General features: G+C 36.2%; 52 protein-coding genes (1 of these 52 running past the window's edge). 37 read left to right on the forward strand and 15 right to left on the reverse strand.

The features are described 5' to 3' along the window. The first annotated feature begins 559 nt into the window (after positions 1–559). Positions 560–1,462, forward strand: coding sequence for a mechanosensitive ion channel family protein (locus AAIE21_RS23800; RefSeq protein ID WP_343269031.1), 903 nt, complete (start codon positions 560–562; stop codon positions 1,460–1,462). Between the two features lie 303 nt (positions 1,463–1,765). Here AAIE21_RS23800 and AAIE21_RS23805 read toward each other — a convergent pair whose 3' ends face one another. Beyond that, on the reverse strand, positions 1,766–2,764 hold the full coding sequence (locus AAIE21_RS23805) for an HAAS signaling domain-containing protein (protein WP_343269032.1): 999 nt from the start codon (positions 2,762–2,764) through the stop codon (positions 1,766–1,768). Then, positions 2,751–3,098: a PadR family transcriptional regulator gene (locus tag AAIE21_RS23810; protein WP_343269033.1), complete on the reverse strand. Its 348-nt coding sequence runs from the start codon at positions 3,096–3,098 to the stop codon at positions 2,751–2,753. Before AAIE21_RS23810 ends, AAIE21_RS23805 begins: the two co-directional genes overlap by 14 nt. Positions 3,099–3,390: 292 nt before the next feature. Between AAIE21_RS23810 and AAIE21_RS23815 the strand changes: the two genes are divergently transcribed. The 5 genes from AAIE21_RS23815 (at position 3,391) to AAIE21_RS23835 (ending at position 8,664) form a co-directional block, all read left to right on the forward strand. After that, the gene (locus AAIE21_RS23815; protein ID WP_343269034.1) at positions 3,391–3,867 is read left to right on the forward strand and encodes a PH domain-containing protein; all 477 of its coding nucleotides are present in this window, start codon (positions 3,391–3,393) and stop codon (positions 3,865–3,867) included. Next, positions 3,860–5,281, forward strand: a complete 1,422-nt coding sequence (locus tag AAIE21_RS23820; RefSeq protein ID WP_343269035.1) for a PH domain-containing protein — start codon at positions 3,860–3,862, stop codon at positions 5,279–5,281. Before AAIE21_RS23815 ends, AAIE21_RS23820 begins: the two co-directional genes overlap by 8 nt. A gap of 106 nt (positions 5,282–5,387) precedes the next feature. Further along, positions 5,388–6,062 (forward strand): response regulator transcription factor, encoded by a 675-nt coding sequence (locus AAIE21_RS23825; RefSeq protein WP_343269036.1) that lies wholly within the window; start codon positions 5,388–5,390, stop codon positions 6,060–6,062. A gap of 68 nt (positions 6,063–6,130) precedes the next feature. Further along, complete coding sequence (locus AAIE21_RS23830; protein WP_343269037.1) at positions 6,131–7,393, forward strand: sensor histidine kinase; 1,263 nt, start codon at positions 6,131–6,133, stop codon at positions 7,391–7,393. Positions 7,394–7,572: 179 nt separating this feature from the next. Further along, complete coding sequence (locus AAIE21_RS23835) at positions 7,573–8,664, forward strand: hypothetical protein (protein WP_343269038.1); 1,092 nt, start codon at positions 7,573–7,575, stop codon at positions 8,662–8,664. A gap of 73 nt (positions 8,665–8,737) precedes the next feature. On the opposite strand, the gene AAIE21_RS23840 is transcribed toward AAIE21_RS23835, so the two are convergent. After that, the gene (locus tag AAIE21_RS23840) at positions 8,738–9,217 is read right to left on the reverse strand and encodes an antibiotic biosynthesis monooxygenase family protein (RefSeq protein ID WP_343269039.1); all 480 of its coding nucleotides are present in this window, start codon (positions 9,215–9,217) and stop codon (positions 8,738–8,740) included. Between the two features lie 129 nt (positions 9,218–9,346). Here AAIE21_RS23840 and AAIE21_RS23845 point away from each other — a divergent pair, with 129 nt between their 5' ends. The 4 genes from AAIE21_RS23845 to hemY all read left to right on the forward strand — a co-directional run bounded on the left by AAIE21_RS23845 (position 9,347) and on the right by hemY (position 15,087). Further along, entirely contained in the window at positions 9,347–11,464 is a 2,118-nt protein-coding gene (locus AAIE21_RS23845) for a transglycosylase domain-containing protein (RefSeq protein ID WP_343269040.1), read from the forward strand. A 180-nt stretch (positions 11,465–11,644) separates the two neighbouring features. Continuing rightward, complete coding sequence (hemE, locus tag AAIE21_RS23850) at positions 11,645–12,691, forward strand: uroporphyrinogen decarboxylase (RefSeq protein WP_343269041.1); 1,047 nt, start codon at positions 11,645–11,647, stop codon at positions 12,689–12,691. A 14-nt stretch (positions 12,692–12,705) separates the two neighbouring features. Then, entirely contained in the window at positions 12,706–13,641 is a 936-nt protein-coding gene (gene hemH / locus AAIE21_RS23855; protein WP_343269042.1) for a ferrochelatase, read from the forward strand. 24 nt (positions 13,642–13,665) lie between these two features. Further along, complete coding sequence (hemY, locus tag AAIE21_RS23860; protein WP_343269043.1) at positions 13,666–15,087, forward strand: protoporphyrinogen oxidase; 1,422 nt, start codon at positions 13,666–13,668, stop codon at positions 15,085–15,087. A gap of 237 nt (positions 15,088–15,324) precedes the next feature. Here hemY and AAIE21_RS23865 read toward each other — a convergent pair whose 3' ends face one another. Both AAIE21_RS23865 and AAIE21_RS23870 read right to left on the reverse strand, forming a co-directional pair. Then, positions 15,325–15,633, reverse strand: a complete 309-nt coding sequence (locus tag AAIE21_RS23865; protein ID WP_343269044.1) for a carboxymuconolactone decarboxylase family protein — start codon at positions 15,631–15,633, stop codon at positions 15,325–15,327. After that, positions 15,630–16,046, reverse strand: a complete 417-nt coding sequence (locus AAIE21_RS23870; RefSeq protein WP_343269045.1) for a tautomerase family protein — start codon at positions 16,044–16,046, stop codon at positions 15,630–15,632. Before AAIE21_RS23870 ends, AAIE21_RS23865 begins: the two co-directional genes overlap by 4 nt. 112 nt (positions 16,047–16,158) lie before the next feature. Here AAIE21_RS23870 and AAIE21_RS23875 point away from each other — a divergent pair, with 112 nt between their 5' ends. Next, positions 16,159–17,031 (forward strand): LysR family transcriptional regulator, encoded by an 873-nt coding sequence (locus AAIE21_RS23875; RefSeq protein ID WP_343269046.1) that lies wholly within the window; start codon positions 16,159–16,161, stop codon positions 17,029–17,031. 62 nt (positions 17,032–17,093) lie between these two features. On the opposite strand, the gene AAIE21_RS23880 is transcribed toward AAIE21_RS23875, so the two are convergent. Further along, positions 17,094–17,927: a LysR family transcriptional regulator gene (locus tag AAIE21_RS23880; protein WP_343269047.1), complete on the reverse strand. Its 834-nt coding sequence runs from the start codon at positions 17,925–17,927 to the stop codon at positions 17,094–17,096. Positions 17,928–18,048: 121 nt separating this feature from the next. On the opposite strand from AAIE21_RS23880, the gene AAIE21_RS23885 reads away from it, so the two are divergent. Next, positions 18,049–18,795 (forward strand): SDR family NAD(P)-dependent oxidoreductase, encoded by a 747-nt coding sequence (locus tag AAIE21_RS23885; RefSeq protein ID WP_343269048.1) that lies wholly within the window; start codon positions 18,049–18,051, stop codon positions 18,793–18,795. Positions 18,796–19,107: 312 nt separating this feature from the next. Here AAIE21_RS23885 and AAIE21_RS23890 read toward each other — a convergent pair whose 3' ends face one another. Continuing rightward, entirely contained in the window at positions 19,108–19,689 is a 582-nt protein-coding gene (locus AAIE21_RS23890; RefSeq protein WP_343269049.1) for a DUF4256 domain-containing protein, read from the reverse strand. Positions 19,690–20,133: 444 nt separating this feature from the next. On the opposite strand from AAIE21_RS23890, the gene AAIE21_RS23895 reads away from it, so the two are divergent. Continuing rightward, the gene (locus AAIE21_RS23895) at positions 20,134–22,500 is read left to right on the forward strand and encodes a DUF6359 domain-containing protein (protein WP_343269050.1); all 2,367 of its coding nucleotides are present in this window, start codon (positions 20,134–20,136) and stop codon (positions 22,498–22,500) included. 237 nt (positions 22,501–22,737) lie between these two features. Here the strand turns inward: AAIE21_RS23895 and AAIE21_RS23900 are convergent, their stop codons facing one another. Continuing rightward, positions 22,738–23,595: a hypothetical protein gene (locus tag AAIE21_RS23900; RefSeq protein WP_343269051.1), complete on the reverse strand. Its 858-nt coding sequence runs from the start codon at positions 23,593–23,595 to the stop codon at positions 22,738–22,740. A gap of 231 nt (positions 23,596–23,826) precedes the next feature. On the opposite strand from AAIE21_RS23900, the gene AAIE21_RS23905 reads away from it, so the two are divergent. From AAIE21_RS23905 to AAIE21_RS23940, 8 genes are all read left to right on the forward strand, one after another. Next, positions 23,827–24,231 (forward strand): BlaI/MecI/CopY family transcriptional regulator, encoded by a 405-nt coding sequence (locus tag AAIE21_RS23905; RefSeq protein WP_343269052.1) that lies wholly within the window; start codon positions 23,827–23,829, stop codon positions 24,229–24,231. Next, positions 24,228–26,210: a M56 family metallopeptidase gene (locus tag AAIE21_RS23910; protein ID WP_343269053.1), complete on the forward strand. Its 1,983-nt coding sequence runs from the start codon at positions 24,228–24,230 to the stop codon at positions 26,208–26,210. Before AAIE21_RS23905 ends, AAIE21_RS23910 begins: the two co-directional genes overlap by 4 nt. A 325-nt stretch (positions 26,211–26,535) precedes the next feature. Beyond that, entirely contained in the window at positions 26,536–27,108 is a 573-nt protein-coding gene (locus AAIE21_RS23915) for a TetR/AcrR family transcriptional regulator (RefSeq protein WP_343269054.1), read from the forward strand. 486 nt (positions 27,109–27,594) lie between these two features. Continuing rightward, the gene (locus tag AAIE21_RS23920) at positions 27,595–30,489 is read left to right on the forward strand and encodes a YhgE/Pip family protein (protein WP_343269055.1); all 2,895 of its coding nucleotides are present in this window, start codon (positions 27,595–27,597) and stop codon (positions 30,487–30,489) included. Between the two features lie 257 nt (positions 30,490–30,746). Then, a complete protein-coding gene (locus AAIE21_RS23925; RefSeq protein WP_343269056.1) occupies positions 30,747–31,733 on the forward strand; it encodes a LacI family DNA-binding transcriptional regulator in 987 nt (328 codons plus the stop codon). A gap of 104 nt (positions 31,734–31,837) precedes the next feature. Continuing rightward, positions 31,838–33,286 (forward strand): sucrose-specific PTS transporter subunit IIBC, encoded by a 1,449-nt coding sequence (locus AAIE21_RS23930; RefSeq protein WP_343269057.1) that lies wholly within the window; start codon positions 31,838–31,840, stop codon positions 33,284–33,286. Between the two features lie 65 nt (positions 33,287–33,351). Further along, entirely contained in the window at positions 33,352–34,824 is a 1,473-nt protein-coding gene (locus AAIE21_RS23935) for a glycoside hydrolase family 32 protein (protein WP_481858709.1), read from the forward strand. 18 nt (positions 34,825–34,842) lie between these two features. Continuing rightward, positions 34,843–35,829 carry a carbohydrate kinase family protein gene (locus tag AAIE21_RS23940; protein ID WP_343269059.1) on the forward strand — a complete coding sequence of 329 codons (987 nt, stop codon included), beginning with the start codon at positions 34,843–34,845 and terminating at the stop codon, positions 35,827–35,829. A 51-nt stretch (positions 35,830–35,880) separates the two neighbouring features. Here the strand turns inward: AAIE21_RS23940 and AAIE21_RS23945 are convergent, their stop codons facing one another. Continuing rightward, a complete protein-coding gene (locus AAIE21_RS23945; protein ID WP_343269060.1) occupies positions 35,881–36,405 on the reverse strand; it encodes a DinB family protein in 525 nt (174 codons plus the stop codon). 373 nt (positions 36,406–36,778) lie between these two features. Between AAIE21_RS23945 and AAIE21_RS23950 the strand changes: the two genes are divergently transcribed. Beyond that, positions 36,779–37,792 (forward strand): LacI family DNA-binding transcriptional regulator, encoded by a 1,014-nt coding sequence (locus AAIE21_RS23950; RefSeq protein ID WP_343269061.1) that lies wholly within the window; start codon positions 36,779–36,781, stop codon positions 37,790–37,792. Between the two features lie 40 nt (positions 37,793–37,832). Here AAIE21_RS23950 and yhfH read toward each other — a convergent pair whose 3' ends face one another. Beyond that, complete coding sequence (yhfH, locus tag AAIE21_RS23955; protein WP_000567010.1) at positions 37,833–37,961, reverse strand: protein YhfH; 129 nt, start codon at positions 37,959–37,961, stop codon at positions 37,833–37,835. Positions 37,962–38,163: 202 nt separating this feature from the next. On the opposite strand from yhfH, the gene AAIE21_RS23960 reads away from it, so the two are divergent. From AAIE21_RS23960 to AAIE21_RS23980, 5 genes are all read left to right on the forward strand, one after another. Next, positions 38,164–38,898, forward strand: a complete 735-nt coding sequence (locus AAIE21_RS23960) for an MBL fold metallo-hydrolase (RefSeq protein WP_343269062.1) — start codon at positions 38,164–38,166, stop codon at positions 38,896–38,898. 9 nt (positions 38,899–38,907) lie between these two features. Then, on the forward strand, positions 38,908–39,897 hold the full coding sequence (gene lplA / locus AAIE21_RS23965; protein WP_343269063.1) for a lipoate--protein ligase: 990 nt from the start codon (positions 38,908–38,910) through the stop codon (positions 39,895–39,897). Positions 39,898–40,106: 209 nt separating this feature from the next. Next, positions 40,107–41,639, forward strand: coding sequence for a fatty acid--CoA ligase family protein (locus AAIE21_RS23970; RefSeq protein WP_343269064.1), 1,533 nt, complete (start codon positions 40,107–40,109; stop codon positions 41,637–41,639). A 126-nt stretch (positions 41,640–41,765) separates the two neighbouring features. Then, positions 41,766–42,014 carry a hypothetical protein gene (locus AAIE21_RS23975; RefSeq protein ID WP_343269065.1) on the forward strand — a complete coding sequence of 83 codons (249 nt, stop codon included), beginning with the start codon at positions 41,766–41,768 and terminating at the stop codon, positions 42,012–42,014. 131 nt (positions 42,015–42,145) lie between these two features. Further along, on the forward strand, positions 42,146–43,255 hold the full coding sequence (locus AAIE21_RS23980) for a metallophosphoesterase (protein ID WP_343269066.1): 1,110 nt from the start codon (positions 42,146–42,148) through the stop codon (positions 43,253–43,255). 42 nt (positions 43,256–43,297) lie between these two features. Here AAIE21_RS23980 and AAIE21_RS23985 read toward each other — a convergent pair whose 3' ends face one another. Together AAIE21_RS23985 and AAIE21_RS23990 are read right to left on the reverse strand one after the other, a co-directional pair. After that, on the reverse strand, positions 43,298–44,431 hold the full coding sequence (locus AAIE21_RS23985) for an anti sigma factor C-terminal domain-containing protein (RefSeq protein WP_343269067.1): 1,134 nt from the start codon (positions 44,429–44,431) through the stop codon (positions 43,298–43,300). Positions 44,432–44,436: 5 nt separating this feature from the next. After that, positions 44,437–44,922, reverse strand: a complete 486-nt coding sequence (locus AAIE21_RS23990) for an RNA polymerase sigma factor (protein ID WP_343269068.1) — start codon at positions 44,920–44,922, stop codon at positions 44,437–44,439. Positions 44,923–45,058: 136 nt separating this feature from the next. Between AAIE21_RS23990 and AAIE21_RS23995 the strand changes: the two genes are divergently transcribed. The 6 genes from AAIE21_RS23995 to AAIE21_RS24020 all read left to right on the forward strand — a co-directional run bounded on the left by AAIE21_RS23995 (position 45,059) and on the right by AAIE21_RS24020 (position 52,178). Continuing rightward, positions 45,059–45,967: an AraC family transcriptional regulator gene (locus AAIE21_RS23995; protein ID WP_343269069.1), complete on the forward strand. Its 909-nt coding sequence runs from the start codon at positions 45,059–45,061 to the stop codon at positions 45,965–45,967. A gap of 371 nt (positions 45,968–46,338) precedes the next feature. Next, the gene (locus AAIE21_RS24000) at positions 46,339–47,514 is read left to right on the forward strand and encodes an ROK family transcriptional regulator (protein WP_343269070.1); all 1,176 of its coding nucleotides are present in this window, start codon (positions 46,339–46,341) and stop codon (positions 47,512–47,514) included. 5 nt (positions 47,515–47,519) lie between these two features. After that, a complete protein-coding gene (locus tag AAIE21_RS24005; protein WP_343269071.1) occupies positions 47,520–48,524 on the forward strand; it encodes an asparaginase in 1,005 nt (334 codons plus the stop codon). Between the two features lie 23 nt (positions 48,525–48,547). Beyond that, on the forward strand, positions 48,548–50,176 hold the full coding sequence (locus AAIE21_RS24010; protein ID WP_343269072.1) for a peptide ABC transporter substrate-binding protein: 1,629 nt from the start codon (positions 48,548–48,550) through the stop codon (positions 50,174–50,176). A gap of 62 nt (positions 50,177–50,238) precedes the next feature. Next, complete coding sequence (gene pepV / locus AAIE21_RS24015; RefSeq protein WP_343269073.1) at positions 50,239–51,651, forward strand: dipeptidase PepV; 1,413 nt, start codon at positions 50,239–50,241, stop codon at positions 51,649–51,651. A gap of 206 nt (positions 51,652–51,857) precedes the next feature. After that, positions 51,858–52,178 carry an asparaginase gene (locus tag AAIE21_RS24020; RefSeq protein ID WP_343269074.1) on the forward strand — a complete coding sequence of 107 codons (321 nt, stop codon included), beginning with the start codon at positions 51,858–51,860 and terminating at the stop codon, positions 52,176–52,178. 51 nt (positions 52,179–52,229) lie between these two features. On the opposite strand, the gene AAIE21_RS24025 is transcribed toward AAIE21_RS24020, so the two are convergent. Both AAIE21_RS24025 and AAIE21_RS24030 read right to left on the reverse strand, forming a co-directional pair. Continuing rightward, positions 52,230–53,990 (reverse strand): sensor histidine kinase, encoded by a 1,761-nt coding sequence (locus tag AAIE21_RS24025; protein WP_343269075.1) that lies wholly within the window; start codon positions 53,988–53,990, stop codon positions 52,230–52,232. A gap of 9 nt (positions 53,991–53,999) precedes the next feature. Continuing rightward, positions 54,000–54,704 carry a response regulator transcription factor gene (locus AAIE21_RS24030; protein WP_343269076.1) on the reverse strand — a complete coding sequence of 235 codons (705 nt, stop codon included), beginning with the start codon at positions 54,702–54,704 and terminating at the stop codon, positions 54,000–54,002. Positions 54,705–54,845: 141 nt separating this feature from the next. Between AAIE21_RS24030 and AAIE21_RS24035 the strand changes: the two genes are divergently transcribed. From AAIE21_RS24035 to AAIE21_RS24045, 3 genes are all read left to right on the forward strand, one after another. Then, positions 54,846–55,673, forward strand: coding sequence for a CPBP family intramembrane glutamic endopeptidase (locus AAIE21_RS24035; protein ID WP_343269077.1), 828 nt, complete (start codon positions 54,846–54,848; stop codon positions 55,671–55,673). 236 nt (positions 55,674–55,909) lie between these two features. Next, a complete protein-coding gene (locus AAIE21_RS24040) occupies positions 55,910–56,209 on the forward strand; it encodes a hypothetical protein (protein ID WP_343269078.1) in 300 nt (99 codons plus the stop codon). 13 nt (positions 56,210–56,222) lie between these two features. Further along, positions 56,223–56,408 (forward strand): hypothetical protein, encoded by a 186-nt coding sequence (locus tag AAIE21_RS24045; RefSeq protein WP_343269109.1) that lies wholly within the window; start codon positions 56,223–56,225, stop codon positions 56,406–56,408. Positions 56,409–56,502: 94 nt separating this feature from the next. On the opposite strand, the gene AAIE21_RS24050 is transcribed toward AAIE21_RS24045, so the two are convergent. After that, on the reverse strand, positions 56,503–57,087 hold the full coding sequence (locus AAIE21_RS24050) for an SCO family protein (RefSeq protein WP_343269079.1): 585 nt from the start codon (positions 57,085–57,087) through the stop codon (positions 56,503–56,505). 156 nt (positions 57,088–57,243) lie between these two features. Between AAIE21_RS24050 and AAIE21_RS24055 the strand changes: the two genes are divergently transcribed. Then, a protein-coding gene (locus AAIE21_RS24055; RefSeq protein ID WP_343269080.1) for a M48 family metallopeptidase crosses the window boundary here: on the forward strand, positions 57,244–57,671 show its 5' portion. 835 nt of this gene lie beyond the right edge of the window; 428 of the gene's 1,263 nt are visible here — the first part of the coding sequence; its start codon is at positions 57,244–57,246; its stop codon lies off the right edge, out of view.

Below are 57,671 nucleotides of genomic sequence, written 5' to 3' on the forward strand. Positions count from 1 at the left end.
AGATAACTCTTGTTTTTGATGCATATTCATAAAAAGCACGTCACCCTTTCTCATTAACATAAGAGAATAGTAACGTGCTTTTAACTTCAAAAATAGTCTAAATCCTTAAGTTGATGGATGTGGGGTACCGCCACATCACTGTCAAGCTAATATAAATTTGTATCCACATAATGAAAAAAACGCTATTCTCTTTGTAGAAATATACAGAAAGGATGGCGTTTCTTTATGAATTTTTCGATTCTTGACGAACTTCAACCGATTGCTGATGTTGAATTGAAACAAAGTTGTACTCTTTATAAGAAAGTCGTACCGTTTCGAAAAAGTTTAACCGGTTATAAAAAAAGATGAGCCGGAATTATGTGAATTGCGGCCGTTCATATTCAATAATCGGGCCAGATTGTTGAATATGAACTGGGAATAAAAATCAAAATAAATAGTTAAGGAAACAATATTTAAGGTTAAGGTAATAGATGATTTTGGAAGAAATTTTGATATGATTAAAAAGTATTTACAATAAATCAGCTTTGCATGAAATTTTCATTTTTAAGGAAGTGGATGGATGGATGTATTAACTTTTACTGAGGAATTTTTTAATTATGTAAGGAAGTTTTTACTTTTAAGATTTACACTATTTGCTTTGGTTCTCATGACTTTTTCCTTTGTCATAAACCGTATTATTGATTGGTTCTTTAGGAAGTCAAGTTTTTTTGATGAAGAAGTAGAACAGACGATTCAAAGTGTAATTCGATCAATTTTTAGGTATGGAATTATGATCAGCCTTGTTATTTATCTAATTAGTCAATTTGTAGATATAAAAGGTATTCTTGCAGGTGCAGGGATTGCAGGAGTTGTCATCGGTTTTGCTGCACAACAGCTGCTAAAAGATGTTATATTAGGGTTCGCAAGATTAACGGACAAAGAGTTTCGTGTCGGCGATTTTGTTACTTTTAACGGAACAAGTTCAGGTACCATTGAGGAAATCAGTATTCGCTTTATGCAAATTCGTGAATGGTCAGGGAAACTTCTTACCATCCCACATGGAGAGATTAGAATGATACAAAATTTTAATAAAGGCCGGATGCGGGTTATTGAACGGGTTACGGTAAGTTATCATGAAGATCCTACAAGAATAAAGGAATTGTTAGAAAAAGTAAGTGTTATCTGCAATGAAAAATTGGATCAAAGCCTATATAGGATAGAGGACGAGGCTGTTGAACCATTTCAATATATTGGTATTACAGACTTAAATCCAAACCTTAAATATGTTGGGTACGAATTTTGTATTGTAGGTTTGGTTAAACCTGAGGAGTATTTTGAAACTTCCAGGCAAGTAAGGTTTGAACTAATGTCTATATTCCATGAGAATCAAGTGCAAATGCCAGCAGCAAATATGTTCGTTCATACTGAAAAATTACAGGAGATTCCTGGAGAGCAGCTTTCACAAGCAGGTAAAGAAAACTAGCTGATTGGGGATCCTGGGTCAGTTCATGAGGCGCGAGTGCAAATTATATTTAGAATTTGGGTTTGTAGACCGGCAGATTTCGATGAGCTTAAGGGTTTAAACAATACCTCCTAAAAAAGTAACTTCCGTACTCGAGCGCTTTAATGGAGCAATGAAAAAAGCCTAATTTCTCAGCATTAAATGGAGAAATTAGGCTTTTTAATATTGAAATTTCCTTAACGTTGGAAATCCACTAGTATCTTAATTTCGTACGCTAAGGATTCGACTTTTTAAGGGGGCTTGTTATTAATAGACAAATATTAATTAATGAATGTTAGCCTTGCGGATACCATCCCATACACTGATTGCAGCAGATAGCATAAAGATGAAAATTCCACCGCCAACGATCCTTGAGTCAAGTTGTTTAGTAGTAATAGAGAATAAATCAGCTGTATACGTAATAAAATCTTGGTTCATTACATTTGGATTTGTTACGATCATAATGAATACAATGGTTCCGATAAGCTGGAGAGCTGTATTATATATTGCTATCCCTTTTGTCCATTGTCTCTTGATTAATTTATAAATAGACAATGCGATTTCCAAAACGATTACAACAAGAACGATTGGCCAATATTGAAGCAATACATCCTGATTAAAAGCTGAGGTTACAAAGTCGAGTCCATGTGTACTACCTCTATACATGCCCACAAGATGATTTGCGTAAAAATAAACGGTTGCCCAAATAGCAGTCCATAATAAACCTCCAAATACTTCACACTTCGTAATAGCTTTTTTCTTAGGAATATAAGATATATTTTTTAAATTGTCAGCTGTCCATTGGGTAAACCTTGTTGTGAATGGGTGACTTGCTTTTGAATGATCGACTCGTTCTATAAGCGCGAAAACAAGTGTAAGCCAGAAAAAGACGTGCATACCTACTTCAACGATTTTCCAGATACCAAAACTAATAACATCTATAATCACATTAATAACTGCTTCTTCACCATGATACCCTATAAAATATTCGGAAATAAGCGAGATGAGAGAAATAGTAGCAGCAATCGGTAAAATCATTTTTAATAACGTAACATATGTCTCAAAATAGTGAGGACCAATAAGATGCATTGGCTGATCTCGATATTTACTAGCTAATATAGCGGGATTCCCTAATGTTTCAAGGACCGCTTTTATATTTTCTTCACTGTAATCATCAAGTAACATATCCTCAATGGTTGACCTTAATTCAAGAGCGATATCTTCACGGCTTTTTTCAGGCAGTCTTCGAGTCACTTCTTGTATATAAATCTCAATTAGATTCATCATCTTCCTCCTCTTTTAACACTTCTAAGAGTTTTTTAGAATTGTCCATCCATTCTCTTTTTAACTGTAAAAAAATCTCTAAACCATATTCACTTAGAACATAGTACTTACGCGGTCTACTCTCAGATGTATCCCAACTACTTGTTACTAACTCCTGTTTTTCTAAGCGCCGTAGTAATGGATATAAAGTACTTTGATCAATGTTAATACCTGACTGTTCCAACAATTGAACAAGTGAATATCCGTACTGGGGCTTTTGTAATTGACTTAAAACAGCTAACGTCAAAGTTCCTCTTCTAAGCTCTGTTGTTAATGAATTTAATAAACTATTCATCCATCCACCTCTTTCCTTGGTGTATGTTATACAGTATATGTTTTATACTATGCGTCACACACCATTATTGTTCCAACATCAATGTAAAAAAATAATTCGATAAGAAATACATATTCTCCAAGCGATAGCATAATCATTTCTTTTTACGTTGTATTCTACATATTAAGAAAAATAACAATCTATAATTTTACAGAAAATGTTTATTCTACCTTGTTTTGTATGATTATGACATATTACAATGAAAGATAAATAGTATACATAGTTCATAGATTTCTAAATTTGGAGTGATAAAATGCAGCCATTAGAAAATGAAATTCATCCGAATATGGTCAAAGTGTGGAAAATCCATGCATTAATTGGTGCAGGGGTACTTGTAAGTATCGTTTTAGCGTATCTCGTTTTTATGATTCAATTTCATTGGTGGGGCTGGTTGTTTGGGGTATTGGTCACCTTGACGATTCTATATGCACCGCTAGATTATTTTGTTTTTCCGGCATTACGCCAGCGTTATTATAGCTACCGGTTAGATGAAGAAGAGATTGAAATTCAAAAAGGGATGTTTGTTGTAAAGCGTGTGTTAGTTCCAATGATTCGCGTTCAGCACGTAACAATTGAGCAAGGGCCAATTATGAGGAAATATGAGCTAGCAGAATTGCAAATTTCAACGGCAGCGACTTCTCATAGTATCCCAGGGTTAACAAAGAGGGAAGCAGAAGAGTTAAAACGAAGAATTGGGGAACTGGCGAAAGTGAGTGATGAGGATGTATAAGAGGCAACATCCGATTACGATCTTATTTGATATAAGAATTTCTAGTTTAATTCCTCTTATTATCATTGTGTTGCTTGATGAAGATGGGGTAGAGCCTTGGTATTGGTTTCCTATTTTCATTGTGGGCTTCGTGTTTATTTTGGCTATCTTTTCGTTTGTGAAATGGTACTTTAAAGTATATTGGATTGAAAATAATATTTTACATATAAAACAAGGAGTATTTGTTAAAAAGGAAAGCTATTTAAATAAAGAGCGTGTGCAAACCATTAGCACAGCTTCAAATATCATCTATCAGCTCTTTGGTTTAACGAAGCTCAAAATTGAGACAGCTGGTGGCGGTAGTGAGCCAGAGGTCACGTTAGCGGGTATTAAGGAAGAAGAAGCGAAAGAATTAATCGCCTTATTAAATAAAGTAGAAGATGAGAAGCCTGTAAAAGAAGGGGAAAGCTTGCGACAAGACGCAAACACAACTGTTTACGAGTTAACAGCGAAAGAAATTTTGCTAGCGTCTATTACATCCGGTCAGTTTGGTTTGTTATTTTCAGGATTGTTTTTCCTCTATACACAGTTTGATAACGTTCTTCCTAAGTGGTTAATAGACAAGGTAGAATCATATGTGAAGGACAATAGTATATATGAGTTGTTATACATGGGCGCTATTTTAATCGTAATTTCATGGGTCATTTCTACAATTGGTTATGCTTTAAAACATGCGAACTTTACAGTGCAGCGAAACGGAAATGAAATTCGTATTTCACAAGGGCTATTTGAGAAGAAAGAAATGGTTTTAAAACTGCACCGAATTCAGGCACTGACAATGAAAGAAGGAATTCTTCGTCAACCGTTTGGCTATTGTTCTATGGAAGTAGAAGTTATTCAAAGCATAGACACAAAGAATATGAATGTCATACTGCACCCGCTCATGAAGAAAGAGGATGTACAAGAGCTATTGACCTATTTGAAGTTGCCGTATGAAATAGGAGAGGAAATTGTACATTTGCCAAAAGCAGCACTGCGTCGTTACTTGATTATGGGCTGGATGATTTTTGGACTTGCATCGGTACCAATTATAGGGGCAAGTGTGTATTTTGAGCAATATAGTGCTTTATTTACATTAGTGCCATTATTTTTGTTCTTTACGATTCTTGGATATGGAAAATATAAAACGGGTGGATATGCGATAAAAGGTGAGCAGTTGACGATTGTGTATCGAGGTATTGCCAAGTATACAGGATTTATAAAAAGAAGACATGTACAAGCGATGACAAAATCGCAATCGTACTTCCAGCGAAAAGATCGGTTGTATACATATATTGTAGCGGTAGCTTGCAGTGTGGCGGGGCGTCATTATGAATTGAAGCATGTGCGTGAAGAGGATGTAGCTTGTGTACATGAGTGGTATAAGGAAAAATAAAAGAAAGCTAGGTATGTAACCCGGGTAGTGGATTGTTTGAAAATTCTATTATTCGGGTTTTTTGTATGCTATGTCACTCTTAAATTAGGAAGGGGAGAGATAGGTAATGGGATTAACAATTTTACATATAGAAGATGATGAAGAAATTGGATTATGGGTAAGTGAGTTTTTTACTGAACGGGGATATAAAGTGATTTGGTTGAAGTCTGGCCATCATGCATTTGAATACATAGAACAAACGGACGTTGTTATTATGGACATTATGCTTCCGGGGCTGGATGGTTATACGATTGGACAGCGAATGAAGCAAAAGTTCCCTGAAATACCAATTATGATGCTCACAGCGAGAGCTTCAATAGAAGATAAACTACAAGGGCTTGCTTTTGCAGATGATTATATGACGAAGCCGTACCATCCTGATGAACTCGAGGCCCGTATTCATGTTCTCTTAAGGCGACTCGGTGTGGTTTCTCCGGATCATATACAGTTGAACCATTTAAGTATTGACCGGAAAGCCAACCGTATTTTGAGTTCACAAACGAATAAAGAGATTATCTTAACTGGTAAACAGTTTCATATCTTTATGTTTCTTCTCAATCACCCAAATCAGATTTTGACTCAAAAGCAAATATATGAAGCTGTGTGGGAAGATTCCTATATAAAAGGGGATCGGACTCTTATGGTCCACATTCGTCATTTGCGTGAAAAAATAGAGATTGATCCCAGTCATCCTCAGATTATCGAGACGATTCGCGGCATCGGGTATCGGTTGAAGTTATGAATATTCGAAGATCGCTTGTTACCAAATATTTGTTATTGATCATTGCCTCTTTATTCATGTGGCCTATTTTGCCAGCAATCTATTATTTACCTGACATTTTGCTTAAACAAGATGAGATACATGAGCCACTGGAAATAGAAAAAATGTGGAAACATGAAGCTGAACAACTAAATGAAGCTAATGAGAATACAATCAATGAAAAGCTCGGTAAGATACAAGGACATTATCCGAAAGCTGAGCTGTTTTGGGTCGACAAAGCAGGGAAAACCCATGTGATCAATCAGCGTATCGTAGAGATTCCTGATGAATGGACATCTTTGAACCTCATCAACTATCTCGATAGGAAAAAGCAACAAGATATATTCACTGTGACAGCTACGATTGGTAAAGATGGTGAACAAGGATTTATGGTATTTCATATCCCAAAATCTATTACAACGCTTGCGATTCAGCCAGTAAATGGAGATCTCTTTTTAATCCTTATTATTTTTGTCGTAGGTGTTTTGATTGTAATGGTATCTTTGTTATTTTTCTTAAGTATTCGCAAAAGACTTGTACAACTTCAAAGCGCAATGTCAGATACCTTAAATGATGGAATACCTGATAAGGTTACAGTCAATAACAGTGATGAGATTGGACAATTGGAAAAAGCCTTCAACAGGATGATCAATCAGTTAAAAGACAGCCGGAAGCGCGAGAAGGAAGAAGAGTATCTACGAAAACAATTGATTGCGAATATCTCTCACGATTTACGGACGCCTTTAACTGTTATTAGACAGCATGCCTACTCCATTCAGAATAACCCCTCACCCTTAAAAGCAACCGCATCGGTACAAATTATCGTCAACAAACTAAATGATGTTGGAAAATTACTTGAAAATCTTCTTACTTACACATTACTTTCAGCTGGAAAGTATCCATTAGAGAAGACAAACGTAGATGTGATTGAAGAGTTACGTAATGCTGTCGCCGAGTGGTATCCAGTTTTTGAGAAAGAAGGTTTTGAAGTGGATGTCCATTTGGCTGACTGTTCATTGATTTGGCAGGTGGATCCTCTCTGGCTACGCAGTATATTGGATAACCTGTTTCAAAATGTCATTAGGCATGCCAGTTCTGGCGGATATATTTGTGTAGAAACAATTGCTCGTGACGGCGACTTATTTATGGTTATTAGAGATAAAGGGCGGGGAATGAAGCACCACTCAGAAGCAAAAGGAGCGGGCATCGGGCTATCCATCGTTTCGCTCATGACCAGGGAAATGGATGTTTTTTGGGAGGTATCCAGTTCTCCGCAAGGTACATGGCATTATTTACGGCAAAAATTAAACTAGATTTAAACTTGAGGTCACCTCGATTTTCCATTCGCTCAATACAATGGATATCGAGGTGATTTTTTATGGTAGCTAAAAAAGGAAATAGGATGTGAGGTAAGGTTAGTGGAAAATTTGGATGCATGTGTATAAAAGGGTAAATCAGTTTCAAGAAAATAATAGGAAAGGGTGTTTTTTCAGTGAATACAAATTCTGCATTGCCTTCACCAAAGAAAAGAGAAGGAATGAGCCTAAAGCGATGGCCATCTTGGATTGGGTATATAGCCATTGCTTGGTCAGCCCTTTATGGATCGATGCACCTTTACTGGTTGCTTGGAGGAGAGGGGTATCCTTTTAAGAATGAAGATGGTATGGATTTGTTTGCTGGCAAGGTTACTTATCTTCCGTCCCATGTTGGAGGTATCATATTTGTTGTTCTTTGTCTCATAGGTATATTGGTTGGATTTTCAATGAGGAAGCCAGTAGAAAAGACTTTTCAACAGCGGCTTATCCTCATCTATGCCTGGGGGTGGGCGGCCGCTTTACTCCTCTTTGTACCGGATGCCAGTCTGATTGCGTCCATGGCCTATGCTTTTTTATTAAAATTTAAGTTTGACTGGCTGATGTTCAATCAAATTATATGTGTTCTAGGAGGAATATCTTGGGGGTTTTTCGCTGTAGCTTATCGAAGAAAAATACGCCATGCATGTGAATATTGCGGAAGGAAAGCGGACGGGAAAGCATCTCTTCTCATGCGATGGAGTCGATGGATTACCTATCTTGCGGCTCTTGCTCCTATTCCATACGCAATTACGCGCTATGCTTGGGCATTGAAAATCCCGCTAGGAATTGACGCGAAGTTTTTGCAGGACTTTTCCAATGTCAATCCAGCGCATCATATTACTGAATGGGCTTTCGGATCGATATGTATCGCTGGTAGTATTCTTACGCTAGGTTTGATCCAGAAATGGGGTGAAACCTTCCCGCGATGGTTCCCATTCGTTAACGGTAAAAGGGTGCCAATCCTGCTGGCGGTGATTCCAGCATCGTGTGTAGCGATTGCTGTAACCGCTGCGGGCTTCACCTTTACTTTCGCTTTTATCGCGGTTCAATTTCAACTCGTGTCTACAGATAATATTTTGCTGAGTCACATTTGGGGTTCAATAGGGCCAATGCTTTTATGGATTCTCTGGGGGATAGCGCTAGGTCTTGCTTCTATCGCTTATTATTATCGTAGGAGAGGTCGATGTAATCATTGCGGTAGAGATGAATTAGAAAGTATTTCTGGATAACAGGATCATGACTTTGTGGAAGACATAGAAAAAAGCTGTAGCTTCTTCTCAATCGAAGTTACAGCTTTTTTGTTTAAGCTAACACATCAAAAGTCGTCACAAAAGAAGGTTTTGAGAAGATACTCTTTTGCGGCTCTGCATTTGCTTGTGCTTGTGCAGGGCGTTTTTTATGTGCATTTTCGAAAGAACGTGACTCTGTCCAATCTTTAAAGTTTTGTTCGTTTTCCCACATTGTCATAATGACATATGTATCGTTACTTAATGGACGAAGAACGCGGATTGCTTGGAAACCAGGTTCATTTTCAATAAGTCCTGCGCGGTTTTTGAAACGATTTTCAAAAACAGGACGGCCTTCGTCTGTAACAGAGATGTTGTTACAAACAATAAATCCAGGTTGTCCTTTAAATTCTCCGACAGCGTCTAGTACATCATACCCAAGTGAACCTTCTACAGTTTCCTCAGTATTTTCTTTATAAAACATATCTTTTTCATTATTCTTTGCAGTGAAATGTGGTTGTTCTAGAGGTGTTTCGTATGAAATAATCGCTTTCATTTGTAATGCCCCCTTTATGAGTTTGATTTCATTATAGCAACTCTTCCGAAAAAGTTCGAAGATTATATACATAAAGAGAATCGTTTTTCAAATAATAAACATACCATCATTTGGAAAGAAGGACGATGAATGAAGAAAATAAAGTGGACCTTAATGGGCGGCGTGGCAGTGTTTGTAGTTGCGATTGTACTCTATAAACTAATTGTGTTAGCTGGTGGTTATATGATGGATGAAAAGCAGCTGGTTTTCCACTCTTCATCACGTATCGTTGATCAGCGAGGAAAAGAAATTACAAAGTTATATGTAGAAAATAGAGATCTTGTACCGATTGAACAAATTCCGAAATATGTACAACAAGCATTTATCGCTGTAGAGGACTCCAGGTTTTATACCCATCATGGAATTGACTATCCTTCTGTATTTCGTGCATTGTATAAAGATATTTTAGCGAGAGAAAAAGTGGAGGGCGGTAGCACGATTACGCAGCAACTTGTTAAAAATGTTTTTTTAACACATGAAAAAACGTTCACACGTAAATTAAAAGAAGTAGCAATCGCTCTTAAATTAGAACAAACATATACGAAAGATCAGCTTCTTGAAATGTATATGAATCATATTTATTTCGGTCATGGTGCGTACGGAATTCAGGCCGCAGCGAAATTGTATTTTAATAAAGATGTAGAAAAGTTAACAGTGGAAGAAGGAGCAATGCTTGCCGGACTTCCAAAGGCACCGAATGGGTATTCTCCGTTTCTACATCCAGAAAAGAGTAAGGAGCGCCGTGATTTAGTATTGTCTCTTATGCATAAACAAGAATACATATCAGCGGAAGAGAGCGTTCGCTATCAAGGGAAAACAATTGCGCTTTATAAAACTTTAGATGAGCGAGAACTAGCTTATATGCCCTATATAGATATGGTGGTAGATGAGGCGGCACGTTTGTATGGTTTGTCACATCAGGAAGTTTTGCGCGGAGGTTATACATTTGTAGTCTCGATGGATGAAAAAATTCAAAAGGTAGCCTATGATCAATTTCAAGATACGCGGAATTTTCCAGGGAAAGAGGGCGGAGCACAAGGTGCCTTTTTATTAATGGACAATGCGACGGGGGGAATTAAAGCAGCGATTGGCGGGAGAGAGTATGTCCCAAGAGGGTTTAATCGAGTGTTTGCGAAAAGGCAGCCAGGGTCTGTTTTAAAGCCACTCATTGTGTACGCACCAGCGCTGGAAACGAAAAAATATAATCCATATTCTTTATTAACAAATGAGCAAGCGTCTTTTGAAGAATATGCACCAAGAAATTATAATCATCGGTATGCAAAAGAAGTAACGATGTATGATGCGCTCTTAGAATCGGCGAATATACCAGCTGTATCCTTATTACATGAAATGGGAGTCGAAGAAGGGAAGCAATATTTAGAGAAGGGAAATATTCATATTGCAGAGTCTGGATTAAGTACGGCGCTTGGCGGACTAAAAGAAGGGGTTTCTCCATTTGAACTTGTAAAGATGTACCGTGCATTCTTAGCGAACGGAAAAATTATTGAGCCACATGTGATTGAGAAGGTACTTGATCGGCACGGAAAGGTAATTGGAGAATCGCCTAAAAATGAAACGAAAGTTTTTTCAAAACAAACCGCGTGGTATATGACAAAAATGCTAGAAGGTGTTGTAAAAGAAGGAACCGCGAAAGCGGGTGAATATAAAGGTGCGCTAGCAGGGAAAACAGGTACAACGTCACTTCCAAATCAAAGTGAAGGTGCTAGAGATGTTTGGTTTGTTGGATATACGCCGAGTTTAGTAGGGGCGGTATGGATTGGATATGATCGTACAGACAGAGAACACCAATTACATGATGGAAGTGCGTCTGCAACAGAGTTGTTTAAAAAGATTTTAACGAAGGCGAAAGTACAAGATAATCCGAGTTTCAAGAGACCAAAAGGTGTTGAAACGATTGGGACGCCAATCCGTTTAAGGAAAATTGAAAATATCGAGGCGAAAGTATCTTTTAGCCCGTTTGGTTTATTTGCGATGAAATTGAGCTGGAAGCCACTTCACGATAAACGGGTTATCTATCGAATTTATAAGGTTGAGAATGGCATCCATACTCATGTGGGAACAGTAAAAGGGATTGGTGAGTATGAGGAAAAGTTTATTAACATATTCGCTAAACCAAGCTTTTATGTTGTTCCATACAATCCACAAACAAATCGAGAAGGAGAAAAGACAAAAGTAGCTAAACCGTAGTTTTTGCTTATGATATAATAAGAATGTTGTGAAAAAAGTAAGCGATTTTACGAACGTTTGTGTCAATTTCATGAACAACGTACAGAATGGTATACATTTTGTTTTTACAAGCTGTATAGTAAAAAAAGATAAATAGGATAGGATTCGTTAGAAGCATTGGTAAGGAAGGGAGCAAGGGTCTTGGTAAGAACTATAAATGAGACATTTTTAAAAGCGTGCATGGGGGAACAAACAGAATATGTACCAGCATGGTATATGAGGCAAGCAGGTCGTTCACAGCCTGAGTATAGAAAGATAAAAGAAAAGTATTCTTTATTTGAAATTACACATAATCCGGAGCTATGTGCGTATGTTACAAAGCTTCCAGTTGATCAATATAATGTTGACGCAGCAATTCTTTATAAAGATATTATGTCACCGCTACCAGCAATCGGTGTTGATGTAGAAATTAAATCTGGAATTGGACCAGTTATTGATAACCCAATTCGCTCTTTACAAGACGTAGAGAAACTTGGTGAAATTCATCCAGAAGAGGATGTTCCATACATATTAGATACAATTCGTTTATTAACAACAGAGATGTTAGATGTTCCGCTAATTGGTTTTTCAGGGGCACCATTTACATTAGCGAGTTACATGATTGAAGGGGGACCTTCTCGTAACTATCATAATACAAAGGCATTTATGTATGCAGAGCCGAAAGCTTGGTTTGCTTTAATGGATAAGCTTGCTGATATGGTAATTACATATTTGAAGGCACAAATCAAAGCAGGAGCAAAAGCAGTGCAAGTTTTTGATTCTTGGGTTGGAACGGTGAATGTAGCAGATTACCGTGTATTTATTAAACCTGCAATGGAGCGTATTTTCACGGAAGTTCGCGCACTGAATGTTCCCATGATTATGCACGGCGTTGGAGCGGGGCATTTAGCAAATGAATGGCATGAATTGCCTCTTGATGTAGTCGGACTTGATTGGCGTCTGTCAATTGAAGAAGCACGTGCACGTGGCATTCATAAAGCGGTACAGGGTAATATGGATCCTTCTTTCTTACTTGCACCATGGGACGTAATCGAGGAGCATGTAAAAGGTATTCTAGACCAAGGAATGAAGCAGCCTGGTTATATATTTAACTTAGGTCACGGTGTATTCCCAGAAGTAAATCCAGATACATTGAAACGTTTAACAGCGTTTATTCATGATTATTCGAAAGCACAGTTAGCGAAGTAAAGGAGAATACGTGTATGAAAAAGAAAATTGGCTTGCTTGTAATGGCATACGGAACACCTTATAAAGAAGAAGATATTGAACGTTACTATACGCATATTCGTAGAGGCAGAAAGCCAAGTCCGGAAATGTTAGAGGACCTAACAGAACGTTACCGCGCGATTGGCGGTATTTCTCCTTTAGCTACTATTACATTAGAACAAGCGAAAAAGTTAGAAAAACGTTTAAACGAAGTGCAAGATAACGTAGAATTCCACATGTATCTTGGTTTAAAACATATTGAACCTTTTATTGAGGATGCTGTAGGGGCTATGCATAATGACGGGATTGAAGAGGCAATCGCCCTTGTTCTTGCTCCGCATTATTCTACGTTCAGCGTAAAATCATATGTTGGCAGAGCGCAAGAAGAAGCAGATAAGCTTGGAAACTTAACCATTCATGGTATTGATAGTTGGTATAAAGAACCGAAGTTTATTCAGTACTGGGTAGATGAAGTGAAAAAAGTATATAGCAGTATGACAGAAGAAGAACGTGAAAAAGCAGTTTTAATTGTATCTGCGCATAGTTTACCAGAGAAAATCATCGCGTTAGGTGATCCTTATCCAGATCAGTTAAATGAAACAGCTGATTATATTGCGAGAGGTGCGGAAGTTCGGAATTATGCGGTTGGTTGGCAAAGTGCTGGAAATACACCGGACCCATGGATTGGGCCAGATGTACAAGATTTAACGAGAGAATTAAACGAAAAGTATGGTTATAATTCATTTGTATATGCACCGGTTGGCTTTGTAGCTGAACATTTAGAAGTGTTATATGACAATGATATTGAATGCAAAATTGTTACAGAAGAAATTGGAGCGGAGTATTATCGCCCAGAAATGCCAAATGCATCAGACGCATTTATTTCTTGTTTAGCAGATGTCGTGTTAAAGAAACAAGCTGAGGTTTCGTAATACCATAGGAGAGGAGGAGCCTTTTTGAAAAAGAAAGTTGTTATCATCGGTGGTGGAATTACAGGTTTAACAACAGCGTATTACTTACAAAAAGAAATTCGCGAAAAGGGATTGCCGATTGATACATTGTTAATAGAAGCATCGGGTAAGCTTGGAGGGAAAATTCAAACCGTTCGAAAAGATGGATTTACAATTGAACGTGGTCCAGATTCTTTCTTAGAAAGAAAAGAGAGTGCGGCTAGATTGGCAAAAGAACTAGGGCTTGGAGATCAGCTTGTAAACAACGCAACTGGTCAGTCATTTGTTCTTGTAAACAATCGATTACATAAGATGCCGAGCGGATCAATGATGGGAATTCCAACGCAAATTACCCCGTTTCTATTTTCAGGGTTGTTCTCTCCGATTGGTAAAGTAAGAGCAGGTTTTGATTTTGTATTACCACGTTCAAAGCCTGTTTCTGATCAATCACTTGGTCAATTTTTCCGTCGTCGTTTAGGGAATGAAGTGGTTGAAAATTTAATCGAACCATTATTATCTGGAATTTATGCAGGGGATATTGATCAAATGAGTTTAATGTCAACATTCCCGCAGTTTTATCAAGTAGAGCAGAAGTATCGTAGTATTTCACTCGGTATGCGTAATTTGGTTCCGAAAAAAGAAAAGGATGCATTGCCGAAAGGAATGTTTTTAACATTAAAAACAGGTTTGCAGTCCATTGTGGAAGAATTAGAAGAGCGGCTAGAAGTTGGAACAGTTGTAAAGGGAACTCGCATTGAAAAAATCGCAAAAATGGGTGACGGTTATTCGATTACACTAAGCAATGGAAAAGAAATTGAGGCGGACTCTATCGTTGTTGCTGCGTCTCATAAAGTATTGCCGTCTATGTTTGCACAGTATAAAGAGTTCCGCTTCTTCCGCAATGTTCCATCGACATCCGTTGCGAATGTTGCATTAGCCTTTCCAAAAGAAGCTATCAAGCGTGATATTGATGGAACGGGTTTCGTTGTATCTCGCAATAGTGATTTTTCTATTACCGCATGTACGTGGACACATAAGAAGTGGCCGCATACAACGCCGGAAGGGAAAGTACTTCTTCGTTGCTATGTTGGACGTCCTGGTGATGAAGCAATCGTCGAACAATCAGATGAAGAAATTGTTCAATTTATATTAGAAGACTTGCAGAAAACGATGGATATAACAGCAAAGCCAGACTTTACTGTTGTAAGCCGCTGGAAAGATGCAATGCCGCAATATACAGTGGGGCATAAAGAAAGAATGAAGAAGTTAACAACATTTATGGAACGAGAATTACCTGGTGTATATTTAGCTGGTAGCTCTTACGCTGGATCCGGTCTTCCTGATTGTATTGATCAAGGTGAGGCGGCTGTAAAGCGTGTGTTGTCTTATTTAGAAAAAGTAGATGAGACGGAATTGATTGCGCAATAAAAAAACAGGAGCTATTGGCTCCTGTTTTTTTGTCGTTATTTGTCGCGCGGTCGATATCCTTTGTCGAATCGCCGATATATCGGGAGAAACGGTCGATATATTTGAATTTGCACAGATATAATTTCACTTACTGATATATGTACAAGTTATCATTATTATTTTACAGTATTTTTAGAGTTTTGTGATCGATTTTGAATAATGGAATATAACCCAATAGCTTTAAAAGGTAAGTATTTTTTACCTAAGTATCACATTTAATGCAGCCGCCGCTTTCGGCCATCCAACGTAAAAGGCTAGATGTGTGATTAAAGCAATTATTTCTTGCTCAGTCATGCTGTTTTTCTCAGCTAATTGTAGATGAAATGGTAGTTGTTCCGTATTGCCGATGCTAATTAGAGCAGAAAGTGTAATAAAACTTCTTTCTTTTGATGTTAAAGTAGGGTCTCTCCATACTTTTTCGAATAACACGTTTTCACTATAATCAACAAAATCGGGAGCAAGATCTCTCATTTTTTTCGGGATATGGCATTCGATGCGATCATTCACGATTCTTTCTCCTCCTTTATAGTAACCATGTGTGCAATTCCTTGACCAAATGACCAGTTTTCAGCAGGTGTTTCGTTTAATGTAATAAAAATATCGGTTGTAGGGATATTTAGATGGTTATAAAAAATTTTTGAGATAGATTGATATAAATTCCTTTTTTGATTTATTGTTCTCCCAGGTCCACATGTAATAGAAACATATATCATTTTCTCGGATCTCTTTTTCTCTTCTTCTAAAAGATAATATGGATCATAAAAAAATTGATGCGATGGATAGGGTAAAAACATGTGAAAGTAATCATCTTTTGGAATCTGAAAATGTTCCATTAACGCAAGGTGAATACCATTACTTACTTTTTTTAACTTTTCTTTATTCGATTGATTTTCTGGATAATAAACAGTAACAAACGGCATTTCTTCTTCACTCCCTTTCGTATGGATTTATTTTACTCCTACAATTTTGATTTTGATAATTGAAAAATTATCATATAATTATCAATAATACCGATAGAGATTAGGTGCGAAAATGGAAATAAAAGAGTTGAAAACATTCAAAATGATTATTCAGGAAGGAACTTTTTCACTTGCAGCAAAAAAGTTAAATTATGCGCAGTCAACTGTAACAACACATATAAAAAAACTAGAGAAGGAACTTGGATTTCTGTTATTTGAAAGAGGATGGGATGCAAGGTTAACAGACGAAGGTACTTTATTTGCAGAGGAAGTAGATCATTTGTTAATGCATTGGGACTATTCAATATCTCAAGCGCAGCGTATAAGCAATGAGGAGAAGGGAACAGTAAGAGTCGGTCTATTAGACTCAATTGCAGAAAATCTAATTCCTCCGCTATTACAATATTTAAATACGGAGAAACCATATATACATTGTGATTTTGTTGTAGGAAATACAGCGCTTTTATCACAAATGGTAGACCAAAATAAGATTGATTTTGCTGTTTGTGGAAACAACAAAAATATTTCCGATGTAAAATTTACTCCACTTTACAATGAACAAATCGAATTTATTGTCAATAATCCTCATCATCCATTATTACAAAAAGAGTCAGTAGAAGTATCTGATATCATTGATTATCCTATTTTAATTGGAGAGAATAGTTGCTATTATTATCAATCTGTGAATGCTTTCTTATTAGAAAACAATGTATCCTTTAAAAGAGTCTACAATTGTAGTGCACTACACCTTATCCCGCAAATGATTTTTGGGAATATGATAGGGATTATTCCTAAGGGAACGAACTTAAAAGAAAGTAATATATTATTTAAGGTTAGAGGATTTGATCCCCAAATGCCGATAGGATTATTCATTTCTTCGAAAAAAAGAAACTATTTGAGTCATACAAAACAACAGCTGATCAAGCAAATTGAGTTATTATTTTAAATAATTGTATTTAGAAATCTTGAAAAGCCCCTTTCGAAATCTGAAGGGGCTTTGTGTTGCACTTATAACTCTCTTAAAAAACGAATGAATTTCTTTAAGCCTTGCGGTTGCTGTTTTCTGCGTTTAATTACAAAATCAATTTTGACTGTTTCATGTATTTCTTCATAATGAATTGCTTCTGTCTTTGTCCGGCTATACACAACATTAGCAGGTATAATCGTAATCCCAAGTCCACCATGAGCAGCTTGTATAATTGATTCAAGCGAATCAAATTCCAGCATCACTGTCTGATCAAAGTTATACATATGACAATAATCTAATAGTTGCCTTCTATATATACAATTTGGATCACTATTTACGAGTAAAGTTTGGTTTTCAATCGGAGTATCTTTTGATGAAATGAGAATCATATTTTCAAAGTAACTGTACACACTTTCGAATTGAGAATCATTATATAAACCGCTTAAGAAAACCCCATCAAGTTCCCCGTATAAAAGCATTTCTTGTAATTTTACGTTATTATTTGTTTTTATCTTCAAATCAATATTTTGATATGTTGCCAAAAAGGAAGAGAATAGCTGAGGAACTTTCACTGCAGAAATTGTTTGAGATGCTCCTATTGTTAAAGATTCTCTCCATTTCTGAGGGTTTATTTTGGATTTCGCCTCATTCATTAAAAATAGAATTTGATTTGTATAATCTAGTAACACTTTTCCTTCTTCAGTTAAGGTGACGCCTCTATTATTACGCTTTAACAGTTTAGCGCCTAGTTCATCTTCTAAATTTTTGATTCGCTGGCTTATATTCGGTTGTACATATCCTAATTTTTCAGCAGCTCTAGATATTGATTGCAGTTCTGCAACATGTTTAAAAATCCATAGGTCATGGCTTTCCAAGAATCGATCCCTCCACTCAGATATCATTTAAAATGATACCTGTTTCATTATTCAGTATTATACTCCTCAAATGAACGAAGATAAAATGAAATAAAATCAGACCAAGTGAGGAGATTGTAAAATGGATATAAAAGATAAAGTAGTTATTATAACAGGCGGTGGTACTGGTATTGGAAAGGCTACTGCTTTGAAGTTAGCGAGTTTAGGAGCAAAAGTTGTGGTGAATTATAGTCGTTCGGAAAAGGGAGCGTTAGAAACGGTTCATGAAATTCAAGAGCAAGGAGGAACGGTAATCGCCGTTAAAGCTAATGTAGCAAAAAAAGAAGAAATAGAGGATATGGTTTCTCAAACTGTTAACCTCTTTGGAACAGTAGATTGTTTAGTGAACAATGCGAGTATAACAGCTCAAATCCCAATGGATGACTTAGAGTCTGTAACGGATCAAGTATGGGATGATCTTTTTAGTGTAAACGTGAAAGGAATGTTTCATTGTATAAAAGCTGTCGTTCCTTACATGAAGAAGCAAAAAGCAGGTGCTATCGTGAATATGGGGAGCGTTGCAGGGATAACGGGGCTCGGGTCATCTGTGCCGTATGCAGCAACAAAATCAGCCATTCATACGATGACAAAATCATTAGCAATCGCATTAGCACCTGCTATTCGAGTAAATAGTATTTCTCCTGGTGCAGTCGATACAAGGTGGTGGGCAGGTAATGAAGATAAGATGTACCAACTTGCTGGGAACTTACCACTTCAAAGAATTTCAACACCAGATGATATTGCGGAGGCGATTCTTTTTCAGTTGACGCAAGAATCTATTACGGGACAGGTGTTTACGGTTGATAATGGACAGACGCTTCCGTGTTAAGGGGATGATCCAGTAAGATGATTAACTTATTAGAAAGTGCGCCAGATTACCATCAAGTTAAGAAACAGGTTGTTCCAAAAAATGAACAAATAAGCTAAATTCTCGTAAATAACTGTAAAATAGTAAAATTGTCGTTTTAGGGATGCTTCAAAATCTTAGGTTGATGGGCATGGGATGTTGCTAACAAAACGAAGATATTATACGCCAAGATATTTTAGGGAAAAAACACCCTGAATTCCTTACATTAAGCAGGAATTCAGGGTGTTTTTTTATGGGAGCGAATGAGAATTAGAATTGCTGTCAGTGCAAAATTTAGACCCTTAGCGAGCCACGAAAACCCCTGGCGGCATAGTAGGATTCTGCTCCATTGTGATACACGAAGACGTGCCCGAAGCGACAATCGCAAAAAAGGGCACCGCCGAGTTCTCTAATATCAGAGGGTGTTTGCACCCAACTCGACGTTTTCATATCGAAATTTTCAAGTTTTTGCAACGCCCGATACTGTTCTTCCGTTAATAGTTCAATGCCCATGGCAGTTGCCATATCAATAGCGTTATTTTCTGGTTTATGTTTTTTTCTTGACTCTAGCCCTTCAAGATCATAACAAACACTTCTGCGACCTTTAGGACTTTCCGCTGAACAATCATAAAAAATGTATTCGCCCTTCTCTTTATCATGACCAACAACATCTGGTTCGCCGCCAGTTATTTCCATTTCGTTGAGCGACCACAGTTTTTCAGTATTAGCATCCAGTTTTGCTTGGACTTTATCCCACTCAAGACCTTTATGGCGGTTCATATTTTTCTCGAAACGGGTTTTCAATGCTCTGAGTAATACTTCACGTTGTTCTAGTGACAACTCCTTATTATTGTTGATTTTATTTCCCTTTGTCATGTTAGTCCCCCTTATTGTTTTTACTCATAATAGTTTAAGTATATATAAATATTTGTTTTATAATAAATCGATTAAATAATTGTGTGAATTCAGTTTACAATAAATTATATGATTTAGTAAATCCATTTCTCCACAATCTGATCCGATTGTGGAGTAGCATGACTGGCGTTTTTTAAACAACTGTATTGTTACTTAACACCCCAATGGCTATAACTACAAGGAAGAAGAAATTCCCCAAACTAAAGCTTGGACCAAAAAAGAAAATGTTCATTAGTGCCGTCGCCTGTGAAAATTAAGACCCTCATATGCTTTAGATAAGAAATCGAAATCTCATACGGAAGTAGGAGATTAATTTTTTGTAAAATTTGTCGGATTCTAGTTCTTTATAAAGAACATTTTGTTATGATAGTACATGCTGAGAGAATATAAAATTAGGGGAGGAAGATGGATTTGAAGAAATTAATGAGTATCTTTTTATCGTTGATACTACTGATTTCATTCACTGGTACTATAGCAAAAGCAGAAGAGAATGGTATATTATCAGTAAATGATGCGATTCAAATGTTTAAGCAGCAAGGAAAAAGTAAAGGGGTAGTGGAAGGGTATATTGTTGGATATACACAAAGTCCTTCTAATTACACGAAAGATCCAGCGAAGTTTGGGGATACGAATGTTGCCATTGCAGATTCGCCAAATGAGACAGATCCTGAGAAAATCATGCCTGTTCAGTTACCAAAAGGTGACGTGAGAACGGCAGTGAATGTAAAAGATCATCCTGAAAATGTTGGGAAGAAAGTTCGTTTAACAGGGACACTTGAGCTATATTTTAGTAGCCCTGGTTTAAAATCCGTAACGGCATATAAGTTTCAAGGGGAAACAGAAAACCGTGTGAGCGATGTGACTGCATCACCAAACGGTGGAGAAATTGCAAAGGGAACGGCTGTTACATTAGCAACAAATACAGAAGGAGCAACGATCTACTATACATTAGATGGATCAGTCCCAACAGATAAAAGTATTCTTTATAATGAACCGATTGTGTTAAATGAAAATGGTGTGATAAAAGCAATTGCAGTGAAAGAGGGGCTTGAATCTTCAGCAGTTTCTACTTTTTCTTTTACGATTGTAAAAAGTGAGCAAGTTCGTATTCATGACATTCAAGGTAAATCGCATGTTTCTCCTTATGATGGGAAAAAAGTGCGAAATGTAGAAGGTGTGGTAACAGCGTTAGATAAGTATGGTTTTTATATGGAAGACCCGCAGCCTGACAATGATCCTGCCACTTCAGAAGGGATTTATGTTTATAAGAAAGATGCAAATGTAACTGCCGGAGACCTTGTACAAGTGGATGGAGAAGTGGAAGAGTTCATTGGACCTGGATATGCTGAGAAATTTGAAACAGATTTAGCGATTACAGAAATTAAAGCAAGCCAAATTGCTGTGAAAGCAAATAATCAGCAGTTGCCTGAAGCAATTGTATTAGGAGAGAATGGTTTAAAGATACCAAATCAAATTATCGATAATGATGCATTTGGTGTATTCGATCCAAATGAAGATGCAATTGATTTTTATGAAAGTTTAGAAGGCATGCGTGTTACAATGCAAACGCCAAAGATTATCGCACCGCAGAAAAATGGAAATCTATATGTAACAGTTGCAAATGGAAGCGAGAAAGTAGTAACAAAATATGGGACGCCTCTATTAGATGAGAACCAATTCAATCCAGAGCGCCTCTCTTTAAAGGTATCTCGTGATTATGTAGCGAAAGTGGGCGATCAGTTCACTGGAGATATTACAGGTGTAGTCGGATATGACTACGGTTCGTATCGCATTTCACCAGTAACAGAACTACCATCTATAACAGATGGCGGATTTAAACAAGTAGGGGCAAATATTCAGCCACGCCTTGGAAAGCTTACAGTAGCAACATATAATATTGAAAACTTTTCAGCAAATAAAAAAGAAACATCGGATGAAAAGGTAAAATCGCTTGCTTACTCTATTAAGTATAATTTGAAAATGCCAGATATTATCGGTGTGCAAGAAATGCAAGATAATAACGGAGCAGTTAATGATGGCACAACAGATGCTTCTTTAAGTGCAAAACGTATTATTGATGCAGTACAAGAAATTCGTGGACCGAAGTATGAATATGTAGAAGTTGCGCCTCTTAACAATCAAGACGGGGGAGCACCAGGAGCGAATATTCGCGTTGGTTTCTTCTACAATCCATCACGTGTGAAATTAGCAGATAAGCCAAAATTATTAGAGACAAATCCAACGCGTATTGGACAAGACAACCCATTATTTGAAAGTACGCGTAAGCCGTTAGCTGCTGAATTTACATTCCAAGGACAAAATATTGTCGTTGTTTCCAATCATTTAAATTCAAAAATTGGAGATGCAACGCCGTTTGGAAAAATTCAGCCGCTCGTATTAAAGAGTGAAGAGAAGCGAATTCAGTTAGCGAAAGAAGTGAACAGCTTTGTAAAAGGCATTCAAAACCGAGATGCGAATGCACCAGTTGTAGTAGTTGGGGATATGAATGACTTTGAATTCTCAAAACCACTGCAAGCATTAAAAGGTGATGTAATGAAAGATATGTTAGAAACGGTTTCGAAAGAAAATCGTTACACATATATTCATGATGGGAACGCACAAGTATTAGATCATATTTTAGTGACAAATAATATTGCACCGCACACAGTTGTAGATCCTGTACATTTAAATTCAAATATTATGAAGGAACATGGCCGTGTAAGTGACCATGATCCAGTACTGGCGCAAATTGATTTGAAAAAAGCTTCCTAATTATATAAACACGAATTGAAAGACCAACATAAAACCATTCCTTTTAGGTGGGAAAGAGGATCCGCTCATGTACAGAAGCGGTCAGTGCCTTTTTTAGCTCCATGCCATGTAAAAACAGAAGGAGGCAATGAGTAAAAGTCTCTTTCTGTTTTCCATAGCCACAATTTATAGGTTAGAAAATCAAATTGGATTTATATATAAATATCCCCCAGCATAAGGGCTGGGGGATATTTTTTGTTATAAACTAATTGATTTTTGAATCGATTTTTTACAGCGTATTCTTTTTTGAAGTCTACGCATATATTTCTTTTGATCCCCCTGTACACCTTTTATATACATAAATAAACTAATTCCTAAAAATAGTAGGCATTGTACGACTAAAATATAAGGTGACATTCCTTGAAGAGGCTGTTTTGGATCATATAAATGAATAGGTGCTCCGCCAATCGTAGGAAATACGACATTTAAAATCACATATGGCAATGAACTGATCGCAAAAGGAAATAGAATTGCCATGTAGTCTTTTTTTGACCATATTGATGCAGAGAGACCGAGTACTGCCATCAGACCAGCAAATAAAAAGTTTATCCCAATATATAGGGAGATATAAGTGATGGGAGAAGAGAAATATAATGATGCAAACATGCCGTTGTCCTTTATCATACCTAAGGTAGGTGTAGGACTGCCATCTTGGATTGTCAGTTTACAAAGCAGCAATGAAAATACGAATGGGAGAATATAAAGAATCCCCCCGATTAGGAAGGTAACGATATATTTCGTACATACATAGGGAAAGAAGGGAATCTCTTTACTTACAAATGACTTGAAATGATCTGCTTTATCAGAGTTATAGCTTGTACTAAAAGGGAGTGCTGCTAGTACAGGCATTAAAAGTAAATACACATCCATTTCGTTATCACGAAAACCAATCCATTTATAAGCCGTCGTTAACAGCTCGTCAGGCTCTCCTCCTAAATATTGGATAATGTAGAAATAATGATAAATTGAAACAAGAATAAACCAACTAAACAAGAGAGTGAGAGAAATCTTATTGAAAAAGGCTTGTTTTGTATGTAAATGAAGTGCACGCATCATGATTGAACTAGCCTCCACTATTCGTAATAAATATGTCTATTTTCTATATTACTATCAATTGTTAAAAATTTCTTGTTTTTTCAATTGATAATTTGAAAAAGAGGAAAAATTCATAGAAGGGCTTGTTTTGATTTACTATATGAAAATTTCTAATATATGGTTGACAATTAAGTATTACATTTGTAATCTATTATTAAGATTACAAATGTAATACAAGAGGTGAAACGGAATATGACAAACAAATTACCTAAAATATCTGAAGCTGAATTAGAAATTATGAAAGTTCTTTGGTCAAAATCTCCCCAAACAGCGAATGAAATAATTGAGGAGCTAGAGACAACAATGGACTGGAAACCGAAGACAATTCGAACACTTATTAATCGATTAGTTCAAAAGGAAGCAGTTTCTTATCATCAAGATAAAGGACGTATGTATGCATATTATCCATTAGTATCACAAGATAATTACTTGCAAGTAGAAACGAAATCTTTACTGAAACGTTTCTGTGGTGCAGCATTCAAACCATTACTTGTAAATTTCTTAAAAGAAGAAAAACTATCTTCAGAAGATATTAATGAGCTGAAACGGATTTTGGATGAAAAGACAGAAGAGAACGAGAGGAAAGGAAGATTATGAAGATAGATATGCTTGTAAATAGCTATCTTCCTAATTTTTTTGACTGGTTGATAGAAACATCGCTTATGGCGAGTGTATTAGTTGGAGTAATCTTATGTGTCAAAGTTTTGCTTAGAAGTAAATTAACTCCCAGGTGGCAATATATGTTATGGATCATACTGATTGTAAGGCTTCTCTTGCCGTGGTCACCGGATAGTTCTTATAGTATTTATTCGCTTATGTCATATAGCTCTGGTGTTTCTGATATTTTTCAAAAGGATGATTCTTCTGCAACGTTACAAGAAGCTGTACAGGAAAATAAAAATATAGATGCTACTACATTTAACACAAAAGAGGACAGTTCGGTATCTAACGCAGTACATACAGAGAAAGAAAATGAAGAAATATACACTAAGAAAAAGGAAACAGATGCTACATTTTCATTTTATAAAATTGCTTTATATATTTGGCTGTTGGGAGCTATTACGTTAGCAATTATCACTTGCATTATGAATGGACGGTTACTCTTATACATAAAAAAACAGCCTAGTATTACGGATGCAAAAATTGTCGGGATATTTGAGAACTGCAGGAAGTCGATGGCTATTAAACAGCAAATTCCATTACGGTTGGCTGGGGAAATTTCAAGTCCAACTGTTTTTGGGTTCTTTCGTTCAACAGTACTATTGTCAACGAAACATATGAAAGTATTGGATGAGAAACAATTACAATATATTTTCTATCATGAGTTATCTCATATTAGACGAAGAGATGTCGCTGTGAATTGGCTTATGTACAGTTTACTGATTTTAAATTGGTTTAATCCCATTCTTTGGTATGCCTATTCATGCATGCGAGAAGATCAAGAACTAGCATGTGATGCATATGCTCTTACTTTTATAGATTCAGAGGAACAAATTGCATATGGACACACAATTATTACTCTTTTAGAACATTATTCAAGTTATTATCAAGCACCGAGTTTAGCTAATTTAAGTAGAAATAAACGAACACTAAAAAGGAGAATTCTTATGATTAAGAAGTTCCAAAAGAAATCATATCGCCTGTCTGCAATTGGAGTTATTGTGATAGTGGCTGTTGCATCTGTCTCTTTATTAAATGCACGTGAAAATGAAGTAGATGCAAGTTCAAAGGGGCAAGCGATAGAGAAAACTCAACAATCTAAAGATAAGATTGAAAATGCTGTAGAAACAATATTAGGTACACCAGAAAATGCGAGAAAAGAGTGGGGAGCGTCAGAAAAGTCCTATAAAAAAACTACGGATTTTTTATATTTGGCTGAAAAATGTTTAACAAAAGAGGAATTTGCACAGTATGTACAACTGTTCAAGGAAGCTCGTATTCTTCAGAAAAAAGCGATGGTCAAGAAAGAGGTACCCGAGGATTATGAAGGAGATTCAAAATGGTTTAAAAGGGAGCGTTTGAGTCAAGATGATAATGAAAAATTAACTGATATTGAAAAGAAATTAAAACCATTTGAAGATAGAGTGGCTAAATCCTTAACATATACAGTAGAAGAAGCACAAAAGCATGTTAAATTCCAAATAAAAAAACCAGCTTATACAGCTGAGGGCTATGCGCTGAAAACAGAATGGGCTGACTCATATTTTGAAAGAACACCAGAAATAGTTATTAAATCGGAATATACAAAGGGGAAATATGGTTATACCATTTATCAATCGCAGATTTTTGAGAAGAATAAGGACCCACTTCGTTACATGCTTCCGTGGGAAGACGGTATAGAAAAATATGAATTGGAAGGAAACCAGGTAGTCTTTATTACACCTCCTTCTCATAGTACATCTAGTAAATTAAAAGGCATGAAGCTGATTATTCCTGCAAAAGGCAAGAATAGTGCCTATCAAATTGTAATAGTTAATGATATTTTTACTAGGGGTGAAGCTGAATACAAAGAAACAATTGATGATGATGTAAACAAGGCAGAAATGGAGAAAATCCTGCTTTCTATGCTGAAATAGGAAAAAGTGTTCTTGAGATGCCCTTCTTAAGAACATTTTTTTGATAGAAATAGATATTAGAGGAAGAGCCCAATCGTAAAGAGAATAAAGGTATTGTTCTGATTCAAAATGAATAAGTTTGCTAAGCTTCTTGACCTTTTCATTTCCTCCCTTTTTTTGATACACTATGACAGTAGAATCGTAAATAAAGGTCAATGTATAGATTGGAACTTTTTATACTTGGAAATAAATAAAAAGAGAACTTGTAATGGTCGGGAAACCGTGATAATATCAAAAATGTACTAATTGACTATATTATCCAAATGGTCATTTTGGAGGTGAAGATGTGGCGATTGATAGAAAACGTTCTATTATTGAAGCTGCAACAAAGTCTTTTTCAGCATTTGGCTATAAGGCAACCACAATGGATCAAGTTGCAAAATTAGCAAATGTTGGGAAGGGAACGATTTATACTTTTTTCAAAAATAAAGAAGAACTGTTTGGAGAAATTATTTCTAACTTAATTACAGAAATGAAACAAGTTGCGAAAGATGCAATCCATCCAGACGTTTCCTTTTTTGAAAATGTACATAAAGCATTATATCGTATTTTAGAATTTAGAAAAGAACATCAATTGATGATTAAACTCATTCAAGAAGAACGAGATATGGGTACGAAAGAAGTACAAGAGGGTATGCAGCAAGTGGAGACTGAGATTGTATCCGTTATTCAATCTTATTTAGAAGTTGCGATTGAAAAGGGCGAAATTAGTAAATGTGACCCGGAAATTACGGCTTTTATTATGCTTCGCTTATACGTATCACTTATTTTTGATTGGGAAAAAAATCATGAACCACTAGATAAAGAACGAATCGCAGAACTTTTTGAACTTTATTTATTAAAGGGATTGTCAAATTAAGATAATCCTTTTATTATAGTTAGGAATGACTAATTGAACAAAACGGTCATAAATATCGAAGAGGAGGAAATGTATAAATACGGATTGAAAAACGACATAAAACCATTCCTTTTAGGTGGGAGAGAGGATCCGCTCATGGATAGAAGCGGTCAGTACCTTTTTTCGCTCCATGCCATGTGAAAACAGAAGGCGAAAATGAGTGAAGACCTTCTTTTCTTTTCACAACCGCGACTTATATGTCGGAAAATTTAAATGGATATTTAGAGAACAAAAGCAGATTACGTATGCAAAGATGCGAGAAGATACATGTGTTTTCATTGACCAAATGAATTAAATAGTCATTTTAAATAAAAAGGTGCATAGTATAGAGAATAAGATAGTACGAGTTAGGGATAGGTAATATGGGGAACATCATATAACCTTTTTATTTGCTCGGAAATGACTAATTGAACATTTCGGTCATAATCAGAGAGGGGAGCAAAAACAATGAGAGGATTTACACTGCTTGGCAAGGAATTTACGGAAATTATAAAAAGCAAAAAAATCTTAATTCCTATTATAGCTGTTTTATTTGTACCACTTTTATATGCTGGTATGTTTTTATGGGCCTTTTGGGATCCGTATGAACAGTTAGATGATTTACCAGTTGCGGTAGTCAATCTTGATAAAGGTGCAGTGTTTGATGGGAAACCAATTGAAGTTGGGAAAGGATTAGTCGACGAGTTAAAGGGTAATAAAAGTTTTAAATGGGAGTTTGTGAGTGAAAAAGAAGCAAAAGAGGGAATGGAAAATCGAAAATATTATATGTTAGTTCGTATTCCAGCAAACTTCTCAGGCAATGCGACAACGCTGTTAAAGGATAATCCAAAGTCATTAAACTTAGAATATATTCCAAATGAAAGCTTAAACTTCTTATCTTCACAAATCGGCGGAACTGCGATTGAAAAAATTAAAGGTGAAGTTTCTAATACATTAACAAAAACGTATGCAGAGAAAATGTTTGATTCTATTAAAGATGTTTCACAAGGATTTGCTGATGCAAAAGATGGGGCGAATCAATTGCATGACGGAGCCGGAGAGTTGCAGGATGGTTCTGGAAAAGTGACAGATGGCTTGCATACATTGCAAGGGAAGTCTAGTGAGATGGTAGAAGGGATTCATAAACTGCAAGATGGATCAGGCAAGGTAACAGATGGCTTGCATACATTGCAAGGGAAATCTGGCGAGATAGTAGGTGGATTTAATAAATTATTAGATGGTTCAAGTCAAGTAACAAATGGTTTAAATACGTTAAACAGTAAAACTACTGAAATGACAGGTGGAATTGGTAACCTATTAAATGGAGCAGGACAGCTTTACGATGGTTCAAGTCAAGTTAGTAGTGGCTTAAACGTATTAGCTAATAAATCTGGCGAGTTACAAAAAGGAATAGGTGACCTTTCAAATGGCTCAAGTCAATTGTATGATGGTTTAAAAGGATTAGCCGGTAAATCTATTGAATTTAACGATGGTTTAAAACGTGCTTCGACAGGTTCTAGCGAGTTACAAAAAGGTGCCGTTGAACTTTCAAGTGGTGTAGAAAAACTTGATGGCGTACAAGGGGAATTAGAAAAAGGGGCGCAGGGAATTCAACAAGGTTTGCAAGGTTTAAATGATCAAGTACAGAGTGCTGTAGCTGGGTTATCAAATGTACAGAATCCGAATGCTATGCAACAAGTAAATACAGTGGTAAATAAATCGGCGGAAAGCGTGAGCAAACTAAAAGAAGCTTCTCAGTCTAATGCAGAGAGTGTAAATCAAACAACAAAAGATGTGGCTGCTTTGAAAGAACAAATTGAAAGCTTACCACAAGAATATCAAGATAAGTTAGAACCATTTATAGCAAATGTTAAGAAAAGTACAGAGACAGTTCAAAAAGAATCAACAGAATTTGTTGGTACAACAAGTGCATTAAATAAAGATTTATCACAATTGAAAATTGTAGCGAATGAAAAGGAAAATGAAGTACAAACAAATGTATTAAATCCAGAGAATCTAAATGGTTTAGTAGCTGGTATTAAGAAGCTAACAGAATCGCAAAATAAATTCGTTGTTAATTTCCAAGAATTTGGTAAAGGGTTAGACAAAGCAAAATCCGGAGCAAATGGAGTAGCGGAAGGAAGCAAAACATTGAATGCTGGTGTTAGTCAATTAGCAGAAAATGGTCCGGAGCTTGTAAGTGGAGTGAATGAATTAACAAATGGAGCAGGTAAGCTAAGCGGCGGCTTAAGTCAATTATCTACAGGATCAAATCAACTAATTACAGGTGTAAACAAGTTGGTAGATGGTTCAGGTAAAGTGACAAGTGGTTTAGATGCATTAAATGGTGGTTTAGGTGTGTTATCTAATGGAGCAAATCAATTGGCCGGGGGAGTCGGGAAATTAGCAAATGGTTCAGGTCAAGTAACAGGTGGCTTAGATAAATTATCAGGTGGTAGCGGTCAATTGGTTGATGGTGTGAACAAGTTAGCAAACGGTTCAGATCAAGTAACAGGCGGCTTAAATCAATTAGCAGATGGCTCCGGTCAATTAATCGACGGTGTAAACAAACTAGCAGACGGCTCCGAAAAAGTAACAGACGGTTTAGTTAAAGTAAATGATGGAACAGGTGAACTTGCTGAAAAACTTGGCGAAGGCGCAGAAAAAACGAGTGAGGTAAAAGGAACGGATAAAACATATGACATGTTTGCAGATCCAGTGAAAGTACAAACTGAGAAGATGTCAGAAGTTCCAAACTACGGAACAGGATTTACACCGTACTTCTTATCTCTTGGTCTGTTCGTTGGGGCACTTCTTTTATCGATTGTGTTCCCATTACGTGAGACAGTTGGTATACCAAAATCAGGATTTAGCTGGTTTATTAGTAAGTTCGGTGTATTACTTGCAGTTGGAGTAGTTCAAGCGCTTGTGGCAGATACTGTACTATTATTAGGATTAGGTATTGAAGTACAAAGTGTGGCATATTTCGTATTGTTTAGTATTCTTACAAGTCTATCGTTTATCGCGTTAATTCAGTTCTTAGTAACTACCTTCAGCGACGCTGGACGTTTTATCGCGATTTTAACATTAATTCTACAATTAACAACAAGTGCAGGTACATTCCCACTTGAGTTAATTCCAAAACCATTACAAGTATTTAATGCATGGTTACCAATGACATATTCTGTATCAGGATTTAAAGCAGTTGTATCAAGTGGAGACTTCGGATTTATGTGGCAAAATGTAGGTATATTAATGATCTTTATTGTTCTATTGTCACTTGGAACAATTGGTTCGTTGGCTTGGATGCATAAACGAAAATATGGAAAACTTGCTGAAGCAGAATATAGTCAGGGAGTTTAAACCCAATAATATAAATAAGAAGAACAGTCTTTTATTTGATTTTTCTAGTCAAGTGAAGGACTGTTTTATATTTAAGGAAAAAATATGGGGGCTCCATTGTAACAGCTCCATTAAACTTTCTAAATGGAATGATTCATTTTATACTTATGATAAAAATAGAAGGACAATCTAGAGTGGTTATATTGGGTTTTATTTGAATGTTGATTTATTAAAGGATATTCTAATTTTTAATATAGGCAATCGGATATGGAGATGAAATGATGAAAAAAACGATTTTGGATATCGCTCAAATAGCGGGGGTTGCAAAGAGTACCGTTTCCCGTTATTTGAATGGTGGTTCTGTCAGCGATGCGACTAAGCGGAAAATCGAACGTGCGATTCAAGAAACAGGATATGTTCCGAATACATTTGCCCAAAGTTTAAAGGCAAAGAAAACGAACATTATTGGTACAATCGTGCCACGCTTGGATTCCTATGCGGCATCGCTAACATTAATCGGTATCGATGAACAGTTAAGGGAGCTTAATTATCAAATGTTAATATCGAATTCCAATCAAAATTTGGAACGGGAAATTGAAAATATTTATACATTGGCTAATCAAAAAGTCGCAGGGATTATTTTATTGGCTGCTCAAGTTACCAATCAGCATATAGAGGCGTTTCGTAAAATTGATATACCAGTGATGCTTGTTGGACAACAGCATCAAGAGGTGTATAGTTTCATTCATGATGATTATGGAGCAGCTTATGACATAGGACAATATATCTTGGCGAGGGGGCATAAAAGAATTGGTTATTTAGGTGTAACAGAGCATGATATTGCAGTTGGCGTAAAACGAAAGCAAGGGTTCAAACAAGCAGTAGATAAAGCGGCTGACTGTGAAATGAAATATTATGAAACAAGCTTTAAGATTGAAGATGCAATTGAAAAAGCATCTGAAATTATTGAAGAGTTTCATCCTTCTGTCTTAGTGTGTGCAACGGATAATATTGCACTTGGTGCACTAAAAGCAGCATATATGAAAGGGTTACGAGTACCTGAAGATTTGTCCATTACTGGATTTGGTGGGTATCAAGTAACAGGAGTGATCCATCCAGCTTTAACAACTGTGAAATTTTATTATAAAGAAGCTGGACAAATTGCAGCTCGAAATATTGTAAAACTCGTTAATGAAGAAGTAATAGAAAAAATTTCGGTATCAAAATACGAAATAATTGAACGAGAAAGCGTTGACAATATATAAAAGCGAGCATATAATCTAATTGAAACCGGTTCCAATGGCTGGTTTTTAATTAGAGGTAATTTTGGAACCGGTTCCAAAAAGGGTTATAATAAAGGGGGAGCATTATGAACTACAATCAAATTGCAAAAGAAATTTTAGATGCAATTGGTGGTAAAGAGAATGTATCGGCAGCAGCACACTGTGCAACCCGTTTACGTTTAGTTTTACATGATGAGGGGAAAGTGGATCAAAAGAAACTTGATTGTATGGATGAGGTGAAGGGGACTTTCTCTACGGGAGGGCAGTTTCAAGTTATTATCGGTTCAGGAACTGTGAACGAAGTGTATAAAGAGTTTGCGAGATTAACAGAGATTTCTGGCATGTCTACAACAGAAGTAAAAGCCGCTGGCACGAAAAAGTTGAATCCGCTTCAACGATTTGTGAAGATGCTTTCTGATATTTTCGTTCCTATTATTCCAGCTATCGTAGCAGGCGGTCTATTAATGGGGATTAATAATCTATTAACAGCTAAAGATTTATTTATTGCAGGGAAATCATTAGTAGAAGCAAATCCTCAAATTACAGATTTAGCAGCTCTTATTAATACATTCGCAAACGCGGCATTCGTATTCTTACCAATTTTAATAGGTTTCTCGGCAACACAAAGGTTTGGAGGGAATCCTTATCTGGGGGCAGCCCTTGGTATGTTAATGGTCCATCCGGATTTATTGAACGGTTATGGATATGGGGCAGCGCTATTGGCTGGCGAAGTACCCACTTGGCATATACTCGGTTTTAGTATTGAGAAAGTAGGGTATCAAGGCACTGTATTACCAGTTCTCGTGGCAGCATTTATTTTAGCGAAAATAGAAACATATTTAAGAAGAGTCATTCCAACGGCACTTGATAATCTTCTTACGCCTTTATTAACGATTTTTATTACAGGCTTGCTAACATTTACAATCGTAGGACCCATTACGCGTTCTGCAGGTAACTTTTTAACAGATGGAATTGTTTGGTTATATGATACAGCTGGATTTATAGGTGGCGGAATTTTTGGATTACTTTATGCGCCAATTGTTATTACAGGCATGCACCATAGTTTTATTGCAGTTGAAACACAATTACTTGCTGATGTTGCAAAAACAGGAGGTTCATTCATATTTGTAATTGCAGCAATGTCTAACGTTGCACAAGGTGCAGCGACCCTTGCAGTTTCCTTAGTTACACAAGATAAAAAAGTAAAAGGGATTGCATCAGCATCAGGAATTTCAGCACTTCTAGGTATTACAGAACCAGCGATGTTTGGTGTTAACTTAAAATTAAGATATCCGTTTATAGGAGCTATTATCGGTGCAGGGACTGCAGCTGCTTTTGTAACTGTTTATAAGGTAAAAGCAATTGCATTAGGGGCTGCTGGGTTGCCTGGTATTATTTCTATTCGACCAGATAGTATTGTTCCTTATGTAATCGGGATGGTAATCTCCTTTATAGTGGCTTTTGTGGTAACACTTATTTTAGCAAAACGAACAAAAAAGCATGGAATTGATTCTTCTCAAAAAGATGCAGCTTAATTTATAGTAATAAACAGAGGAGAATGGTAGAGTTCTCCTCTGTTTATTAAGGGAGTTTGATGAAAATGATATGGACAAAAGAACAGCGCTATCGCCGGATTGAGGAGGTAAGCCCGGAAGAAATTCAAAATTTAAAAGCAAGAGTAAACGATTGTTTTTGGAGACAAACGTTTCATATACAGCCTGAAACAGGACTGCTGAATGATCCAAATGGATTTTCTTATTATAATGGTGAATATCACCTATTCTATCAGTGGTTTCCACTTGGACCTGTGCACGGTTTGAAGTATTGGTATCACACGAAATCAAAAGATCTTGTTCATTGGAAAAATGTTGGTATTGGGATTGAACCAACAAATGATTATGATAGCCATGGCGCTTATTCTGGAAGTGCAATTGAGCACGAAGGGAAATTGTATTTATTTTATACGGGCAATACTCGTGATGAAAACTGGGTAAGAAAACCGTATCAATGTATTGCTATTATGGATGAAATAGGAAAAATAAAAAAGTTAGAACAGCCTGTCATTCATAAAGTACCAGATGGATATACAGATCATTTTCGTGATCCGAAGGTCTGGAAAAAAGACGATATGTTTTATGCGGTTATTGGGGCGCAACGAGAGGATGAAACAGGGTGTGTCGTATTATATTCTTCTCCTAACTTATTACATTGGCAGTGTGAAGGAGAATTGCAAACTCATTTGAATAATTTTGGATATATGTGGGAATGTCCAGATTATTTTGAGGTAGAAGACAGAGGAATTCTTCTTTTTTCTCCACAAGGTCTAAAGCCTAAAACAGATCAATATGAAAATATTTATCAATCTGGTTATATTCTGGGAGAAAAGCTAGATATAAAACAATTATCTATGTCACACGGTTCTTTTCAGGAACTAGACAGAGGATTTGATTTTTATGCACCCCAAACAATGGTTGACTCAGAGGGAAGGCGTATTTTAGTTGGTTGGATGGGGCTGCCAGAAATAGATTATCCAACTGATAGAAACGGTTGGGCACATTGTTTGACATTGCCAAGAGAATTACTTGTTCGAGGAGATAAACTTATTCAACGACCAGTAAAAGAGCTGCAAGCACTTCGTAAACAGCAGTATAAAATAAAAGATACGATTTGTAGTGAGCAGAAAATGTACAAAGGATTTAAAGGAATAGCATATGAAATGATTTGTGAATTTAAAAATGAGAATGCAACTGAATATGGAATTATATTTAGAGCGAGTGAAAATGAGGGAACAGTAGTCAAATACGATGCTGTTCAGAAAAAAGTAATATTAGATCGTGCAAATTCAGGAGAACCTGTAGGGGAATCTTATGGAACAAAAAGAAAATGTTCAATAGAAGCGCGCACAATTAAAGTCCATTTATTTGTAGATACGTCTTCCGTTGAGATTTTCATAAATGATGGAGAAGAGGTCTTTACTAGTCGTATTTTCCCAAGAGCTGATAGTAAAGAAATTCGTTTCTTTGCGGATAGGGGAAGGGTAACATTACAAGCAACAAGATGGGATTATAAATAAGGGAAAGAGGTGAAATGTATGAAGAGTTTATATTCAATTGGGGAAGTTTTAATTGATTTCATTCCCCTTCAAAAAGGAAAGTCTTTAAAAGATGTGGTGGAGTTTCAAAGAGTTCCTGGAGGTGCACCTGCGAATGTAGCAGCTGCGGTTGCAAAGTACGGGGGAAGTGCATTTATGATTACAAAGTTAGGTGTTGATGCATTTGGCGATTTCCTCTTAGAACAATTACAGCAAGCAGGTGTAAATACAGAAAAGATTATGAGAACGAACGAAGCGAATACAGGTCTTGCTTTCGTCTCATTACGTGAGGATGGTGAACGCGATTTTTCGTTTTATCGTAATCCTTCTGCAGACTTGTTGTTCAGTGAAAAGGAAATAGATGAAGCGTGGTTTGGAAAAGGTGATATTCTTCATTTTTGTTCTGTTGATTTAGTAGAAAGTCCGATGAAATATGCACATGTGAAAGCGATTCGTTCTGCCAAATCAAAAGGAGCGATTATCAGCTTTGATCCTAACGTACGCTTACCACTTTGGAAACACGCTGAAGATTGTAGAAAAACGATTTTGGAATTTATTCCGAGTGCACATATAGTTAAAATTTCAGATGAAGAATTAACGTTTATTACGGGAATTTACAATAAAAAAGAGGCAATTGAATCCCTATTTATAGGGGATGTAAAAGCTGTTATTTATACAAAAGGAGCACAAGGTGCGGAATTATATATAAAGGATAAACAGTATGAGTCAACTGGGTATCATGTAGTAGTACAGGATACAACAGGTGCAGGAGATGCGTTTATTGGGGGCTTTTTGTATAAATTATTAGAGAAAGACGTAAGACAGCAAAACGTAGAACAGGTACTTCATATGCATTGGCAGGAGCTACTAACATTCGCAAATGCAAGTGGTGCCCTAACTACGACAGGAAAAGGAGCGATATCTTCTATTCCGATGAAAGAAGATATTGATAAGTTGATTCAAGCTTCACGTTATTATAAAGTGTAAAAAAGAGCCGTGTATATAATTACGGCTCTTTTTTGCAGTATATGGGCGATTTTATTTTAGACTCAGAATTTGTTCCAGCCTTTCTTTCTGACGAAGATGGTGTGAAAAGTGCATAAAAATCAATTGATACCACTCTACAGCACTTAAATGCCCAAGCCCTGGATGTTTCACTTTATAATTGTTTGGAATCAAAGGGAGTTTTGGCTCAATTTCTTTCATTTTCTCAATGAGCTGTAGCAACCCTTGGTTAATAATCTCTTTATCTGTTGGATTTTCAGGAGCGTATCCAGGCCGATTTGGCAATTTGATTTGTATCGGGGGAAAAGCACCAGCACTATATACTTTTTCACCCATATCTGTTTTTTTACCAGCTATAGCTGCAGAATCAGTTGTACATTTTTCAATGGCATGTAATTGCATATTTGAAGCTACAAGTAAATGATTATACATTTGTCCAAGAGACCATTCGTCTTCGGAAGGTTTCTCCCTAAATTGTTCAAGGGAGTATTTTTTTAATTCTTCAATGTAATACGTTGCTAAACTTTCGAATTTCTCTAAAATGACATTTGGACTCATAGGGTTAACTCCTTTTCTTTTTTTAAATGTGGTTCTTAAAAATCACTATAAACGAGTAATATTGACACCATTATGTCAGCAATGAAAGAAAATTTTTAGCAGGCTTTTAGCTGTGACAATTTGTTTTCTCTGTAATTCTATGAGAATAGCAAGTAAACGATCGGTTCAATTCATTATGTATCACCCTTATTTACGTAATAATAATCTGTACAATGGATTGTTCGAAAGGTACAATTCCTTCTCCTGCAAATACAGACTTTTTCCTATGTATAATATTAATATAGTAAAATCATACAAACCCATATTGCGGTTTCCAATAATATACTATATAATCTACTTAAGAAAACGTTTTCATACAAAGGGGGAGAATTTCGTGTCAACGATCGAGGACGTGGCGAAATTAGCGGGGTTATCAAGAACAACGGTTTCTCGGGTGATTAACAACCATCCGTATGTATCAGACGAGAAGAAAAAGAGGGTTCAATTGGCGATGAAGCATTTAGGCTTCGTTCCTAATTCTGCAGCAAGAAGACTTCGTAAACAAAAAACAGAAACAATTGCGGTGCTTGTTCCAAGGATTACAAATCCTTTTTTCAGTAGATTTATTGAAGCGATTGAAATTGCTGCTTCTGAACATAAATATAAACTGATTATTTGTCAAACAAGATACTTACCGGAAAAAGAGATGGAATACTTACAACTGTTATCAACAAAACAGGTTGATGGGATTATTTTATGTTCACTTGAGAACCCATGGGAGAATGTGGAGCCATATTTACAGCACGGACCAATCGTGTTATGTAATGAATATATTGAAGAAGCAAATATTCCAACGGTTAAATTTGATCATGCGCAAGGAGCTTATATCGCTGCGAAGCATGTATTAGAACAAGGATATCGCAACCTTATTTTTTGCCGTGGAAATGAAACGAAAATAATGAGCCAACAGCGGAAAATGGGCTTTTTACGTGCAATCACTGAGAGAAGCAAACAAGTAGAAGCAATCGACTTTCTTGAAAACGCTTTCTCGTGGGAAGATGGTAAGAGAATGTTCCATGAAGTATTAAAGGACAAAAAAAATCCTACCGCTATCTTGGCAGGAGGCGATGAAGTCGCAGCCGGAATTATCGCAGAAGCGAAACGCCATGGCTGGAGTATTCCTGATGATTTAGCTGTAGTTGGCTTCGATAATCAAATTTTATCACAGATTACAGAGCCGGGTATTACAACAATTGAACAGCCAATTGATGAAATGGCTCGAAAAGTTGTTGATTTAATGATGGATAAAATCCATACGAAAAATTATCGAAAAAAAGAATTGTATGAGTTTGAACTGGAGCTCTTGGTGAAAGGTTCAACGATGAAAAACACGATGTTACTAGCCTAGTAGACGATGTCTGCTAGGTTTTTCTTATGTTTAGAAACTACTATTCTTCGTGAACGCAGTCATCACATTTATTATGATATGCTTCGTGTTGCTCATCAATTTCCTTCCCGCAGTGCGCACAAGTTTTTGTTGGTAAATTTCTGAAAAATTCCATCGGTTGATCAATCATGTAAATCCCTCCATTTCCATTTCTTAGTATCATTGTATTAGTACAAATGGCGAATGTCAACATCTGTTTTATAACAAAGTTAAAAATAATGAAAAAGTTTAGGAAATGGATTATAGTTAAAACTGTAGAGTGTAAGTAAAAATCTTTCTCATTAGGGGAAAAATACTGCATTTCTATTGGTTGTTAGAAAGGATGGATACATATGAAAATGACTGTTGTTGGCTTTTGGGGTGGCTTTCCAGAAGCGGGAGAAGCAACGTCGGGGTACTTGTTTGAACACGATGGTTTTCGTTTACTTGTTGACTGTGGCAGTGGTGTACTAGCACAGCTTCAAAAATATATAACACCGTCTGATATAGATGCAGTTCTGTTGTCACATTATCATCACGACCATGTTGCGGATATTGGGGTATTGCAATATGCGAGATTAATTACTAGTGCGACAAAAGGACAATTATCACAATTGCCGATCTATGGGCATGGCTTTGATGTGCAAGGATTCGCTTCTTTAACACATGAACCACATACGAAAGGGATTGTGTACAATCCGGAAGAAACACTTCAGATTGGACCGTTCTCTATTTCATTTTTAAAAACAGTTCATCCGGTTATATGCTATGCGATGCGTATTACAGTGGGAGATAAAGTTGTTGTATACAGTGCGGATTCTAGCTACATTCCTGAATTTGTTCCATTTACAAAAGATGCGGATTTATTTATTTGTGAATGTAATATGTATGCACATCAAGAAGCTGCAAAAGCAGGACATATGAATAGTACAGAAGTAGCGGACATTGCAAAGCATGCAAATGCAAAGGAACTTTTGTTAACGCACTTGCCGCACACAGGAAACACAGCTGATTTAGTAGAAGAAGCAAAACAAATTTTCAGTGGCCCGATTGTGCTTGCGCATAGCGGTTACGTTTGGAATTCATGAGGTGATACGATGTTATTTATTGATAATAAAGGGATTACAGATCCTACGATTAACTTAGCAATTGAAGAATATTGCGTGAAAAATTTAGATATTGATGAAACGTACCTTTTATTCTACATTAACGAACCTTCCATTATCATTGGAAAAAACCAAAACACAGTAGAAGAAATTAATGCTGATTATGTAAAAGAAAAAGGGATTCATGTTGTAAGACGCTTATCAGGTGGCGGCGCAGTATATCATGATTTAGGAAACTTAAACTTCAGTTTTATTACGAAAGATGATGGCGATAGTTTTCATAACTTCAAAAAGTTCACAGAGCCTGTTACGAAAGCTCTTGGGAAATTAGGTGTAAATGCAGAGCTTAGCGGTCGTAATGACATTTTAGCTGAAGGTAGAAAAATTTCAGGTAATGCGCAGTTTTCAACGAAAGGCCGTATGTTTAGCCACGGTACATTACTATTTGATTCTGAAATCGATCACGTTGTGTCGGCGCTGAAGGTGAAGATGGATAAGATTCAATCAAAAGGAATTAAGTCAATCCGTAGCCGAGTAGCGAATATTACGGAATTTTTAAATGAAAAAATGACAACAGAAGAGTTTAAAGAGCTTCTTCTTGCGACGATTTTTGAAGGGGAAACAGAAATTCCAACATACGAATTAACAGAAGAAGATTGGAAAGAAATCTACAAAATTTCTGAAGAACGTTATCGTAATTGGGATTGGAACTACGGGAAGTCTCCGAAGTTCAACTTACAACATTCACACCGTTTCCCGGTTGGACAAGTTGATGTTCGCCTAGAGGTAACAAAGGGAACGGTGACTGAATGTAAAGTATATGGTGATTTCTTCGGCGTCCTAGATGTTCATGATATTGAGGAGCGTTTAATAGGCGTACAGTTCGACAAAGAAGCCTTTGCCGCAGCTCTAGAAGACGTGGATGTAAAACGTTACTTTGGTAATATAACAAATGAAGATTTCTTAGCTTTATTCTTCTAGAAGGGAAAAACAGTCATATTTTATGTATGACTGTTTTTTATTTTGTTGCAAAAAAACGCATAAATACAATGGTATAGCTTCTCATTGAAAAATGAATGAATGCTCATTTATATGCGAGTATTTGAATGTTACTTGCTACTTGAATTTTCTTTTAATATAATGTATTTAGAATTTTTAAATTTTCTAAATTTTATAAAGGTGGGATTTGTGTGAATCTCGTTCAATCTTTGGCTGAAACAGCAAAAAAGAAAGGGGAGAAACCGGCTTATATATTTATGGATCAGTCGGTCTCATATGACCAATTAAATAAAATGGTCACACGGTTTTCTAGTAATTTAGCAAAAATAGGCATTGGAAAAGGGGACAATGTCGCATTAGTTGTTGGTAATTCACCACATTTTTTAGTTGGTTTATATGGAACGATGAAAGCTGGAGCAACTGTCATTCCAATTAATCCAATTTATACAGCAGATGAAATGCATTATATTTTGCAAAATGGAGATGTAAAAACAATCATCATACTCGACGTTCTTCTACCTGTTATACAATCTCTTACAACAAGACTTCCTTCTCTCGAACATATCATCATATGCGAAACCTCATCAGATTTCAATCATACAGAAACCGAAAAAATGAAAACGTTTACTAGTCTTATAGCAACCGGTGACCTATCTTATGAAGGCCCTACGTTAGATGAAGAAGACGTAGCTGTTATTTTGTATACTTCAGGAACAACTGGAAAGCCAAAAGGAGCTATGCTTACACATAAAAATTTATATAGTAATGCTGGAGATGTAGCGTCGTATTTACAATATACTGCGGACGATCGCATTGTTGCGGCACTTCCAATGTTCCATGTGTTTTGTTTAACAGTTGCCGTGAATGCCCCAATTGTTAATGGTGCAACGATTTTAATGTTACCAAAGTTTAGTCCGAAAGAAGTATTTCGTATTTGTCGTACATATGAGCCGACAATCTTTGCTGGGGTACCGACAATGTATAACTATTTATATTTATTTGAGGAAGCAAGCGCAGACGATGTTAAGACACTTCGTCTATGCATTTCTGGCGGAGCTTCTATGCCTGTTGCGCTTCTGAAAAACTTTGAAAATCGCTTTAATGTTATTGTTTCAGAAGGATATGGATTATCAGAAGCTTCACCAGTAACTTGTTTTAACCCGCTAGATCGCCCACGTAAACCAGGATCAATTGGAACGAATATTTGGCATGTAGAAAATAAAATTGTGAATGAGCTTGGGGAAGAAGTGCCTGTAGGCGAAGTTGGTGAATTAATTGTTCGCGGTCCGAATGTAATGAAAGGTTACTATAATGCACCTGAAGACACAGCGGCAGTGCTTCGCGATGGCTGGCTGTATACAGGAGACTTAGCGAGAATGGATGATGAAGGCTATTTTTATATTGTTGATCGTAAAAAAGACATTGTCCTTGTCGGTGGTTATAACGTATATCCTCGTGAAGTAGAAGAAGTATTATATCAGCACGAAGCAGTTGCGGAAGTTGTTGCGATTGGTGTCCCAGATGAAAACTTAGGAGAAGCTGTACGCGCCTATGTTGTTCTGAAGAATGAGGCGGTAACAGAAGAAGAGTTAACGCATTACTGCTCTTTACACCTTGCAAAATATAAAGTGCCAAAGAGCATCGAGTTTTTGGAGGAGTTGCCGAAGAATACAACGGGTAAATTGCTGAGAAGAGCGCTGAGAGAAAAGGCGTTACGAGTGTAATATACATTAAAAAACATACATCCTAGTATAAGGGTGTATGTTTTTTGTATTTCACATGAATTGACTAAGCTGTGAAGTCATATATTTAAACCGTATAAATTGTATATGAACGAGGAGGAGGGTTTTGTGAAGAGGAAAGAAATGCGCTTGCGCAAAGTACAACACCTTGTTTGTGACATTATGGATGAAATGCACGTGAAAAATGAAGCAAGGGATTTAGAAACTTTACAAAAGGTAATTGATCACCTTTCAGGAGCAATTGGTGATTTAGCGGATCCTTCTGGGACTTATTCATTAGATTATTTGGAGAAAAAAGTGAATCGTGCACATTCTTTATTGTTTCAGAATAAGAAAAAAGTACAATTATATTCTTAAATATAGGGAAATAAGAAACACTAGACAAATTGTTTAGTGTTTTTTATTTGTGAAATCTTGGGTAGTACATATGATTCGCAGTATGAAAAGGCTACAGGTTATAATAAAAGAAATAGAAAAGGAGGCACATTGTGAAGATTAGTCGATATTTCAATATAGTTACTATTTTCGTTTTATATACATTACTGATGTTTTACATCGGATGGAATGGATGGGTTTGGCTTCAAGCGACTTTCGGCTGGGAATCGTGGGGGTATTACGCCGTAGTCGTTGGATTATTTTCATATGCGTATTTAATTGTTCAAGTGTTCAAATTTCTGCCTTTCTTACGGACGATCGGTTCATATTGGTTTGCGGTCATACAATATGCTCTTATATTGGTACCACTCGCTGATATAGCGGTATTTATTTTACAACTATTCGCGCCGATAGATACAGTGATTATGTGGACAGGGATTGTGACCATTGGTGTATTTCTTTTCATATTCGGTTATGGAACATTTAACGCGTATAGCCCAGTTGTTCGAAAGTATGAAATTCACTTGCCGAAAGAAGCAAAAGGGCGTAAAGCGCTTCGCATTGCAATGGCTTCCGATATGCATTTTGGTAAACTGTCAGGCACTTCTCATTTGAAAAGATTAGTGCATCATGTAAATGAAATGAAGCCTGATATTATCTTGTTGCCAGGAGATATCATTGATGACCATCCAGGAGAATTTATTAAGAAAAATATGGGACAAGTGATGAAACAGATGCAGGCACCTCTTGGTGTGTATGGCGTACTCGGAAATCATGAATATTACGGCAGGGCAATTCCAGAGTTTCTGCAGGAGATGGATAAGATAGATATCCATATCATGTTAGATGAAGTCATCAAAGTTGCAGACAGTTTTTATCTCGTTGGAAGAAGAGATAAAACAGAGCGAAATCGAAAAAGTTTTGAAGAAATCATGAGTACAGTAGATAAATCAATGCCTGTTATCGCGATGGATCATCAGCCGTTTGAATTAAAACAGGCAGCGGAATCGGGCGTTGATTTATTATTGTCAGGTCACACGCATAGAGGACAAATGGCACCGAATCATTTGATTACACGAAGAATGTATGAACTGGACTGGGGATACTTGCAAAAGGAAACATTTCATGCGATTGTTTCTTCCGGATTTGGTTTTTGGGGGCCACCGCTACGGATTGGTAGTCGGTCGGAGGTTATTCAGATAGAGGTTACGTTTGGTGAATAGAGAAAAGGGAGCTACATTTTAGATAGGTAGTTCCCTTTTTTATTAACGATATCCACTTATAGGACGATCAAACCAATTCCAGGGCTCGATATCCCCAAGCGTGGCGAAACGGACATGAGGTGAATTTTTTAATTTTAATAATTCTTTTGATGGGCCAGTAATGACGATACCATATACTTTTACACCATTTTTTTTCACGTATTGATATCGTTTTTTCATATTTAATTCTTCTTTACTTTGCCAAGTCACTTTTTCAACCGTTTTTTCATGATTGGATAGAATACGCATCATTTCTAAGACTTCCTCTTCTTTTGTATTAAGTTTTTTTTCTTCAACATCAAGTCGACTTATAAAATCGGGGAATCCGAAATTTAATAGAGGAGAATCCTCTTCATTTCTTGTTTCTATCCCAGTATCTAAAGCATACCATACAGGGATTGGCGGCATTTCTTGTGCTTCAAATACGCTATAAAGAATGGGTTCTAACTCTTGCAATGTGTAAGCTTTATCAAAAGAAATCGCTAGTTCTGCTACGGTTCCTTCGTGTACTTTTTGCAATGCTTCCCATACCTTTGGGGAAGTTTCCTTGAAATGATCAGTTTGTTTCAGTTTAGGATGAACAAAGAAAAGGTTTTGTTCATATGCTGCTTCAGCCCACTGTTTTTCTACACGTATAGATGAGAAAAAACTATCAACTTGTAGGGTACCTAATTTGAATTCCTTCTTCCCCACTGTTTTTGCTAATTCCATATCACTATGTGTACGAAAGAAAGCCTTCACATTTGTACCACTACCGCGAACATGACTATTCGGAATTGTTGCTTGTAATGCCAGTGCTGGTACGTCTGTAACTTCTTTTAGTTTTTGTTCATTGTTTACTTGAAAATAAATAGAAGATAATATACCACCAATCATATATATCGCCATACAAACCGCAAGTAGAAAAGATAGAGTTTGCAAACGATGTTTCCATTTAATCTTCCAAAAAGGCACTTGAACATGAGAGACTGGTGGGAGTTTTTTCTTTGTTTTTTCTGCTTCTGCCAGCAATTTGTCTAAATGTGCTTCGCATATTGTACAAGTTTCAATATGGTTTTCTAATTCTTCTTGTTCTTCAGTTGTCATGGTATCTTGTTCATATTTCTTCCAAAGTTCTTTGTGTTGTTCACAAGTCATTTTTATCACTCCTTTGCTGATCGCATTTCTTTTCGGCCTCGATGCAGTTCGATTTTAACCTTCGCTAATGAAAAGTCGGTCATTTTTGCGATTTCTTCATAAGAGAATCCATAGTAATCTCTTAGTAAGAGAACATTTCGCCTGGCAATAGGAAGAGAAGCGAGACGCTCTAACCACTCTGTAATTTCATATTTTGTAAGATAGGCGTGTTCTGTACTTGGAACATCAGGTAAGTGAAAATCTTCTAGCATCGTTGTTTTTTGTTTTGTTTCTTTCCGCTTCCAATCAATAAAAGCATGGTAGGCGATTGTAAATAACCAAGGCCTAATTTCTTCACCTTTATAATAATCAATGTGGATAAGCATCCGATAAAAGGTTTCTTGCATCAAATCCTCTGCCGAGTGGAAGTGTCCTGTTAGGGAGAGAAGATAGCGAAAAAGGTCATGCATATGTTGTTTGTAAATTTGTTCAAGTGTTTGCTTGTTTTTCACTAATTTCCCTCCCTTCACTTATAACAACGAATTTCATTTATAAAAGTTACAAATTTCTGTAAAATAAAAGCAAAAAACGTCAAGAAAATAATTGTCTTCTCTTTTATCATAATACATATAAGGCAGGTGAACAGAGATGGAAAGCTATGAAACGCAAATTCAAAAAGCAATTGATTATATTGAAGAAGATGTAATGGAGAAACAAACATTAAGTGATTTGTCTCGTATTGCAGGATTCTCGGAGTATCATTTTCATCGCGTATTCCAAGCGTTAGTAGGTGACACTGTCATGGAGTATGTTCGGAAGAGGAGGCTAGCTCGGGCAGCTTATCAGCTTTCTCATACGGAAGAAAAAATTCTTGATATCGCATTAGAACATGGCTTTCAATCTCATGAAACGTTCATTCGAGCCTTTAAAAAGTTGTTTCAGATGACGCCAAGTAGCTACCGAAAGCAAGGAATTCAGACACCGATGTATTATAAAGCAAATGTGAAGCAGCGAAAGTTCAATCCATATTTAGGGGGAATACAAATGGAATTTCGTATTGAAAAAAAACCGGCTTTTTATGTAGCTGGATATGAGATGAAGACGTCTAATAAAGAAGGAAAAAACATTAAAGATATTCCAGTGTTCTGGGAACAGTATTTAAAAAATAATCTTGCGAGTAACATTACAAATCGTAAATATACTGACCAATATGTAGAGCTTGGAATGTGCACAGATTTCAATTTAGAAACAGGAGATTTCACGTATATTATTGGAATGGAAGTAACAAGTTTTGATGAGTTACCAAATGAATTAGCGCAGCGCACATTCCCCGAAGCAACGTATGCAGTATTTACAACGCCAAAAGTGCCGCATAAAGAAATGGTATCTTCCATTCAACAAACATGGCATGCGATTTTCTCAGAGTGGTTCCCGCATTCAGGGTATGAGCATGCAGGAGTGACAGAGTTTGAATTATACGATGAGCGTTGTCATGAGGATAAGAGTGAGTTTGCGCAAGTGGAGATTTGGTTGCCGGTGCAGAAGAAACAACAATAAGAAGAGAAAAGTTTCCTAGAATCTAGGAAGCTTTTTTTTGTATTAAGTCTAAAATCACTTGTACTAAACAAGTTGGTTAAATGACTCTTTTCCCGGCCGCGCAGTAGATGCTAATCTGTTGTTTCATTTCGAGCTCGTTCCACTTTGATGTTATCAAAGAATATGAGAAGTAAAGAATATTATATGAGACTTCATTTTAATTTGTTAGAATTTTAATAATATTGACAATATTAACTTTGGATTGGTAATATAGTAACACCGATGGAGAAAATAATGAAATAAAATGGGGGGAGTATTACTAATAGTATCGATTTTTGTGTGTTTTTCTCGTTTGTTTATAACATGGTGAAAATAATTTGTTAGGAGTAAATATGAAAAAGCATGATCAGGTTTTTATAAAATTACAAAATAAAAGTTGGGTATTGGATATTATTAAACATAAATCTCCTATATCAAGAGCTGATATTGCTAAGATAACAAGGATGAGTCCTACGTCGATTAGCCGCATTGTAAGTGAACTAGATCAACAAGGCCTTGTTAGAGAAACAGAACTAGTTACGTCCGGCGTTGGAAGAAAAGCTGTACTGTTAGATATTTGTAAAGATGCTTTATATACGATTGGTGTTGGAATTGATACGACTATAGTAAAAGTTGGAATTGTTAATTTTGCAGGTGAATTAATTGCTTCCGGTTTATTAGAGAGACAACCTGATGAGTCATATGAAGAAACTCTCCGCATTATTAGTTGTCATATAGAAGAACTGATTCAACAAGCAGGAGTATCAAGAGAAAAGATAATCGGATTAGGAGTTGGGCTGCCTGGCCTTATTGATCATAAAAATGGAATGGTTCTTTTATCAGCTCAATTAGGGTGGAAACAAGTTCAAATCAGCAAAAGGATCCAAGAACTTACAGGGTTTAAAGTGATCATTGATAACGAACTAAAAATGAAAACATTAGCAGAATATTTATGTGGTGCTGCCAAAGGTTCTAAAAAAGCAACTCTTATTGGGTTTGGAACTGGCGTAGGTTCGGCACTAATTATTAATGGTGAAATTTATCGAGGAGAAACAAATAGTGCAGGAGAAATAGGGCATACGGTTGTGGATCCTAACGGGAATGTTTGTGAATGTGGGAAAATTGGTTGCTTGCAAACCTATATAGCAGAGAATGCTTTATTATCAGAATCCAGAAAAGTTAAAAATATTTCTAACACTAACGAACTATTTGAAGCGATGAGAAATGGTGAGCCATGGGCTGTAAATATTATTGAAAGAGCTGGAACGTATATAGCTATTACGATTAGTAATGTGCTGTGTTTGTATAATCCAGAAACAGTTATTTTAAGTGGTAATTTAATAGAGAACTATCCAGAAATGCAACAATTAGTTAGCCAAAAATGTAATGTATTCATATGGGAACCGTTAAAATCCACATTTAAAATCACATTTTCACAGCTTGGGGAGCAAGGTGTGATGATTGGAGCGGCGATACAGGCTCGAAAAGAGTTTTTAGAATTAGAGAGTAATAGGATTGGAGATGAATAAGAAGAATGAAGTATGAGAATTTAGTGGAAGAAACAAGAGCTAATTTGCTTGAAAATATTCATGCTGGTGTAATATGTGGCGTTGATGAGAGAAGAGAAGTTAGATATCAGGTAGGCAGTGCGGAACATCAGACGTACTTCCGTTCCGCAGCGAAACCGATTCAAGCGTTGCCTGCTTTTCTTGTGGAAATTGATAGTAAGTATAAACTTACGAAGAGAGAATCGGCTTTACTTACAGCTTCTCATCGCGGAGAAACCTATCATATTGAAGCGCTGGAGACGATGAAAACAAAGTTGTCGATCAATGAAGACGAATTGTTTTGTCCGGCTTCTTATCCATTAAACGCGAAACCGAAGGAAGAGATGCTTAGAAAACATTTAAAGAAAAGAAAACTATATCACAACTGTTCGGGCAAACATATGGGATTTATAGCTGTATGCCGTGAATTAGGGTATCCGGTAGAAGGATATTGGAAAGCAGAGCATCCTCTTCAAATTAAAATACTGAATATTCTATCTTATTTAGCTGAATGCCCGCTTTCTGACATACATATTGGCACGGACGGATGTGGGGTTCCCGTATTTGCTATTCCGTTACGCAACATGGCAATTACGTATTTAAAGCTAGCATGCCCTCATTTAATTGATGATATTGCTTTGAGAAATGCGGTTGAGAGAATGACGAGTATTATGAATCAAGAATATAAAATAGTTGCTTCTGAAAACTTTATCTGTTCCGTTTTGTTAGAAGATCCAAATATTGTAGCAAAAGGTGGAGCGAAAGGTGTTTACTGCTTTGGCTTGAAAGAAGAGAAACTTAGTTTTGCATTAAAAGTGCTAGATGGTTCAGAAGATGTTTGGCCTAACATTGTTGCTTCCATCCTTGAGCAAATTCATTATGCAAATAAAGAAACAATTGCCCGGCTTCGAGCACTTCGCCCAACAATCATGAAAAGTGATGGAGGTATTGAAGTAGGCACTGTTCATGAAGTGTTTACGTTACACAAATAAAATAAAAGAAAAGGAGCATCAACATGCAGAAAGGATTGTTAATATCATCATCTGTTTTATTGGCTGGAAGCTTATTTTTAGGAGCTTGTAGTAAATCTAATACAGCATCTGAGACTCCGAAAACGAAAAAAAAGGAACAAATTTTAAATATAGCGGAAACAGCTGACATTTCGACATTAGATACAGGGAGAGCGAATGACACTACATCATTTAATGCGATAACTAATGTGATGGAAGGGCTATACAGAATGGATAAAGAAAACAATACTATTCCTGCCGTGGCGAAATCTGTCGATGTAAGTGAAGATAAAAAAACGTATACATTTCATTTGAGAGATGCAAAATGGTCTAATGGCGATTCGGTTACAGCATCTGATTTTGTATACGCATGGAAACGAGTGGTGGATCCGGAATTTGGAGCCTCCTACGCATTTATTATGTATGATATAAAAAATGCAAAGAAGATAAACAGCAAAGAGTTAGCAGTTGATCAATTAGGTGTTACCGCAAAAGATGATAAAACACTTATTGTTGAATTAGAGAATCCAGTACCATACTTTTTAGAGTTAACAAGTTTTGCGACGTATTTCCCGTTAAATCAAAAATTTGTGGAAGAGAAAGGGAAAGACTATGCGCTAAAGACAGAAAACATGCTATACAATGGTCCTTTTACAATTGCAGAATGGAAAGTGGAACAAGGCTATACATTAAAGAAAAATCCAAATTATTGGGATAAACAGCATGTAAAGCTTAACCAAATCAACGTAAACATTGTAAAAGACAGTTCGACAGCTGTGAATTTGTATGAAGCGGGGCAATTAGATCGTGTTCTTTTGACAGCGGAATTGGTAGATAAGTATAAAGATAGTAAAGAATTTAAGACAGAGGCAGATAACCGTTTGAACTTTATCCGGTTCAATCAGAAGGATAAAGTTATGGCAAATGAAAAGGTAAGAAAAGCAATAGATATGGCTTACAATAAAGAAGGCATTACGAATACGATATTGAATAACGGTTCTGTTCCAGCTTATTTTGTTGTTCCTAAAAAGTTTGTGAAAGGCCCTGATGGAAAAGACTTTAGAGAAGCAAACGGAGATTTTGACAAATATAATCCGAAAAAAGCCTCTCAATTATGGGAGGAAGCGAAAAAAGAGCTTGGAATGAAAGAAGTTACAATAGAATTTTTAAATTATGATGATGACGCTTCCAAAAAAATTAGTGAGCTAATTAAAGGTGAATTAGAAAAGAATCTTTCAGGGATAACAGTAGAAATTAAACAAATACCGAATAAACAAAAGTTGGAGCTAGAAGACAAGTTACAATATCAGTTTTCTCTAGGAGGTTGGGGCCCTGACTATCCAGACCCAATGACGTTCATTGATATTTTTGCAACAGGTAATGATTTCATTCAGATGGACTATAACAATCCTGAATATAAAGAAATTGTACAGAAAGGGAAGGACGGTTCTTTTGGTGTGAAAGAACGTTGGAAAGCGCTTCAAAAGGCTGAAAAACTTTTAATGGAAGATAGAGTAATTTCTCCTGTATACCAAAAGGGACGTGCTTATGTTCAAAAAACTTATGTAAAGAATGTTCATAAACTAACATTTGGCGCCGATTATGATTATAAAGAGGCGTATATTGAAAAATAAAAAATCAGATTCTCTTCGTATCGTTTCATGTATCATTGAATTTTTGAAAAGGGGCAGAGAAAATGAATGCAGTAAGCTGGAAAGATGAAGTGGAAAAGCGTCAACATTGTTTAATAGAAGATACTTGTCGTTTTCTTAAAATAAAGAGTGTGTTAGATGAAACAAGTATAAGCGAAAACGCGCCGTTTGGAGAAGGAATTCGACAAGCATTGGAGTTTTTGTTAGATAAAGGGCATGTCGACGGTTTTATAACGAAAAATGTGGATGGTTATGCAGGGCATATAGAAATTGGAGAAGGGAAGGAGTTAGTTGGTATTCTATGCCATATTGATGTTGTTCCAGAAGGAGAAGGATGGACAACGCCTCCTTACAGTGCTGATATAAGGGACAATAAAATTTATGCCCGCGGAGCATTAGACAATAAAGGGCCTGCAATGGCTATTTATTATGCGCTCAAAATCATAAAAGAGCTGCAACTTCCATTACGAAAAAGAATTCGTATGATTATTGGAACAGATGAAGAAAGTTCTTGGAAATGTGTTAAACATTACTTCAATCAAGAAGAGGTTCCATCTATGGGATTTGCTCCGGATGCCGCTTTTCCAATTGTTCATTCCGAAAAGGGTATTTGTAATTTTTATTTTTGTCAAGTTCATCAATATAAAGGTGCAGAAAATTCGCTATTACAATTGATTCACTTTCGAGCAGGGGCACGTTTAAATATGGTTCCGGATTATGCTGAAGCTCTTATACAAAATGGGTTATACGGGGATATAGGAGAAATATACAGGGAATATATATCTTCTCACAATTTGGAAGGTTCTTTAGATGTTAAGGATGGGCATGTACTTCTAAAGTTGAGGGGAGTATCAGCTCATGGTATGGAACCAGAAACAGGGAAAAACGCCGGGTTATTTTTGCTTAAGTTTTTAAACACATTACCTTTGGATGAAAAAGCAATGGAATTCACAGAGTTTACCACAAAATATTTATTACGCGATTCTCGTGGGAAAGCGCTAGGAATCTCTCATCAAAATGAAGAAGCTGGGGATCTGACAATAAATATCGGTCAAATGTATTATTCGCAAGAAAAAGGGGGAACAATTGGAGCTAATCTGCGTTATCCGATTACTTGTGATATTGATAAGACGATCGCTAATATTAAAAATTTTGCTCATGCCATGCATTTTTCTGTAGAAAACATAGAGAATTCTTTTCCGCATTACGTAAAAAAAGATGCTAATATTATTCAAGTTTTACAACGTGTATATGAAGAATGGACAAAGCAACCTGCAAAGCTTCTTTCCTTGGGAGGAGCTACATACGCACGTTCCATTCCAAATGGTGTTGCATTTGGTCCATCCTTTCCTGGAGATCAAGAAGTAGCCCATCAAAAGGATGAATATATTGAAATCTCGCACTTGTTAAAACTTACTTCTATATATGTACATGCTATTTATGAATTAGCGAAATAGAAATGAATTGTACTTTCTAAACACATTGTGTGTATTAGGTTATAGGTATATTTAAAAAGATCCTTATATTAGCCGGAAATCAGAGTTTCCTGAATTAATGCTAGGAAACTCTGATTTTATTAGGTGAGAATGGGAACACCATCGTAATTGGTGTTCCTTTTTCAAGTTCATTTTCAATAGAAATCGTACCGTTGTGCACCCAAACAATGACGAGTATCCTGAATCAAGAATATGAGATGGTCGCTTCTGCAAACTTTATTTGTTCCACTTTGTTAGAAGACTCCAATATTGTAGCAAAAGAAGTTTCCTGCTTTGGATTGAAGAAAGAGAAGCTTGGTTTTGCTTTAAAAGTGTTAGACGGTTCCGAAGATGTATGGCCTAACATCGTTGCTTCTATTTTGGAACAAATTCATTATGGGAATAAAGAAACGATAGCTCGGCTTCGGGCACTGCGTTCAACAATCATGAAAAGTGATGGGGGTATTGAAGTAGGAGCTGTTCATGAGGTGTTTAGATTAGACAAATAAAGGATTGTTATGTATGAGCCTAACGACAAAAGAGCTTCCTAGATTTACATACTAGGAAGCTCTTTTGTCGTTAGACGAGAAAGGAAACACCATCGTAATAGTCGTCCCTTTCCCAATCTCACTTTCAATAGAAATCGTACCGTTATGCGCCAAAACAAGTTGTTTTGTGATCGCTAAGCCTAGGCCAGTTCCAGCATTATTTTCCTCTGTATTCGTACCACGATAGTATCGGTCGAATAAAAGTTCTTTCGTCTGTTCATCCATTCCTTTTCCATTATCAGAAATAGAAAGTGTGAAAGAGTGTTTATCCTGTCCAAGTCTTACAATCACATTTGTTGTTTCATTATTATGTTTTACTGCATTTGCTAGTAAGTTTTCAATGATGCGCTGGAACCATTTTTCTTCAATAGAATAATGAATGGCAATAGAACTAGGAACAAATTCTATGTTTTGATTTTGAAGTGTCGGGTTGTTAATAAATTGTAATAAGACTTTTTGAACAAATTGATTAATCTCGACTTCGGCATATTGAGAGGGTATCGCATTGTTTTTTAATTGATACGCTAAGCTTAAGTCATCAATTAATGTTGTCATATATTGAGATTTTTCTCTCATAACACGGCCAAATTCTTGAATGTCTTCATCAGTCCAGTTGTATTGTTTCGATTCTAATAAAAGAGAATAACCGTAAATGGAACTGAGTGGTGTTTTTAAATCGTGTGTAAGACCAGTAATCCATTCTTCCCGTGTTTGCTCAATAACCTTTCGGATTGACTCATTTTTTTTGAGTGTAATCGTGAGGTGCTCTAGCGCATTTGTTACATCTTTAAAAAGACGGAATGACCATTTTTCTTTACCGGAGCGCCGGAAACGAATTGGTTTTCCTTTTTTACTGACCGGTTCTTCGTATGTTCCACCAGCTATATTTTTGAGCCAGCGCATTGCATGCAATAGTGGCTTGCCAAATTTTCTTCCGTACCAAATAGAAAGAATAACTAGGTAGACAAACGCGATTAAAATAATAACGCCAAATCCTATGAAGATTTTTTTCGTTAATACATCTTCATTCATATCAGATGGATAATAGTAGTCATTTTTTACTGTTATAGTAAATAAGGTTTGATCTTCCGGATTATACAAACTCGAGATGTTTTCTTTATGATTCCAAGGTTCTTTTTCAGAAAGTACAGCTTGAATGGCTGAAAAGGATTTTCTTTTTGTTTTCGGGTAAGCAAAAATCTCTTCTCCCTTTGCGTTAAATATTTGTAGCGTAGCACCTTCTTTAGTAAGTTGTTTCTTTTCTTTTTCTGTTAAAGAAAAAGCAGCTGATAACGGTGAGCCGTGTTCTTGTTTTAGCTGTTGAAGTAAAGTGCTACTTTTTAACTCCCCACCATAAATTACAATTACCTCTTTCTCCTCTAATTCAATGTTCCAATACGTCAATTTGTAAGAAGTCTGTATTTGGTGCTGTAAATAAGCAACTAATGATGTTTTTGTATAAGAACCAGGAACATCTTCCGGAGTATTGAGGTCATAAAGTACTTTTCCATTTTCAGCAATGATTTGAAGCCAATCATTTTTGTCTTCAATCATTGCTTTTATTTCGGGGCTTACTGTAACGCGTCCGTTTTCTGAAGAAACGTATTGAGACATAGTAAAGTCATCAAACTCTGGAACATTTGGCTCATAAAGAGTCGTACTAAAAAGATGACCCAGGTAGACGAAAGCGATAATGACTGCAATGAGTAAAGTAAATAAGACAAAAATATGCTGGATAATAAATTGAATAATAAGCCTTCTACTTAAGTTCATAGTCTTCACCTACTTTGCAACAAACTTATAACCAAGTCCACGAATCGTTTTGATGTACTTCGGACTACTTGGATCAAGTTCAATTTTTTCTCGTAGTTTTCGAATATGAACCATAACGGTATTGTCATCACCATTATAGGCAGGAGCACCCCATACTTTTTCATATATTTCTTCTTTTGAAAATACGTAATTTGGATGTTCACAGAAAAAGAGTAGTAGTTGAAAGAGCTGAGCTGAACATTCCACAACTTTTCCATCTACTTTCAATTCCGCCGCATGTTTATCAACTTGAAACCTTCCAAATGAAACAAAGTGTGTTTCAGTGACGTGTTGCGAAATTTGCTTCATATGTCTTCGAAGCTGTGCTTTCATACGAGCGACAACTTCAAGCGGATTGAATGGTTTTGTAATATAGTCGTCTGCCCCATATAAGAAACCAGATACTTTATCTAAATCAGATGATTTAGCTGTTAGAAAGAAAATTGGACAGTCAGTTTTTTGACGGATAATTGGACAAATATCAAAACCGGATTGTCCTGGAAGCATGACGTCTAAAATCATTAAATCGTAATGATTTTGCTCCACTAAGAGTAAAGCTTCTTCAGCGGAAGTAGCCGTTGTAATATGGGAAAAACCTTCTTTTTGTAGAATCGTAGTCAATAGTTGTAAAATTGCTGTTTCATCATCAATAAGTAAAATATTTGCATGATACAATCTGAATCGCCCCCTATTTTCATCGAATATCATAACATTTTCTTGTAAGTTATGGGATTTTTAAGGAAAATTTAAGGTTTTCTTAGCTTAAAAATAAGATTGGAATGATATGATAAATGTAACATAGGGGAGGAGATGGGGATGAATCCGTTTTATTCGATGCGAGCCAGGTATTTTTTGATTGTATATACACTACTTATTTTGATTGAACGTATAAGTAAACAAGTGCTAGAAAATACATTTCATATATCACTTTCTTCTTTTACAAGCATACTTGTACTATACGTATTCCCAGCCGTTTGGCTATTCTATCAATGTAAGCGTCATTGTGTTCCGTTTACTATATTTATGAATAGAAGAGAATCATTTAATCTTATGCAAGTTTTGATGATTACAGGAATGCTATGCTTGTTTAGTTATGGATACCTCGTATTATATATGTATAGCTTTACGTGGATCACACCAAATTTTATTATAGATATATTAAATGAACCTATTATAGGTAATACGGGTGGATACATATATCAATATATAATCATCGTTTTGGTAGCTCCCATTATATGTGAATTTGTATTTAGAGGTTTTTTATTCCAGCGTCTTGCAGCGAAATGGGGAACAGGGAAAGGGATGATCGTTGCAGCGCTTCTCTTTGGTTGCTTCCATATTGATTTTCTCGGTGCTGTCGTGTTTAGTATTGTTCTAACAATTGTATACATGCGGACGAAAAGTTTACTTATGCCCATCACTATTCATATGTTAAATAACGCTACTGTACTTATTACATCTTTTATGGTCAGTAAAGAAGAAAAGATGAGCCTTGCAGATTTTTCTACGTATACACCATTTTTAACAGGACTTATTATCTTTATCATTGGATTAAATTTCGTACTTGTCTTTTTGTTTATGAATCGTCGTTATATGAGTAAAGAGGTGCCGGTAGTATATACGAATAAAGTGAGAGAGTTATAGTTTAGAGAACATAGAATTTATTGAATAAAGAAAAAATAAAAGAGATATACACCCTTTCTTTTTAGATGGGAGAGAGACTCCGTCTATGGATAGAAGCGGTCAGAGCCTATTTTAGCCCCATGCCGCGTGAAAACAAAGAGAAAAAACGAGTGCAGGTCACCTTTTGTTTTCATAGCAGCGATTTATATGTTGGAAAATCAAACAAGATTTATATAGAAAGGAGTGTATCTGATTCTATGAATGAAACGATACAATCAAATAAACTGTTTTATTTGATTATGGTGAGTTTAGTTGTTATTACGACAGTGAATGTAGGTTTTCGCTGGAATGAAGCATACTTTTTTATTTATTTAGCACTTCATCTTCTAGGGCTGCTGTGTATTGCGGGCGGAATTGTAGTTGAGAAAAGAAGTGAAGATGGAATTAATTATATATGTGTACTTGGTCTTATACTACTTTTAGCTGTACAAGGAATTATGAAATATAGCTCCATTTCTTTTCAAGATATTAATTTTTTCGTTAACATTTTTCAATAGAGGATGCTGATTGATATTGTCGAAAAAGCAAGTTGGATATGTTGTTGTTTTACTTGGATTTATTTTAATTATTGTAGGAAAAGTATATTTAGACCATTATGAATACGGGAAATATATAAGTGGTTTCGGCCTTGTTTGTTGGATCATGAGCGCGTTTCTGATTCCAACATATGAGCCGAAGAAACATGTAGAGAAATAATGTAGAAATAGTAGAATGGATATGATTAAATTTTGGTAGCATAGTTTTAATAGAATGATACGTGTAAAAAACCTCTTCGAATGAGAAGAGGTTTTTATAATGCATCTTTAATTTTCTCTAGCACTTTTTTACTATCAAATCCACGTTCCCCCATACCAAAAACTTCAATTAAACGATCATTTTCATCGAGTAAATAGGAGTTCGAAGTATGAATATAGAGTCCGCTTCCAGGGTCGCGGTACTGAAAGTTAAATGTATCTGCTAGTTGTTTCGTTTCATCTACATCACCACGAAGTAAGTGCCATCCTTTTGTTTTTTTCATTTCAAATGTATTGGAATAGGTAGTTAATATTTCCGTTGTATCGAACTTAGGATCAATGGTAATTGTAATAAATTCGATTTTTTTACCAAACAACTTATCCTTCTCTAATTCGTCTCGTATATGTTTCATTTTGTATGTAGTAACTGGGCAAATATCAGGGCATTTTGTGTATATAAATTCTACGAGTTTTAGTTTCTTCGGTAGTTGATCAAAAGATAGCGTTGTACCATTTACATCTTCCATAACGATTCCGCGTGGTATTTCAGCAGAAGCTTTACGATAATCTGTAAAATAGTAAACTCCAATTCCGATTACAATGATTAAACCTAATGTAAAAGTAATATAAATTTTTTTCATTTTTCCATCCCCTCCCAGTTTTATTTTATATGAAAAATCCGAGGTTTTTTTTTAGGGATTGAAGATTGAATGACAATTCCGATTATTAGCTTGTTCTATTTTAGGAGGAACGAACTTACAATAATAAGAGACAGGCAGCATAGAGGAGGTAGTGATGTGAAAAAGGTTATGAAGTGGTCACTTTTTTTGTACGTTGGTTTTGCGCTATTTATATATTGGTATTTATTCGGATGGAATCATGAGATTATTCCAGATATGTATAAAGGGACGAGTGCTGATCCACAAACATTTATGAACGCAAAAGAACTTACATTAAGTCAAGATTACTCGCGCGTGAAAAACTTACTCTTTTTTTTAGCGACACCTCTTGAATGGATTATTTTATTGTTTGTTCTTGTTTTAGGGGTGTCAAATCGTTTTGAAAAATGGTCAAAGGAAACAGCAAAAGTACGGGTAATTCAAGTCGCTATCTATCTTTTCTATCTATCATTGCTTACAACGGTTCTTGCATTACCGCTACAATGGCTGGGGCATCAAATCTCAATTGATTACGGCATTTCAACACAATCAACAGCAAGTTGGAT

This window comes from Paenibacillus sp. 102 (assembly GCF_039549175.1).
GTDB lineage: Bacteria > Bacillota > Bacilli > Bacillales > Bacillaceae_G > Bacillus_A.

Excerpts from the sequence above, each read along its gene's own strand:
- AAIE21_RS24025 (WP_343269075.1), bottom strand. The coding sequence starts at position 53,990 with ATGAACTTAAGTAGAAGGCTTATTATTCAATTTATTATCCAGCATATT.
- AAIE21_RS23810 (WP_343269033.1), bottom strand. The coding sequence starts at position 3,098 with ATGAATAGTTTATTAAATTCATTAACAACAGAGCTTAGAAGAGGAACT.
- hemH (WP_343269042.1), top strand. The coding sequence starts at position 12,706 with ATGAAAAAGAAAATTGGCTTGCTTGTAATGGCATACGGAACACCTTAT.
- AAIE21_RS23870 (WP_343269045.1), bottom strand. The coding sequence starts at position 16,046 with ATGCCGTTTGTTACTGTTTATTATCCAGAAAATCAATCGAATAAAGAA.
- AAIE21_RS23825 (WP_343269036.1), top strand. The coding sequence starts at position 5,388 with ATGGGATTAACAATTTTACATATAGAAGATGATGAAGAAATTGGATTA.
- AAIE21_RS24010 (WP_343269072.1), top strand. The coding sequence starts at position 48,548 with ATGCAGAAAGGATTGTTAATATCATCATCTGTTTTATTGGCTGGAAGC.
- AAIE21_RS23930 (WP_343269057.1), top strand. The coding sequence starts at position 31,838 with ATGAACTACAATCAAATTGCAAAAGAAATTTTAGATGCAATTGGTGGT.
- AAIE21_RS23905 (WP_343269052.1), top strand. The coding sequence starts at position 23,827 with ATGACAAACAAATTACCTAAAATATCTGAAGCTGAATTAGAAATTATG.
- AAIE21_RS24050 (WP_343269079.1), bottom strand. The coding sequence starts at position 57,087 with ATGAAAAAAATTTATATTACTTTTACATTAGGTTTAATCATTGTAATC.
- AAIE21_RS23800 (WP_343269031.1), top strand. The coding sequence starts at position 560 with ATGGATGTATTAACTTTTACTGAGGAATTTTTTAATTATGTAAGGAAG.
- AAIE21_RS24000 (WP_343269070.1), top strand. The coding sequence starts at position 46,339 with ATGAAAAAGCATGATCAGGTTTTTATAAAATTACAAAATAAAAGTTGG.
- AAIE21_RS23820 (WP_343269035.1), top strand. The coding sequence starts at position 3,860 with ATGTATAAGAGGCAACATCCGATTACGATCTTATTTGATATAAGAATT.
- AAIE21_RS23945 (WP_343269060.1), bottom strand. The coding sequence starts at position 36,405 with ATGAGTCCAAATGTCATTTTAGAGAAATTCGAAAGTTTAGCAACGTAT.
- AAIE21_RS24040 (WP_343269078.1), top strand. The coding sequence starts at position 55,910 with ATGAATGAAACGATACAATCAAATAAACTGTTTTATTTGATTATGGTG.
- AAIE21_RS23900 (WP_343269051.1), bottom strand. The coding sequence starts at position 23,595 with ATGATGCGTGCACTTCATTTACATACAAAACAAGCCTTTTTCAATAAG.
- AAIE21_RS24035 (WP_343269077.1), top strand. The coding sequence starts at position 54,846 with ATGAATCCGTTTTATTCGATGCGAGCCAGGTATTTTTTGATTGTATAT.
- AAIE21_RS23925 (WP_343269056.1), top strand. The coding sequence starts at position 30,747 with ATGATGAAAAAAACGATTTTGGATATCGCTCAAATAGCGGGGGTTGCA.
- AAIE21_RS23995 (WP_343269069.1), top strand. The coding sequence starts at position 45,059 with ATGGAAAGCTATGAAACGCAAATTCAAAAAGCAATTGATTATATTGAA.
- AAIE21_RS23885 (WP_343269048.1), top strand. The coding sequence starts at position 18,049 with ATGGATATAAAAGATAAAGTAGTTATTATAACAGGCGGTGGTACTGGT.
- AAIE21_RS23935 (WP_481858709.1), top strand. The coding sequence starts at position 33,352 with ATGATATGGACAAAAGAACAGCGCTATCGCCGGATTGAGGAGGTAAGC.
- AAIE21_RS23920 (WP_343269055.1), top strand. The coding sequence starts at position 27,595 with ATGAGAGGATTTACACTGCTTGGCAAGGAATTTACGGAAATTATAAAA.
- lplA (WP_343269063.1), top strand. The coding sequence starts at position 38,908 with ATGTTATTTATTGATAATAAAGGGATTACAGATCCTACGATTAACTTA.
- AAIE21_RS23875 (WP_343269046.1), top strand. The coding sequence starts at position 16,159 with ATGGAAATAAAAGAGTTGAAAACATTCAAAATGATTATTCAGGAAGGA.
- pepV (WP_343269073.1), top strand. The coding sequence starts at position 50,239 with ATGAATGCAGTAAGCTGGAAAGATGAAGTGGAAAAGCGTCAACATTGT.
- AAIE21_RS23960 (WP_343269062.1), top strand. The coding sequence starts at position 38,164 with ATGAAAATGACTGTTGTTGGCTTTTGGGGTGGCTTTCCAGAAGCGGGA.
- AAIE21_RS23895 (WP_343269050.1), top strand. The coding sequence starts at position 20,134 with ATGGATTTGAAGAAATTAATGAGTATCTTTTTATCGTTGATACTACTG.
- AAIE21_RS23890 (WP_343269049.1), bottom strand. The coding sequence starts at position 19,689 with ATGACAAAGGGAAATAAAATCAACAATAATAAGGAGTTGTCACTAGAA.
- AAIE21_RS24020 (WP_343269074.1), top strand. The coding sequence starts at position 51,858 with ATGACGAGTATCCTGAATCAAGAATATGAGATGGTCGCTTCTGCAAAC.
- AAIE21_RS23805 (WP_343269032.1), bottom strand. The coding sequence starts at position 2,764 with ATGAATCTAATTGAGATTTATATACAAGAAGTGACTCGAAGACTGCCT.
- AAIE21_RS23910 (WP_343269053.1), top strand. The coding sequence starts at position 24,228 with ATGAAGATAGATATGCTTGTAAATAGCTATCTTCCTAATTTTTTTGAC.
- AAIE21_RS23985 (WP_343269067.1), bottom strand. The coding sequence starts at position 44,431 with ATGACTTGTGAACAACACAAAGAACTTTGGAAGAAATATGAACAAGAT.
- AAIE21_RS23840 (WP_343269039.1), bottom strand. The coding sequence starts at position 9,217 with ATGAAAGCGATTATTTCATACGAAACACCTCTAGAACAACCACATTTC.
- yhfH (WP_000567010.1), bottom strand. The coding sequence starts at position 37,961 with ATGATTGATCAACCGATGGAATTTTTCAGAAATTTACCAACAAAAACT.
- AAIE21_RS23815 (WP_343269034.1), top strand. The coding sequence starts at position 3,391 with ATGCAGCCATTAGAAAATGAAATTCATCCGAATATGGTCAAAGTGTGG.
- AAIE21_RS23940 (WP_343269059.1), top strand. The coding sequence starts at position 34,843 with ATGAAGAGTTTATATTCAATTGGGGAAGTTTTAATTGATTTCATTCCC.
- AAIE21_RS23845 (WP_343269040.1), top strand. The coding sequence starts at position 9,347 with ATGAAGAAAATAAAGTGGACCTTAATGGGCGGCGTGGCAGTGTTTGTA.
- AAIE21_RS24005 (WP_343269071.1), top strand. The coding sequence starts at position 47,520 with ATGAAGTATGAGAATTTAGTGGAAGAAACAAGAGCTAATTTGCTTGAA.